Origin of the sequence: Arthrobacter sp. NQ4, assembly GCF_029077345.1 — a bacterium.
Lineage (GTDB): Bacteria > Actinomycetota > Actinomycetes > Actinomycetales > Micrococcaceae > Arthrobacter.
In genome coordinates this window covers 1-57,671 of the sequence record NZ_JARETC010000014.1, presented here as the reverse complement: position 1 = coordinate 57,671, position 57,671 = coordinate 1, and the positions used below count along the sequence as shown (strand labels likewise).

Sequence of the window (57,671 nt, the reverse complement as noted above, 5' to 3'; positions counted from 1 at the left end):
CCCAGCATGCAGTCGCGGGAGCGGAAGCATGTCCAAGAGGGTCCGGCAGTAAGTCCATTCACTCGAAACTATGTACCTCTAAGGATAGATTGTTGAGGGCTGATCTGAAAGACGGCAATGACTTCGGCGGACCCCGTCAGGCGGGCCGTTGCGTGCTGTCCCCCGGCCGGTTTTCCGGCTCCATCAGGCGGGCCGGAAGGACCGATTTGTTGCCGAATTTGCGCGCCACCTCGTCCAGTGCCTGCTCGGCCGCGCGCCAGTTGTCATCCCTGCGGTCAATGCTCAGCTGGAGCGAGGTCCGGGCCGTTTCCTCGAGCTGCTCGGCCCTGACCCCCACCAGCCGGACGGCCATGGCCCTGGTCCCGACGGACTCCAGGAGCTGGAGTGCCACCGCGTAGATCAATTGGGCGCTGTCCACTGGTGTCTGGACGGTCCTGCTCCTGGTGATCGTGGAAAAGTCGGCGAACCGCAGCTTCAGTGCCACGGTCCGGGCCACCATCCCGGAACTCCGCAGACGGCCCGCGGTCCGGTGCGAAAGCCGCAGCAGTTCCCGGCGAAGGAGGGCGTCGTCGTCGGTATCCGTGGCAAAGGTCTCTTCCGCTCCGATGCTCTTTTCCAGCCGCACCGGCGTGACGGGACGGGGATCGATGCCCCAGGCAAGCTGGTGAACGTGCTCCCCCGTGGCGCCCAGGACCTTCTTCAGCGACGACACCGGGGTTGCGGCGACGTCCGCCACGGTGCTGATCCCCATCTTTGCCAGGACCTCTTTGGTCTTGGCACCGACACCCCAGAGCGCACCCACGGGCAAACTGTGCAGGTAGGGCACGGTCTGGTCCGGTCCGATGAGCAGCAGGCCGTCGGGCTTGCACCGGGTGGACGCGATCTTGGCAACGAATTTGGTCTCGGCAATCCCGACCGAGGCGGTGATGCCAAGTTCCGCTGCGACCCGGCGCCGGATCAGCTCGCCAATTCCCCTGGGCGGCCCCAGCCGCCGCAGGGCTCCTGTAACGTCCAGGAAGGCTTCATCGACGCTGAGCGGCTCCACGAGTCCCGTGATGGATTCAAAGATGGCCATCAGCTGCCCGGACACCTCGTAGTAGAGCTTGTGCCGGGGTTCGATCACTACTGCCTGCGGACACATCCGCATGGCCACGGCCATGGGCATCGCGGATTTGACGCCAAAGGCCCGGGCTTCGTAGGACCCCGAGAGAACCACGGAGCGCTCCCCCGGGAAGCCGACGATGACGGGCTTGCCGCGAAGTTCGGGGCGCGTGCGCAGCTCCACGGAGACAAAGAAAGCGTCCATGTCTACGTGCATGATGCACGTGCGCCGCCGGGCCGGAGGGCGCGCGGCGGATGCCTGGTTCATACCTGCGGGCCCCACGGCTGCCATCCTATCGGTTTGTGCGGGCTGCCCTTGTTTGTCGGGAGAGCACCGCAGGCTGGCTAAACTGGAGGCTGGTTCCGCCCCCACAACACCAGGAGGAAAGTCGTCGTGACGGCTATTGGATACTTCAAGCCGGCTGGCCTCGCCGCGCTTGCCGCCGCCGGAGCGCTGGTCTTGGCTGCCTGCAGCCAGGCCCCGTCCGGACAAGCCGAGCCAGCCCAATCCGCTTCCGTCGCCGCCACTCAGTCGTCCCTGACAGCCTCGCCGAGCCCCTCGGCGTCGCCCAATACCTCGGCAACCGTTGGCGCCGTGGTGGAAGGCTTTCCGCAGCAGCTCCTCCCGCTGATGACCGGTGCAACGGTGGTGTCCAGCAGCTTTGACAAGGCGTCTTCCCCGTCCACGGCGGCACTCGTGGGAACCGTCAAAGCGCCCACCGCCTCTGTCATCGATTTCTACAGCAAGGTTCTGGAGGGCCAGGGTTTCAAGGCCGTTCCGGGCGACAACGTCGGCGGGGTGGCATCCAAGGATTTCGTCCGCGGTGACAACGAGACTGTTAATCTCTCCGTCGTGGAAGCTGCCGGCGTCTCCACCTTCACCATTGGTGCCAACGTGGCTGCTGAGTCGGTAAAGTGACCGCCGCGGAGCAGTTAAGGAATGAACAGGCCGACTTTGTAGCAGGGGTGGCCGGGGAGCTCACAGGCTTCCTGACGGCACGGCAGTCGGTCATGTCCGGCATTTCCCCCGACATCGAACCCATCATGGGCTCGATCTCCAATTTGGTCACCGGCGGCAAGCGCCTCCGGGCGCTGATGTGCTACTGGGGCTGGCGGGGCGCAGGCGGCGAGGCAGGGGCCAGCCAGGTCGTCACGGCCGGTGCCGCACTTGAACTGTTCCAGGCGGCCGCCCTGATCCACGATGACATCATCGACCGTTCGGATACGCGGCGGGGCGGTCCCAGCGTGCACCGCCGTTTCAGCCAGCTGCACACTGCGCAGGGCTGGGCGCTGGACAGCGAACGGTTTGGCCAGGCCGCTGCCATCCTTGCGGGCGACCTTTGCCTTTCCTTCAGCGAAGAGGCGTTCACTGACATCGGCGAACGGGCTGCGTCGGGCAGCCGGGCCAGGCTCATCTTCAACCTCATGCGGGCAGAGGTCATGGCCGGCCAGTACCTGGACATCCTGGAAGAAGTAGCAGGTCCGGTCCGGGACCGGGCCGGTGCCGTCGGCAGGGCTCAGTCGATCATCCGGTTCAAGAGTGCCAAGTACTCCACCGAACACCCCCTGGCCCTGGGTGGGGCCCTGGCCGGAGCCACCAATGAGCTGCTCCGGGGCTACTCGGCATTTGCCCTCCCGCTGGGCGAAGCGTTCCAGCTCCGCGATGACGTCCTGGGCGTGTTTGGTGATCCGCTGACCACCGGGAAGCCGGCCGGCGACGACCTGCGCGAAGGAAAGCGGACGGTTTTGGTGGCACTCGCCCTGGACCAGGCTTCGCCGGAAGAGTCGGCATTCATCGATGCCAGCCTGGGCAGCCCGGATCTGTCAGACGCTGACATCCTGGAGATCCGGCGGATCATCGAGGACTCCGGAGCGCTCCAGGCCACCGAAGTCCTCATCAATGAATTCGGCTCGGCAGCCTTCGATGCACTTGACGGGCTTGAACTGGAAGAGTTGCCCAAAACCGCCCTCCGGAGGCTGGCCGAAGCGACGGTCAGCCGAGCCTCCTGAAGCGGGCTGTTACCAGGCCAGGGTCTGGGCCCTGCGCCTGATTTCCGTCTTGCGGCCCTCACGCAGGGCATCGATGGGGCGGCCACGCAGTGACTCGTCTTGCGTAAACAGCCACACAATAAGGTCCTCGTCTGAATAGCCGGCGTCCGCCAGCACCACGATGGTTCCCTTAAGGCTGTCTACTACCTGGCCGTCCTGGATGAACTCCGCGGGTACCGAGCGGATTTTCCGGTCCCCCACGCGCAAAGCCGCCAGGGAACGCTCGTCAATAAGGCTGTGCACCTTGGTGATTGATACATCCAACAAACGGGCGACGTCGGGCAGCGGCAACCACTCGCCCACCAGGTTTTCTACATTACTCACGGATCAAGGTTGCCACGCCGCCCACCCCGGCGCCTAGTCGGCGCATTTCATTCCGCCCCTGGCCTGGGGACACCCCCAAAAAGAAGCTATTACCCGAATTTCCAAAATTCTTGTGCTATCCGCAAATTCATGAGAGATTCACACACATCACAGTTGTAACACTAATAACTTGAGTCACAGTAGTATCAAGATTGACAGCGGCATCCCCGTCCGCGTCCGCACCCGCAGTTGAGAAGAGGATTCTTTCCGATGACGATGTCCCGCTCGCCCAAGCAGCCCCCCAAGCCGAGTCTGCCGATGATTGCCGCCACCACTGCGGCGCTGCCAGCGGTCGTATTGTCATCTTTGGCCCTCGCCCAGCCGGCGACCGCCCAGCAGCCCGTACGGAACATTCCCAGCAGCCTTGCAGCAGCAATGAAGGCACAGGCTGCAGCGAAAGCGGCCGGCACCGTAATCCCCGCCGCAGTTGTCTCCACCACCATTCCCGCAGCGTTCCAGCCCGCGCAGCCGGCGGCACCCGCCGAGTACACGATCGTCCGTGGGGATACCGTCAGCGGGATCGCCGGCCGGTTCGGCCTGAACACCGGGGACATCCTGAAGCTGAACAACCTGCAGGCCAACACGATCATTTACCCGGGCCAGAAGCTCAAGCTGTCCGGCTCCGCGGAGCCTGCGGCTCCTGCACCCGCCGCTGCACCCGCAGCTCCGGCTCCCGCAGCGCCGGCCCCCGCGGGCGGCGCGACCTACACGGTAAAGCCCGGCGACACCCTTGGTGCCATCGCGGCCAGGCACAACGTCTCCCTCTCGGACGTCTTCGCCTGGAACAACCTCTCCATGCGCTCCATCATCTACCCGGGACAGAAGGTCAAGGTGGGCGGCGGCGATTCCGCACCCGCCCCCGCAGCCCCGGCTCCCGCCGCACCTGCACCTGCACCTGCACCGCTGGCAAATACCGCGGCACCGGCAACGGGCTCGTACACCATTAAGGCCGGCGACACGCTCTCCGCTATCGCGTCGCGCCACGGCGTCAAGCTGTCGGACCTGCTCGCCGCGAACAAGCTGGGCATGACCACGGTTATCTACCCGGGCAGCAAGCTGGTGATTCCCGGGGGCTCCGGCCAGGCAGCACAGCCCGCAGCAGCACCCCAGCCCGCAGCCGCTCCCCTGGTGCCCAGTTCTTTCCTGGGGTTCAGCTACCCGGCCGCTGTCGTCAGCTCCGCCAATGAAAACAAGGCCCTGCTGAACGCCTCGCCCGTTCCCTCGCGGGACGAAATGAAGAACATCGTTGCGGACACGGCACGCCGCATGGGCGTGGACCCCTCCCTGGCTTTGGCTTTCGCCTTCCAGGAATCCGGCTTCAACCAGCGCGCCGTGTCGCCCGCCAACGCGATCGGCACCATGCAGGTCATTCCGAGCTCCGGGCAGTGGGCATCGGACCTGGTTGGACGGAAGCTGAACCTGCTGGATCCGTACGACAACGCCACGGCCGGGGTAGCCATCATCCGGCAGCTCCTGGCCACCAGCAAGGACCAGGACACCGCCATCGCCGGTTACTACCAGGGCCAGTACTCGGTGAGCAAGAACGGTATGTACGACGACACCAAGGCCTACCTGGCGGCCATCAAGGCGCACCAGAAGAACTTCAGCTGAGCTCCGGCCGCTGACCAATTTCATGATTGCGGGTCCGAACCGTTACCGGTTCGGACCCGTTTTCATTTCAGACGCGTTTTGCTGCGGGATTAGGATCGTAAGGTGCAGGAACACGTGTCAGACCCAGTTGTAGGGACGCTGGTGGACAACCGCTATGCCGTCACTTCCAGGATCGCCCGTGGCGGGATGTCCACCGTCTACCTGGCCGTGGACCAAAGGCTGGACCGTGAGGTGGCCCTCAAGGTGCTGCATCCCCACCTCGCAGCAGATGAAAACTTCCTGGGCAGGCTGGGCCGCGAGGCCAAGGCCGCCGCCCGCCTGTCCCATCCGCACGTGGTGGGTGTTTTGGACCAGGGAAACGACGGCGTAACTGCCTACCTCGTCATGGAATACATCAAAGGCCACACGCTCAGGGACGTCCTCCGCGACCGGGGCGCCCTGCCACCCCGGCTGGCGCTGGCACTGATAGATCCGGTGGTGGAGGGGCTGGGGGCGGCACACGCAGCCGGTTTCATCCACCGCGACGTGAAGCCGGAAAACGTCCTGATCGCCGACGACGGCCGGATCAAGATCGGCGACTTCGGCCTCGCCCGTGCCGTGACCAGCTCAACCAGCACCGGAGCCCTGATCGGGACGGTGGCCTACATCTCGCCGGAGCTGGTCCTCGGCAAGCCGGCGGATGCGCGCAGCGACGTCTACTCGGTGGGCATCATGCTGTACGAAATGCTGACCGGGCGGCAGCCGTTCGAGGGCGAAGTACCCATCCAGGTGGCCTACCAGCACGTCAACGGGATGGTCGGGCCGCCGTCGGACCTGGTCCCCCGGCTGGCCGGCGAAGTGGATGAACTGGTGCAGTGGTGTACCGCCAACGATCCCGAGAACCGGCCCGTGGACGGCAACGCGCTGCTCCAGGAGCTGCGCCACATCCGGACCAACCTCACCGATGCGGAGCTGGACCTGCAGCCGCCGGCAGCGGCCGCCGCTGCGTTGCAGCACGCGACGGAAATTCTGGGCCGCACCAGCAATCCGACAACGCTGCTTCCTCCCTCCCGGCCGGCAGCGCCAGCTTACCCGCCCGGGCTTACGCTGCCCGACGACGACGATGCCGACAGCGGCTGGTCTCCCCCGCCGCCGCGGCTGGGCAAGCGGGCGCAGCGGAAAGCGGACCGGGATAGCGAGAAGCTCCGCGCGCTGGCCGCCGCCACACCGGTTCGTACCCTGCGGGAGGGAAATCCGCGCCGGCGCGGCTTCATCTGGGTGGTGGTCCTCATCCTCGCGGCCCTGCTGGCGACGGGCGCGGGCTGGTTCTTCGGCATGGGCCCCGGTGCCGCCGCTGCCGTGCCTGCAGTAGCCAACAAGACAGTGGCACAGGCCCAGCAACTGCTCAACGGGGTGGGCTTCCGCTCCACCACGAGCGACGTCTTCGACGACGACGTGCCCACCGGACTCGTGGTGGGCAGTGAGCCTGCCGCTGGGACGGAAATCCGGAAGTTCCAGCCCGTCTCATTGCTGGTGTCCAAGGGGCCGCAGCTTTTCCCGTTGCCACCACTCACCGGCGGGACTCTGGACGCGGCGAAGAGCGCCCTGAACGCGGCGGAGATGGCGCTGGGGACGGTCACCGAAAAATTTGATGAGGAAGCAGCCGCCGGTACCGTCCTGTCCCAGGATCCCGCTGCCGGCACCCCTGCCCGGCACGGTACTCCCGTGGGACTTACGGTTTCCAAGGGACCGCAGCCTATTGCCGTTCCGTCGGTCGTCGGTAAGGCCGAGGACGACGCCGTCGCCGCGATTGAGGCAGCAGGCCTTACTGCCGAGGTAGCCCCCGACCAGGTGTTCGACCGGAACGTTCCGGAGGGCGCCGTGGTCAGCCAGTCCCCGGCCAACGGGACGCTGACCAGGGGCGGCACGGTGACCGTGACCATTTCCAAGGGCCCGAAGATGGTGGCTGTCCCCAGCTTCATCGGCAAGCAGGCCTCGGAGGCACGCAAGGCGCTCGAAGCACTGGGCTTCCAGGTCCGGGTGAAAAACATCCTGGGTGGCTTCTTCGGCACCGTGCGGGACCAGTCGCCGGTGGACCGGGAGGTCCCGGAAGGCTCCGTCGTCACCATCACGGTGGTGTAGTCCAGGTGGGCAGGCATCAGCCTGCCCACCTGGAACCGTTTGGCTTGGTTCCTAGTGCTTGGCGAGCGCGCCGGCCACCAGGAAGGCCATTTCGAGTGACTGCATGTGGTTCAGGCGGGGATCGCAGACAGACTCGTAGCGGTCCAGGAACGCATCCTCGTCGATCGGGTCGGCGCCGCCCAGGCACTCGGCGACGTCGTCGCCTGTCATCTCCACGTGCAGGCCGCCCGGTACCGTCCCCAGTCCGTGGTGCACCTCGAAGAACCCGCGCACTTCGTCGATGACGTCGTCGAAGTTCCGCGTCTTGTACCCGTTGGGCGAGGTGACGGTGTTGCCGTGCATCGGGTCGGTGACCCACAGGACCTGCGCCCCGGAGGCGGTGACCTTCTCGACGACGGCCGGCAGCTTTTCGCGGATGTTGCCGGCACCCATGCGGGTGATGAAGGTGAGGCGGCCGGGCTCGCGGTCCGGGTCGAGCTTGTCGATCAGGCGCAGGGCGTCGTCACCGGTGGTGGACGGGCCCAGCTTCACGCCGATGGGGTTGCGTACCCGCGAGAGGAAGTCGACATGGGCGTGGTCCAGTTCCCGGGTACGCTCGCCGATCCAGAGGAAATGGGCTGAGGTGTCGTACGGGAAGCCGGTGCGGGAGTCGATACGGGTCAGCGCGCGTTCGTAATCCAAGAGCAGTGCCTCATGGCTTGCGAAGAACTCCACCCGCTTGAGGGCTTCGAAGTCGGCGCCGCAGGAGTCCATGAACTTGATGGCACGGTCAATATCGCGGGCCAGTGATTCGTAACGGGCGTGGGCCGGGTTTTCGGTAAACCCCTTGTTCCACTGGTGCACGGAGCGCAGGTCCGCGAAACCGCCCTGCGTGAAGGCGCGGATGAGGTTCAGGGTGGAGGCCGACGTGTGGTACGCCCGCAGCATGCGCGCGGCGTCGTGGCCGCGCGACTCGGGGGTGAAGTCGTACCCGTTGACGATGTCGCCGCGGTAGGCAGGCAGGGTCACGCCGTCACGTGTTTCGTCATTGGAGGAGCGCGGCTTGGCGAACTGGCCCGCCATGCGGCCCATCTTGATGACCGGCATCGCGGCACCGTAGGTGAGCACCACCGCCATCTGGAGGATGGTTTTCACACGGGCGCTGATCTTGTCCGCCGTGGCAGCCTCGAAGGTCTCGGCGCAGTCGCCGCCCTGCAGCAGGAACGCCTTGCCCTGGGCAGCGGCAGCCAGCCGCTCGCGAAGCACGTCCACTTCGCCTGCAAACACCAGCGGCGGCAGGACCGACAGTTCCTTCACTGAGGCCTCAAAGACATCCCGGTCCTGCCAGCTGGGCTGCTGGGAGATGGGAAGGTCCCGCCAATGGTCCAGTCCGGGATAGTTGGCCGCTCCGCTCTGGGCGGTGCTGGACAGAGAAAAGGCTGGTTTTGCAGATAGCTCAGTCACCCTCTAAGACTAGCGGCAGGGCGGCAGCGCCGGGCACCGGACCGTCACGCTGCCCGCTGTCCCCGTCACAACTGCCGCGGGGCGGCCGGAAGGTTCCGCTATCCCGCGGCCTCTGTGCCGGCGTCGTCCTCCACACCGGGGCTGCCCGGCGCCGGGCCTGACCCGGAGTCCTGGATGAATCCGTCTCCGGAGGCTGCCGGGGCCGCGAGGGGCTCGGCGGCAGCCCGCGGTTCCTCCGGCTTCCCGGCGAGCCGCAGCTTCACCACGGCCGCATATTCATCCACGTATTCCTGGCCGGAGAGCCGCATCAGCCGGGACATGATCTCGTCCGTGACCTGGCGCTGGACCGTCCGGTCTTCTGCCTGCTCCCGGTACTGGTTGAAATCCAGCGGTTCGCCGAAGATCATGCCGATCCTGCGGATGTTGGGCAGGCGCTTGCCGATGGGCTGGACCTTGTCGGTGCCGATCATGGCAACGGGGATCACAGGGACCCCGGCCTGGAGCGCCAGCCGTGCCACGCCTACCTTGCCGCGGTACAACCGTCCGTCGGGGCTTCGCGTGCCCTCCGGGTAGATGCCCAGCAGGCCGCCGGCGCCGAGTACTTCCATCCCTGCGTTCAGGGACGCGGCGGAGGCAGCGCCCCCGGAGCGGTCCATGGGCAATTGGTTGGTGAGGCGGAAGAACGCGGCCGTGAGCCTGCCCTTGATGCCGGTTCCCGTGAAGTACTCCGACTTGGCGAGGAAGACCACAGGGCGCCGCACCATGAGCGGCATGAAGATGGAGTCGGAGAACGACAGGTGGTTGGAGGCGATGATGGCGGCCCCCTGCGCCGGAATGTTGTCCAGGCCCTTGACCCAGGGCCTGAAGAGCAGCTTGATCACCGGACCGAGGAAGATCCTTTTCATGACCCAATAGAACACGTGGTGAACCTCTCCGGAAGGCAGCCCCAGGCCCTGCGTCGGGCCTGGCCAGCGATTCAATGCAACCCTACTCTAGTGAGATTTGGCTGGAACAGTGACACGATGGAGTCATGACTGAAAGCAGCCCCCCGTCCCGTCCGGCCGCTTTCAGTTATCCGGGCCACGGCGCCAACGCCCGCACCGGGGTGGCCATTTGCCACGGTTTCACGGGCAGTCCCCTGAGTATCATGCCGTGGGCACAGCACCTCGCGGACCTCGGATACGCCGTATCCGTCCCGCTTCTGCCGGGGCATGGAACAGACTGGCGCCAGCTCGCGCTGACCGGCTGGCAGGACTGGTACCGCAGCTACGAAAAGGCCCTCCTCGAGCTGGCGGCCCGGACGGATTCCTGTTTTACGGCGGGCCTGTCGATGGGCGGTGCGATTGCCCTCCTCGCAGCATCCCGCCACCCGGTGGCAGGGGTCAGCGTGGTTAACCCGGGCCTTAGCTTCTATGACCGCCGGGTACGGATCATCGGCCTCCTCAAATACTTCCAGCGGACCACGGTCCCCATCCAGGAGGAGCAGACCGGGGCGCCGGCGACGAACGATGGCGATTACTCCCTGACGCCGCTCGCGGCAGTGCATGAGCTCAAGAAACTGTTCGGTGCAACCGTGCGGGCGCTGCCCGGTGTCGACGCCCCGGTCCAGGTCTTCAAGTCGCGTACCGACGCCGTGGTCCCGCCCACATCGCTGGCGCTGCTGCGGAAGGGGTTGGGCCCGAACCTCACCGACGTGGTGGACCTTGCCAGCAGCGGCCATGTGGCTACTCTGGACGTTGACGCGCCCGCGATCTTCGCCAGGTCCGGAGAATTCGTCGCCGCCTACGCCCGCCGTACCAGTCCCTTGGAGACGCCATGACCTCCGGTCCGGACCACAGCCCGTTCACCAGCCCCTTCAGCGGCGAAGGATCCCGCACGGGGGTGGTCCTGTCCCACGGCTTCACGGGAAGCCCCCATGGCCTGCGCGCCTGGGCCGCGGCGTTCGCCGCAGCCGGTTTCGCCGTCCGCATGCCGCTGCTGCCCGGCCACGGGACCACGTGGCAGGATCTGGCCCGCACCCGCTGGCAGCAGTGGCACGGCGCCCTGGACGACGCCTTCCTGGAACTGGACGCGGAGTGCGACCAGGTCTTCGCAGCCGGCCTGAGCATGGGCGGGGCTCTGGCCCTGCGCATTGCGGCCACCCGACCCGTCGCGGGAGTGATCCTGGTGAACCCCGGCCTGGTGATTGATGATCCCCGCGCGCCCTTGGCAGGGATCCTGAAGCTGGTGCTTAAAAGCACCCCCTCCATCGGCAATGACATCCTCAAGGCAGGGATGGATGAGGGTGCTTATGCACGCACACCCGTGGCCGCTGCCCACGAACTGAACAAAATGTTCAGGGACACCGTCCGGCTCCTGCCACGGGTCACCGCACCCGTGCAGGTCTACCGCTCCACCGTGGACCACGTGGTGTCGGATGCCAGCATGAACGCCCTCCGGCGCGGGCTGACGCACGCTCCGCTGGAAGTGGTGCGGCTGGAGAACAGCTACCACGTCGCGACCCTGGACAACGACGCCGAGCGCATCTTTGAGGGGTCTGTTGAGTTCATCCGGCGCGTCCTGCAGGATGCGCCGGCCGGCCCGGCGCGGCCCGGACAGGAGGTCCGCAGTGAACAGGCCTGACTCCGACCAGCCGGACCAGGGCGCCAACCAGGACGACGCCGTCTGGCTGGACCTGGTGGCAAGGCTGGAATCGGACACCGTGGCGATCCGCCCCGATTCCCCCGCCCCCGGGGAACATTTGCCCACCGGTCCGGTGGCTGCTGCGCCGGAACCCCCCGCGCAACCCACGTTCCGCGACTTCGATCCCCTGGGGCTGGCGGGAACTCCTCCCGCCGAAATGTCCGCGGCCGAACGTCAGGCGCGGCCCGCGAACGGCGCGGACGGGCCCGGCGAGGGTCCCAGGGACTATGACGTGGACGACGACGGCGAAGAGTTCGTGCCGGAGGAACCGCCCAGCCTGGCCGGCACCGACCCCCTGACCATGCTCGCCTGGCTCGGGGCCGTCGGCGGACCCGTCGCACTGCTGCTCTCAGCCATGTTCTGGCGGTCAGCACCCCTGCTGGCCATCGTTGGCATCGTTGCGGTGTTCGTGCTGGCCACGGTGTACCTGATCATGAAGCTGCCCCAGGAAAAGAACGGCGACGACGACGGCGCCAGGGTCTAGCTCCCCGGCGGCCGCACCGCCGTCGTCCTCAGCTGCGGACGCGGCTGCTGACGCGGGAAAGGTCGGCAGCTCCGATGAGCCCCGCGTTGGGGCCCAGGGCCGCCAGCTCTATCCCTGCAGCCGGGCGGAATCCGCGCCCCGTCAGGTTCCGTGCGAAGGCCTTGCGGGCCGGTTCCACCAGCAGGTCGCCCGCTGAGCACAGGCCGCCGCCGATAACGAACAGCCCCGGGTCCAGGGCCGCTGCCAGGTTGGCCAGCCCGAGGCCCAGCCATTCGCCGACCTCCTCGATCAGCTCCCGCGAAGCGGGGTCGCCGGCGAGCGCCAGTTCGGTCACGATGGCTCCGGTGATCGCTTCCGGATGTCCCCCCACGGCCGCCAGCAGGTCCTGGGCCATCGGTGAATTGGACCGTGCCAGGAGCCGGGCTTCCCGTCCCAGGGCGTTGCCCGAAGCGTACTGTTCCCAGCAGCCTCGGTTGCCGCATTCGCAACGGTGGCCGCCCGGCATGATGATCTGGTGGCCAAACTCCCCTGCCACGCCAAAGCGGCCGCGTTCCACCCTGCCGTCCATCACCATGGCGCCGCCGATGCCGGTGCCCAACGTGATGCAGACCAGCCGGTCCTCCCCCTGCCCGGCGCCGAAGCGCCACTCAGCCCATGCTGCGGCATCGGCGTCGTTGGTCAGGAGCACCGGCCGGCGGAGGAGCCGCTGGAGGTTGTCACGCAGTGGCTCGTTGCGCCAGGCCAGGTGCGGGCTGAAAAGGACGGTTCCGCCGGCAAGGTCCATCCAGCCGGCTGCGCCGATGCCCACTGACCAGATGCGGTGCCCCCGGCCGAGTTCCTCCACCAGTTCGACAATGACCTGCTCCACTGCCCGCGGGTCCGTTCCGGGGGTTGAGCGGCGGGCCTCGCTGAGGATCCGCCCTTCGGCGTCCACCACGCCGGCAGCGACCTTGGTTCCCCCGATGTCGATTCCGATGGCCAGTCCCTTGCGGCCCAGGCGGAGGTGCCCGCCGGTGCCGCCATGGAGCTGTCCGGCACGGTGGGTGGCGGGACGGCGGCGCCACGGAGCTGGTCTTTTCAGGGGGCCGGCCTGATCGCCGGGCAACGGTCCGTACATAGTCCACCATTCTAGGCGGGCGGAAACATTGTCTTGACATACAGCCCTTCACAGCGCCCATTGACGGCTAAGTTACTCGCCAGTAGGTTTGTGTACTGCACTGTTCCGCCCGGGGTACTAGTCTTTAGGCAAACCCCCTGCGCGGGACTTCAGATATCAAAGGAGCTATAGTGCGCGAATTCAGTGTTCCGCCCCTGGTTGTTGTCCCGCCCGAAACCAACATCACTGACCTGGTGCTGCGGCAGGCGGCCAAGCCCAGCAACCCGGCACTGTTTTCCCGCCTGGACGCCTCGGGTGCGTGGCGCAACGTGTCCGCCACCGAATTCCTGGCCGACGTCAAGGCTTTGGCCAAGGGGCTCATGGCGAGTGGAGTCGGCGCCGGTGACCGTGTGGGCATCATGTCCCGTACCCGCTACGAGTGGTCTCTCGTGGACTTTTCCATCTGGTTCGCAGGAGCGGTCTCGGTCCCCATCTATGAAACCTCCTCCCCTTCCCAGGTGGCCTGGAACCTGGGCGACTCCGGCGCGGTGGCCGCGTTCGGCGAGTCCGCCCAGCACGAGAACGTCATCCGCCAGGCCGTCACCGCCGAAGGCCTGACGGACGTGCAGCACGTGTGGCAGCTTGAGGGCCAGGGCCTGGACAGCCTCCGGGAAGCAGGCCGCGGCGTCAGCGACGAGGACCTCGAGTCCCGCCGCAAAGCTGCGGGACTGCGAGACGTCGCCACCATCATCTACACCTCCGGAACCACGGGACGCCCCAAGGGCTGTGAGCTGACGCACGGCAACTTCGTGGAACTCTCGGACAATGCCCTGGGCATCATCGGCGAAATTGTCCACGAACATGCCAAGACCATCATGTTCCTGCCGCTGGCCCACGTGTTTGCCCGGTACATCTCAGTACTGGCGATGGCAGCCGGAACCACGGTGGCCCACACCCCGGACATCAAGAACCTCCTGGCTGACCTGCAGAGCTACGAACCGACGTTCATCCTGGCGGTGCCCAGGGTCTTCGAGAAGGTCTACAACTCCGCGCTGACCAAGGCCGAGGACGGCGGCAAAGGCGCCATCTTCCACCGGGCCGCCGAGACTGCCATCGCCTTCTCGAAGGCGCGGCAGGACGGACGGGTGGGACTGAGCCTGAAGCTGCGGCACGCGTTGTTCGACAAGCTGGTCTACGGCAAGCTGCGGGCTGCCATGGGTGGACATGTTGCCCATGCCGTGTCCGGTGGCGGCCCCCTGGGCGAGCGGCTGGGCCACTTCTTCCAGGGCATCGGCCTGCAGGTGCTGGAGGGATACGGGCTCACCGAAACCACCGCGCCCATCACGGTGAACACCCCGTCCCGGATCAAGATCGGTTCCGTGGGCAAGCCCCTCCCGGGCAACTCCGTCAAGATTGCCGACGACGGCGAGATCCTGGCCAAGGGAGTCTGCGTCATGCGCGGCTACTACGGGCGGGACGACCTCACCGCGGAGGCGTTCACGGATGGCTGGTTCCATACCGGGGACATCGGCAAGCTGGATGACGACGGTTTCGTCTGGATCACCGGCCGCAAAAAGGAAATCATCGTCACCGCCGGCGGCAAGAACGTCATCCCGGCCCTGCTGGAGGACCAGATCCGTGCCGACGCCCTGGTATCGCAGGTTCTCGTGGTGGGCGACAACAGGCCCTTCATCGGGGCCCTGGTAACCCTGGACCAGGAAGCCCTGCCGGGCTGGCTCCAGCGCCACGGCCTTCCGGCGGACACCACCCTGGAGCAGGCAGCCGCCAATCCAGTGGTGAAGGCAGCAGTGCAGGACCTCATTACCGCGGCAAATTCGTCGGTCTCCCAGGCCGAAGCCATCAAGTCCTTCCGCATCGTCCCGGCCGACTTCACCGAAGCCTCCGGGCACCTCACGCCGTCAATGAAGGTCAAAAGGTCACAGGTCATGAAGGACTTCGAAAGCGTCATCGAGGAAATGTACTCCACCCCGCGCTCCTGAAGCCGGTAACACGAAAGGGTCCTCCCATGGCGGGAGGCCCCTTTCCTGTTCCACGAACCACCCTGGCCGGGCATCGGGTACTACAGTGGTTGCATGGCTGCCAGCCGCAAACCGCTCGATGACCTGCGCGAAACCATCGGACACCTCGCCGATCAGCTCAAGCTGCCCGGCGGTTCGGAGCGCGTGGACGACCTCGTGGGCGATCTCATGGGCGCCAGGCCCGGGCCGGCCCGGCCGCTGTCCGAAGTGCAGGCTGAACTCGACGCGCTGGTCGGACTGGAAACCGTGAAGGAACAGGTGCGGGCCCTCGTCGCACTGCTCCAGGTCCAGGCACGCCGTAAGGCGCACGGCCTTCCGGAGGTTGCCACATCACAGCACCTGGTGTTCCTGGGAAACCCGGGCACGGGCAAAACCACCGTGGCCCGGCTCCTGGCCGAGATGTACCGCGCGGTCGGCCTGCTGCAGAAAGGCCACCTGGTGGAGGTGGACCGTTCGGGCCTGGTGGGGCAGTACGTCGGCCAGACCGCCATCAAGACGGACCGGGTGATCCGGCGCGCGCTGGACGGTGTCCTGTTCATCGATGAGGCCTACGCGCTGGCCCCTGAGGACGGCCGGATGGACTTCGGCCCGGAGGCGATCGAGGTCCTGCTCAAGCGGATGGAGGACCACCGCCACCGCCTGGTGGTGATTGTGGCAGGGTATCCGGCGCTGATGGAGTCCTTCCTGCTCTCGAACCCCGGGCTGCGCTCCCGGTTCGCCCGTGAGATCACCTTCCCCGATTACTCGGTGGACGCGCTCCAGACGATCTTCCACCAGATGCTGGCCCAGCACGAGTACATGCTGGAGCCGGGTGCGGACCAGATGCTGCGCCGCATCTTCACCGGGCTCCATGCGGGCGAGGACTCCGGCAACGCGCGGTTCGCCCGCACACTGTTCGAGCAGGCACTCAACCGCCAGGCGCTGCGGCTCTCGCTGGACGAGGAACAAAGCCTCGACGCCCTCGATCGTGAAGCCGTCATGACCCTCACCGCGGACGACATCGTCCAGGCCGCGCTGGCCCTCGGCGAGGAGCCGGAGCCTGAACCGGCGCCGGAACCGGAGCAGCCACGCTGGTGGCGCTGGCTGGCCTGACCGGACCACTGCGGCTTCCCACTGTTCCCGGCATGGCGGACTTCCCGTCTCCACGCAAAAAACTGCTCCCCGAAGGCCGGAACTGAATTCATCAGTCCAACTTCCGGGGAGCAGTTCACGAAAGGGAGGACCCTTTCGCCGTCTCCGGTGAAGCCTACTGGTCGATGACCAGCAGCAGGTCTCCGCCCTGGACCTGTTCCACGGCGGAGATGGCGAGGCGGGACACCTTGCCGGCTACCGGCGTCGTAATGGACGCTTCCATCTTCATTGCCTCGATGGTGGCCACGGTGTCTCCGGCCTTGACCGTCTCCCCCGGCTTGACGGTGACGGTGACGGCACCGGCGAAGGGGGCGGCCACCTGGCCGGGCTGCGCGGGATCGGCCTTCTCAGCGGCCTTGACGTTGCTCACCACGGAACGGTCGCGCACCACCACGGGACGGGACTGGCCGTTCAGGGTGCACATGACGGTGCGCATGCCCTTCTCGTCCGGCTCCGACACGGCCTCCAGGGAGGCGATCAACCGTACGCCGCGTTCCAGCTGGATTTCGTGCTCGGTTCCGCGCTGGAGGCCGTAAAGGTAATCACGGGTATCCAGCACCGAGATGTTGCCGTACGTCTCCACGCTCTTCAGGTAGTCCTTGGTGGGCCCGTCGAAAAGCAGCCGGTTCAGTGTGTACTGCCGGGTCTTGGAGTCGGACTTGAGCGCTGCGCTGTCCTCGGCGCTGAGCTCGACGTCGCGGACCTTGACGCTCCTGCCCTGCAGGGCCTTCGTGCGGAAGGGTTCCGGCCAGCCTCCGGGAGGATCGCCGAGCTCGCCGGACAGGAAACCGATGACGGAATCGGGGATGTCGTAGTTCTGCGGGTTGGCCTCGAAGTCGGCGGGGTCCGCGTTGAGTCCCACGAGGTGCAGGGCGAGGTCGCCCACCACTTTGGAGGACGGCGTCACCTTGACCAGGTGGCCAAGGATCCGGTCCGCTGCCGTGTACATGTCCTCGATCGCTTCGAACCGCTCCCCCAGGCCCAGGGCCATGGCCTGCTGGCGCAGGTTGGAGAGCTGCCCGCCGGGGATCTCGTGCTTGTACACGCGGCCGGTGGGGCCGGGCAGGCCGGACTCGAACGGCGCGTAGACGCGGCGGACGGCCTCCCAGTACGGCTCGAGCGAGCTGACGGCGTCCAGGCTGAGGCCGGTGTCCCGGGGCGTGTGGGCCAGCGCAGCAACAAGGGCCGACGCCGACACCTGGCTGGTGGTGCCGGCCAGGGATGCGGAAGCCACGTCCACGGCATCCACACCGGCGTCGACAGCCGCCAGGAGCGTAGCCAGCTGGCCGCCTGCGGTGTCGTGGGTGTGCAGGTGGACGGGCAGGTCGAAGCGTTCACGCAGCGCCGCGACGAGCTTGGCGGCGGCAGCGGGCCGAAGCAGCCCGGCCATGTCCTTGATGGCCAGGATGTGGGCGCCGGCGTCGACAATCTTCTGTGCCAGCCCCAGGTAGTAGTCCAGGGTGTAGAGCTTCTCTTCCGGGTCCAGCATGTCGCCGGTGTAGCAAAGCGCCACCTCTGCGACGGCGGTTCCGGTGGCCCGGACCGCGCGGATGGCAGGAGCCATCTGGTTGACGTCGTTCAGGGCGTCGAAGATGCGGAAGATGTCAATGCCCGTGGCGGCAGCCTCGTTGACGAAAGCTTCGGTCACTTCTTCGGGGTAAGGGGTGTAGCCCACGGTGTTGCGGCCGCGCAGCAGCATCTGGATGCAGACGTTGGGCATGGCCTTGCGCAGTGCGGCGAGCCGGTCCCAGGGGTCCTCGCCCAGGAAGCGCAGTGCCACGTCATAGGTGGCGCCGCCCCAGGCCTCGACGGACAGCAACTGCGGCATGAGGGCCGTAACGGCGGGGCCGGCGGCGACGAGGTCGCGGGTGCGGACACGCGTGGCCAGCAGGGACTGGTGCGCGTCACGGAAGGTGGTGTCGGTGACGGCAACGGCATTCTGCTCACGCAGTGCCTTCGCGAAGCCCTCCGGGCCCAGCTCAAGAAGCTTCTGGCGTGAACCGGGCCCTGCCTGCATGTCCTTGACGTCGGGCAGCTTGTGGGCCGGGTCAGAATGCACGGCCAGGTCGCCGTTGGGCTTGTTGACGGTGACGTCGGCCAGCCAGGTCAAGAGCTTGGTGCCGCGGTCGGCCGAGACGCGGGCCTTGAGCAGTTCCGGGCGCTGGTCGATGAAGTTCGTGGCCACATCCCCGGCGATGAAGTCCGGGTCATCCAGCACAGCCTGGAGGAAGGGGATGTTCGTGGAGACGCCGCGGATGCGGAACTCCGCAAGTGCCCGGCGGGCGCGGGCAACCGCGGCGGGGTAATCCCTGCCGCGGCAGGTGAGCTTGACCAGCATTGAGTCGAAGTGGGGGCTGATCTCGGCACCGGAGTAGACCGTGCCGCCGTCCAGGCGGACACCGGCACCGCCTGCCGAACGGTATCCGGTGATCTTTCCGACGTCCGGGCGGAAACCATTTGCGGGGTCCTCGGTGGTGATGCGGCTCTGCAAGGCGGCGCCGCGAAGCCTGACCGTGTCCTGGGAGAGGCCAAGATCGGCCAGCGTCTCACCGGAGGCAATCCGCATCTGAGCCTGGACCAGGTCCACGTCCGTGACTTCCTCGGTGACCGTGTGCTCCACCTGGATGCGCGGGTTCATTTCGATGAAGACGTGCTGGCCCGCCCGCTCGCCCTGGGTGTCCACCAGGAACTCGACAGTACCGGCGTTGACGTACTTCAGTGCCTGCGCGAACTTCACGGCATCCCGGTACAGGGCCTGGCGGATGCTGTCGTCCAGGTTCGGGGCAGGAGCGATCTCGATGACCTTCTGGTGCCTCCGCTGGATGGAGCAGTCACGCTCGAAGAGGTGCATAACGTTGCCCTCGGCGTCCGCGAGGATCTGCACTTCGATGTGCCGCGGGCGAAGGACCGCCTGCTCCAGGAACATGGTGGGATCACCGAACGCAGCATCGGCTTCGCGCATGGCCGACTTCAGGGCTTCCGGCAGTGCCTCGCGGGTGTCCACCCGCCGCATGCCGCGGCCGCCGCCGCCGGCCACGGCCTTGGCGAAAATGGGGAATCCGATCTCATCGGCGGCGGCCAGGAGCTCATCCAGGTCCTTGGACGGCTCGCTGGACTTCAGGACCGGCACCCCGGCCTCCCGGGCCGCCTTCAGGGCCGCCACCTTGTTGCCGGCGAGCTCAAGCACCTCGGCGGGCGGACCCACGAAAGTGATGCCGGCTTCCTTTGCCGCACGTGCCAGTTCCGGGTTCTCGGAGAGGAAACCGTAGCCCGGGTAGATGGCGTCTGCGCCGGACTCCTTCGCGACGCGCACCACCTCCGCCACGTCCAGGTATGCCCGGACGGGATGTCCTTCCTCGCCAATCAGGTAGGCCTCGTCCGCTTTCTGGCGGTGGATCGAGTTACGGTCCTCTTGGGGAAAAACGGCAACGGTCTTAGCGCCCAGCTCGTAGCCGGCGCGGAAGGCCCTGATCGCGATTTCGCCGCGGTTGGCCACCAGAACTTTGGAAAACATACTTCTCCTGCATCATTGCGGGTGGATCGATGAGTGGTCACAGTGTCTAGGACCTGCAAGGACAAACACAAATCTTTGTGGCCACGGTCACAGATTTTCCCGTCATGTCCCGAACGCTTTCAGCCTGACTGGCGGAAACCGCCCCGGCAGCACAGTCGGTGCCATGCCGACGCCCGATAAAGCAGGATTCGCCGACGCATCAACATATGATGAGTAGGGCGGCAGGACCGTCCGGCTTCGGCTCTGCCGAGGCAAACATTACCCCCAACACGGCATCCGGCGTTAGGTTTTGGTCTCTCAAGTGCAAGTAGTCAGCATCAGCAGCCTCAAGGGTGGAGTCGGCAAGACTTCCGTCACCACAGGATTGGCGTCTGCGGCGCTGGCCGCAGGAGTACGCACGCTGGTGGTGGACCTGGATCCGCACGCCGACGCCACCACCGCCCTAGGCGTGCAGCCGGGTGACCAGCTGGATATCGGCAGGATGCTGAAGAGCCCGCGCCGGGCGAAGCTGGCTGAGAACGTGGTGCGGAGCAGCTGGGCCGACCGCGCCCCCTCCAACGGTTCCAGGCCCGCCGTCCTGGATGTCGCCGTCGGCTCCGCCTACACCGGTATCTACGACCGGCCGGACCTTGGCCGCCGCGATCTCCGGCGGCTTTCCGCCGTGCTCGCCGGCGCCGCGGACTACCAGCTGGTCCTGGTCGACTGCCCGCCCTCGCTCAATGGCCTGACGCGCATGGCCTGGGCGGCCAGTGACAAAGTGGCCCTGGTGGCCGAGCCGGGCCTGTTCTCTGTTGCCGGTACCGAACGCACCATGCGGGCCATCCAGCTGTTCAAGCAGGAGTTTGCGCCCAATCTTTCGCCGGCAGGGATCGTTGCCAACCGGGTCCGGAGCGGTTCCTCCGAGCACACCTACCGGCTTGCGGAGATGGAGTCCATGTTCGGCGAACTCCTGCTGAGCCCGCGCATTCCTGAGCAGGCCAACTGGCAGCAGATCCAGGGCGCAGCCCACCCCGTCCACCATTGGCCGGGTGATTCGGCAAAGTCCGCGGCCGGTTTGTTTGACGACCTGCTGTCCAACCTGATGACGGCCGGCAGCGGCCTCCGCAGCCGCGCCCGCTGACCGGGACGTTCCGCAGGCCGCAGAAACCACAGCGCTTAAACGGATAAGGGGCCGCCCTCCAGCTGGAGGGCGGCCCCTGATTCGTATGGGTGCGGGTGGGTCAGCTGATCTTCCGCGCTGCCCGGCGCTTGCTCAGTTCGTCGTCCGGAAAGGACTGTTCGGCGGCGTGCTCGCTGGGCAGCGATGCGAGGCTGCCCTCGACCTCGCGCCATACGCGTCCCACTGCGATGCCGAACACGCCCTGGCCGCCCTGCACCAGGTCAATGACCTCATCGGCGGAGGTGCACTCGTAGACGCTGGCGCCGTCGCTCATGAGCGTAATCTGTGCCAGGTCCTCAACGCCGCGCTCCCGCAGGTGTTCCACGGCGGTGCGGATCTGCTGGAGGGAAACTCCGGTGTCCAGGAGCCTTTTGACCACTTTGAGGACCAGGATGTCGCGGAATCCGTAGAGCCGCTGCGAGCCTGAGCCGGCGGCGCCGCGGACGGCCGGTTCGACGAGTCCGGTGCGGGCCCAGTAATCGAGCTGGCGGTAGGTGATGCCTGCGGCCTTGCAGGCAGTGGGGCCACGGTAGCCGGCGTCTTCATCCAGTACCGGCAGGTCTTCGGTGAACAGGAGGCCTTGGGCACCACTCACGGGCACAGCAACACCAGCCGTGGGCTGTTTAAGCCCGCCTGCTTCGCCTTTGGGACTCACCTGGATCCTCCTTGTCGTACGCTCCCCCGGAACTGATACAGCATCCTTGGCATGAAGACCATGGGTGTAATTTCTCCGCGGGGCGCACTTTCCAGTGTGACTTGCGCGGCTGCCGTAAGCAAGGGAACTTGATACTTCGACGTTAGGCCCGGCGGGTCCCGAGGTCAAAGACCTCGGGGGCTTCGAAGAGGCGTGTCGAAACTTTCAGCCTTAACTTTAACCTTAACGTGACCTTAGCCGTCGAAGTCCTCTGGTTCCACGTCGTCCAGGAATTCACGGAAACGCCGCAGTTCGCGCTCCTCGTCCACGGTGGGGCCCGGCTCGGCGTCTTCCCCCTCGTCGTGCTCTGTAATGCGGACGCCTGCCTCGTCCATTACGGAATCGGCACACCAGATCCGGCACTTGGCGCGCAGCGCAACCGCCAGCGCGTCCGAGGCGCGCGAGCTCACAGTGGTGCCGTTCTCGAACTGCAGCTGCCCGTAGAAGATGTTGTCCTCCACGGCCACGATGTTGACGCTGACCACGGAGTGGCCCAGCGACTCCACCACGTCCACCAGGAGATCGTGGGTCATGGGCCGGGGCGGGACCACGCCCTGCTGGGCCAGGGCGATGGCGCTGGCTTCCGGGGTGCCAATCCAAATGGGAACGTGGCGTTCGCCGTGCATCTCTTTGAGCAGGACCAGCGGCTGGTTGGAAGGCAGTTCGATGCGAACGCCTACAATCTCGACTTCGATCATCAGATGTCCATGCGTGAGATGTGGTCCTGCACCAGGGCCCGGTGCAGGGTGAGGCAAAGATCGCTGATCTCGCGGGCCGCCTCTGCCGCGCGTGCCTGGGATGCCGAGTCCTTGCGTGAGGCAAGGGGCGCGACAGCGCGTTCCACCAGGCCGAATTCCCGTTCGGCTGCTGCCTGGAAGGGCCTCAGGTGCCGTGGTTCCAGGCCGTGGCTTTCCAGCTGGACGCAGGCGCGGGCCACCTGGAGGGCGTGCTCGTCGAACTGGCCGTTGCTGTGGCTGATGAGGCCGAAGCTCAGGAGCGACTGCAGCAGGGGTACGCTGGCGCCGGACTCTGTACGGAGCTGCTCCTCGCTCAGCTTGCGGCCACGGTTCTGCAGTTCGGCGGCCAGTTCATCGGAGACAATGCGGGGGGAAACCACGACGCCGGGGGGCAGGTTCTCCGGCCGCTCTCCCCTGTCGATGGCGTCAAGGTAGTCCTTGATCACTTTCAGGGGCAGGTACTGGTCCCGCTGCAGGGCCAGCACGAACCGCAGCCGCTCCACGTCGCCATCCGAGTACTGCCGGTAGCCGGCGGGGGTGCGCCGCGGGTTGATCAGCCCTTTTTCCTCCAGGAAGCGGATCTTCGACGCGGTCATGCCCGGGAAGTCGGCGCTCAGCTGGGCGAGGACTTCACCAATGTTCAGGACCTGGGGGCCCCGGCGTTCCGGTTGTGCCATTGCCACAGGCAGCGGTCCCCGGTTCAGCTGCGGCCTGCAGCCGTGGCAGGGCTCAGGTAGAAGGTGAGGCGGAACTTGCCGATCTGGACTTCGCTGCCGGACTTCAGCTCCACGCTGTCCACGCGGTCATGGTTGACGTACGTGCCATTGAGGCTGTTCTTGTCCACCACTTCGAAGCTGCGGGCGGTGCGCCGGAACTCCACGTGGCGCCGCGATACCGTGACGTCGTCCAGGAAGATGTCGGCGTCGGGGTGGCGCCCCGCGGTGGTCACATCCGAATCCAGGAGGAACCGGGCACCGGCGTTCGGGCCGCTGTGGGCAACGAGCAACGCCGAGCCGGCAGGCAGGGCCTCCACCGAGTTGCGCTCTTCCGAGGACAGCTTGGGCGCGATGATGGGTTCGTCAGTGACGGGGGTGAGATGGATCGAGGTGGTCTCCGACGACCTAGCCGCACCCGTGCCGTATTCCCCATCGGCAGGGTTGTGTCTGTGGCCAGCCATGGATTCCTCCTCTTAGACGTTGCGGGCACTCAACCCACAACCAACGGTTAGTCTCCGGTCCTGTCCGGCAGGTCCGGCGCCGGCTCCCGATCCGGGCTCTGACGTGCGCAGACGCCATGCCCGCGACGCGGGGCCGGACCGGAAATACCGGTTAGCTTTAGCCTACCTGTTGTTCGTACTCGGATGCACTGAGCAAAGACTCAACGGCGTCAGGTTCGGCCAGTTTGATCTCGATGAGCCAGCCGTCGCCGTAGGGATCGGTGTTGATCAGGGCCGAATCGCTGTCCAGGGAGTCGTTGCGGGCCACGACTTCGCCGGAAACGGGTGCGTAGATGTCGCTCACGCTCTTGGTGGACTCGACCTCACCCACCACTTCGTTTGCCGTAATCTTCGTGCCGACCTCGGGCATCTGGGCGTAGACGACGTCTCCGAGCGCGTCCTGGGCAAAATCCGTGATTCCCACGCGGACCACGCCGTCGGCATTCGGGGCGGTAACCCACTCGTGTTCGGCGGTGTAGGACAGGTCTTCGGGAATGTTGCTCATGGGGGGCCTTTCATCGGGGTACGCGCCAATGTCACAAGGGGCCCGGAAATCGGGCCGCCGCTGAAAGTATAGGCATAACTGCCGGGGCCGGCACGGGCCTTTCTGACAAGATGGAACCCATGAGTGCAAGCACCGGTGCAGCATCTTTGGGGAAGGTGGGGTAGGCCATGCCGGAACTGCCGGAAGTCGCAGGCCTGGCCGCGTTCCTTGATGAACAGCTGCGTGGCTGCGTGGTCACCAAACTGCAGGTTGTCTCCTTTGCCGTGCTCAAGACGGCCGATCCTCCCTATAACGCGGTCGAGGGCCGTACCGTGTCCGGCGTCCGGCGGTTCGGGAAGTTCATCAGCATCGATACCGACGGCATTTCCCTGGTGTTCCATCTGGCACGGGCCGGCTGGGTGCGCTTCACGGACTCCCCCGCCGACAGCCAGCTCCGGATGGGCAAGGGCCTCATCGCGGTCCGGTGCGCTTTCTCCGGGCCGGATGGTCCGCGCGGGCTGGACCTGACGGAAGCGGGCACCAAGAAGAGCCTGGCTGTCTACGTGGTGCGTGATCCGCAGGAGGTGCCGGGCATCGCCTCGCTGGGCCCGGACCCCTTCACGGAGGCGTTCGACGCCGGCATGCTGGCTGAGATCCTGGCCGGCAGTTCGCAGCAGATCAAGGGCCTCCTGCGCAGCCAGAGCGTCATCGCGGGGATCGGCAACGCGTACAGCGACGAGATCCTGCACGCGGCCCGCATCTCGCCCTTCGCCATCGCGAAGTCACTGGACCGGGAGACCGCACAGGTGCTGTACGACGCCATCCACAGCGTACTGGGCGCAGCGTTGGCGGAAGCGGCCGGCAAGCCGCCCAAGGATCTCAAGGACGTCAAACGCAGCCATATGCGGGTCCACGCCCGTGCCGGCCAACCCTGCCCGGTCTGCGGCGACACCGTCCGTGAGGTGTCGTTTGCGGATACCGCACTGCAGTACTGCCCCACCTGCCAGACCAAGGGCAAGATCCTGGCTGACCGGCGCACGTCCAAGTTCCTGAAGTAGGAAGACCAGGCACCCGGGACGTTGCACGGGCCGCCCGGGCAGATTCGGGACTTCCGGTCCTGCCCGGGCACGCCCCCGGGGCGTAGCGTCTTGATCAAGGCTTGCATGTCTCGGTCAGTACGAAGGGGTCACAATGCGCCGGTCCCGACCCGCCGTCCTCGGAATGGCCTTGGTCCTCGCCCTCGGCGGTGGCCTCGGCGGTACGGCTCTGGGTCCGCCCGCGGCCACGGCGTCAGCGGCGGCCTCGCAGCGGAGCGTTGCGGCGTCGGCAGCGGTCCAGCAGGTTGGCGACGACGCGATCGTCCAGCACTATGAGCAGCTCGGCGGCGGCGCATCGTTCCTCGGAGCGCCCGTCGGCACCCCGTACGACATCGCTGGGGGCCGCGCCCAAAACTACGCCGGCGGCACGATCTACTGGAGCCCCGCCACCGGAGCCCACGAAACACACGGCTCAATCGGCGGACACTACGCAGAACTCGGCGGCCCAGCCGGCTTCCTCGGCTTCCCCCTCACCGACGAAACCGCCACCCCAGGCATCCCCGGCCGCTACAACACCTTCGCCGGCGGCACCATCTACTGGAGCCCCGCCACCGGAGCCCACGAAACACACGGCTCAATCGGCGGACACTACGCAGAACTCGGCGGCCCGGCCGGCTTCCTCGGCTTCCCCCTCACCGACGAAACCGCCACCCCAGGCATCCCCGGCCGCTACAACACCTTCGCCGGCGGCACCATCTACTGGAGCCCCGCCACCGGAGCCCACGAAATACACGGCTCAATCGGCGGACACTACGCAGAACTCGGCGGCCCTGCCGGCTTCCTCGGCTTCCCCCTCACCGACGAAACCGCCACCCCAAGCGCCGCCGGCCGCTACAACACCTTCGCCGGCGGCACCATCTACTGGAGCCCCGCCACCGGAGCCCACGAAATACACGGCTCAATCGGCGGACACTACCTAGAACCGGGCGGCCCGGCCGGCTTCCTGGGCTTCCCCCTCACCGACGAGACCGGAACCCCCGACGGAGTTGGCAGGTTCAATCACTTCGCCGGGGGGTCGATCTACTGGAGCCCCGCCACCGGAGCCCACGAGGTGCATGGAGCCATCCGCGCCCAGTGGACGGCACTCGGTTGGGAGCACAGCAGGCTCGGCTACCCGACCAGCGACGAGTATGGCATCACGGGCGGACGACGCAGCGACTTCCAGCACGGTTCGATCCTGTGGCATGAGGCCAGCAGCAGGATTGAGGTCATCCATGCCACTATCCCGGCGGCACTTCTGGGCGTGGACCTCGAGCGTATTCCGACCACGCAGAAGGTTGTCGCGCTGACATTCGATGCCGGGGCCAACGACGCCGGCCTGCGATCGATCCTCAGCACCCTCACAGCCAACGGGGTCCCCGGCACATTCTTCCTCACCGGAAACTGGGTCAACCAGTTCCCCTCCGACCCGGCCCTGATCTACAACGCGGGGAATCGAATCGGCAACCACTCCATGACCCACCCGGACTTCACCACCCTGACCGACGCCCAGATCGCGGCCGAGATCGGCGGCGCGCAGAGGGCCATCGAGGCCGCAGGAGGCGACCCGCTCCCGTTCTTCCGCTTCCCGTTCGGCGCCCGCGATTCGCCCACGATCGCCGACGTCAACGGCGCCGGCTACGCGGCGGTCCGGTGGACCGTCGACACCCTTGGCTGGCAAGGCACTATGAACGGAACACGCGGCCCGACCTTTATCGTCCAGCGCGTCATGGCTTCCGCGCAGCCCGGTGAGATCGTCCTGATGCACCTCGGCTCGAACCCCGACGACGGCTCAACGCTCGACGCAGCGGCCCTCCCCCAGGTGATCTCCCAGCTCCGGGCGGCGGGCTACGGCTTCGTCACCCTCGACGCGGCCCTCGGCTGACTGCCCACGCACCCGGCACCACCCAGGACACCCCCAACCTGACAATTCACCCCCGGCTCCCGGGGTGATGTGTCCACATGAGGATGCGCAGCCGGGAATGACCATGAACCCAAAAAAGCGGAAAGCGCCGGAGAAATTCTCCGGCGCTTTCCGCTTTTTGGTCGGGCTGACAGGATTTGAACCTGCGACCCCTTGACCCCCAGTCAAGTGCGCTACCAAGCTGCGCTACAGCCCGCTGGTTCCGCCGTTCTCCGCTGAACTCAAATCCGAAGATTTTCATCAGCAGTCCGGCCGAACCACCTAGAAGAGCTTACACGATCCGAAGGGGTGCCAGTGACACTTTCCGGTGATCAGCCCCAAGGTGTGTCGCAATTAACGCTTCCGGCCACGCTTCTCGCGGACGCGCATGCTCACCTCGATGGGCGTGCCCTCGAATCCGAAGGTCTCGCGCAGGCGCCGCGTGATGAAGCGGCGGTATCCGGGATCCAGGAACCCGGTGGTGAACAGCACGAACTTCGGCGGACGGCTGGAGGCCTGGGTGCCGAAGAGGATGCGGGGCTGCTTGCCGCCGCGGACCGGGTGCGGGTGTGCGGCAACGAGCTCGCCCAGGAAGGCGTTGAGGCGCCCGGTGGGGATGCGCCGGTCCCAGTTCTCCAGCGCCAGGTCCAGGGCCGGGACCAGGCGGTCCTTGTGCCAGCCGGTCTTTGCCGAGATGTTGACCCGGGGGGCCCAGTCAACGTGTGCCAGGTCCTGTTCGATTTCGCGCTCCAGGTAGCGGCGGCGTTCGTCGTCGAGCAGGTCCCACTTGTTGAAGGCGAGGACCAGGGCGCGGCCGGACTCGATGGCCAGCTGGAGGATGCGGACGTCCTGTTCGCTGAGGACCTCGTCCACGGCGAGGAGCACGACGGCGACCTCCGCCTTCTCGAGCGCGGCCTGCGTCCGGAGCGAGGCATAGTAGTCCGCGCCCTGTGCCATGTGCTGGCGGCGGCGGATGCCGGCGGTGTCCACGAAGCGCCAGGTGCGGCCCCCGAGTTCGATGAATTCGTCCACCGGATCACGGGTGGTGCCGGCGGTGTTGTCCACCACCACGCGTTCGGATCCCGCGAGCTTGTTCAGCAGCGAGGACTTGCCCACGTTCGGGCGTCCGATCAGGGCGATACGCCGCGGACCGCCGGAGCGTTCCACGCCTTCAACGGTGGAAAACTCGGGCAGGACATCCATGACGTGGTCCAGGAGGTCGGCCACGCCGCGGCCGTGCAGGGCCGACACCGGGTAGGGCTCGCCGAAGCCAAGGCCCCAGAGTGCTGCGCTGTCGGCTTCCTGGGCAAAGTCGTCCACTTTGTTGGCCACCATGATGACCGGCTTCTTGCTGCGGCGCAGCATCTTCATGACGCCTTCGTCCGTGGCGGTGGCGCCGACGGCGGAGTCCACCACGAACAGGACGGCGTCAGCGAGTTCCACGGCCATCTCGGCCTGCTCCGCGACCCTGGCGTGGATGCCGCGGGCGTCGTGTTCCCATCCCCCGGTGTCCACCAGGGTGAAGTTGCGTCCGTTCCAGTTCGCGGAGTACATCACGCGGTCGCGGGTTACGCCGGGAGTATCCTCCACGACCGCTTCGCGGCGGCCCAGGATACGGTTCACCAGGGTGGACTTGCCCACGTTCGGACGTCCGATAATGGCCAGGACGGGGTCCAGCTTGAGGGGACCTTCGAGGTCCTCGTCGCCGTACTCGCCGCTCAGCAGGGCGGCGTCGTCCTCGTCCAGCTCGTAGTCCTCCAGGCCGGCCCGGAGGGAGGCGGCGCGGAGCTCGGCCTCGTCGTCCCCAATCGCCGCCAGGCGCTCTGCAACCTGGTCGGTGCCGGTGGGGGTGTATTCGTCGTCGGCGCCGGAGTGCCCGGAAGCCTGGGTGGTGTCGCTCATTGCACTGTCCTTAGTGGTCATCTGCCGGCGTCCCCGGCTACTGCTGTCAAGTCTTTGTGGTCAGCGAAGGGCAGGGTCTGCCCGCTGAGTTGAATGGTGTCCTGGACGTGCCCTGCCAGCGCTGCACGGATGTCCTGCGCGGCCCTGTCCATTGAAGCACGGCCAGTTTCGCCGGCGCGGCGGGCCAGGGTCAGGGCCGATCCGAAGCTGACGTGGAAGCGCCGCCCGGGCCGTGGGACGAAGTCCAGGTGCTCATCGCCCTGGCGGGTGCCCAGGATGGCTACCGGCACCACGGGGGCTCCGGAATTCAGCGCCAGCCAGGCCACGCCGCCGTTGATGTCCGCGGCTGCGCCGCTCCCCCGCGTCCCTTCCGGAAGAATCCCTACGCAGCGCCCGGCGTCGAGCACGTCCTTGCAGCGCTGCAGCGCTGCGCGGTCACCGCGGCGGTCCACGGGCAGCTGCCCGGACGCGGTAAGCACGCGGCCCAGGAAACCTTTGAACATCTCCTGCTTCACCAGGATGTGCATCGGCCGCGGCGCGGCGCCAAACATCACCGGCCCGTCAAGGAAGCTGATGTGGTTGCCTGCGAAGATCACCGGTCCGCCGGTGGGGACATTGGTCCTGCCGGTCACGGTGGTCCGGTAGACCAGGTGGTCAAGGATCCAGCCCACCGGCCTGCTCCATGCCGTGGTCAGCCCGGACGGCAGGCCGGCCCCGGCGTCAGTCACGGTTCAGGACCTTGGTGACGATGACGAGGGCGGCATCCACGGTCTGTTCGAAGTCGAGGTCCGAGGAGTCCAGCGTCACCACCCCGGAAGCGGCTTGCGTGAAGTTCACCACGGTGGAGTCCTTGGCATCGCGGTGCGTGACCTGGGCTGCCAGTTGCTCGGCGTTCTGGGTACCGCCCAGCTGGATGCCCCGCCGGCGCAGGCGGGCTTCCTCGCTGGCGGTGAGGAGCATGCGCACCTCGGCGCCGGGCGCGACGACGGTGGTGATGTCCCTGCCTTCCACCACCATCCGGCGGTGGTGCTTTTCGATCAGGTCCCGCTGCCGCCGGATCAGTTCGGTCCGGGCGCCCAGGGTGGTGGCGACGGCACTGACGGCGGAGGAGATGGCCGGCTCACGGATGGCGTCGGTGACGTCCACGCCGCCCACCCGGACATATTCCTCCATGGGACTGGTGCTCAGTTCCAGGACGAAGTCCCTGGATGCCTGCTCCACCGCCGCGCCGTCCTCAAGGTCGATGCCTTCGGTCACGCAGTACCAGGTCAGGGCACGGTACATGGCGCCGGTGTCCAGATAGGCCAGCCGGAGCCTGCGCGCAACTTCCTTGCTCACGCTGGATTTTCCGGAGCCTGAAGGCCCATCGATGGCAACCACCAGCGGCCGGCCGATGCGCAGGGCGCGCATGGATTCGAGGAGTTCCTGTGTCATTACTGAAGTACCCGCCATCCGCGGTCGTTGAGAGCTTCGATCAAGTGGTCGTGCTTGTTCGGCAACACGGAGATTTCCACCATACCCACGTTTTGGCCCGACGAGTGGTCAAGCCGCATGTCCTCCAGGTTGACGCCGATCTCCCCGATCTCGGTGAGCAGCCGGGCGATCTGGCCAGGCTTGTCATCCACTAGGACGGTAAGCCACGCGTAAGCCTGCGGCGGACCACCGTGTTTCCCGGGGATCCGCGCCTGGCCGGCGTTGCCCTCGCTGATCAGCTGCGCGAGGTCCAGCCGGGCCCCGGGTGCGGTGGGGTTCTCCAGGGTTCCAATCAACCGGTTCAGGTCGTCCCGGACACCGTAGAGGATCTCCACCACCTTGTCCGCGTTGCCGCCGAGGATCTGGACCCACAGGGTGGGGTCGCTGGCCGCGATCCTGGTGACGTCACGCAGTCCGTTGCCTGCCAGGGACAACGCGTGCAGAGGTGTTCCCTGCAGCCGGCTGGCCAGCAGTGAGGACATCACCTGGGGCAGGTGCGAGACCAGTGCCACGGCTTCATCGTGTTCGTCCGCCGTGAACTGCGAGACGACGGCCCCCAGGTCCGAAGCGAGCGAGCGGGCCACCTGCAGGGCGCCACCGGACGTTTCCTCGGAGGGGCAGAGCACCCAGGGCATGGACGTGAAGAGCTCACCGCGCGCCGCTACGGGGCCGGACTTTTCGCGGCCCGCCATGGGGTGGGTCCCCACGTAGCGGGACAGGTCGACGCCCGATTCCCGCAGCCGGGCCAGGATGCCCGCCTTCACGCTGGCGATGTCGATGACCACAGCGTCCGGGTAGTTGGACAGCGCGGCAAGGACGACGTCGGCCGTGACGTCCGGCGGGGCGGCCACCACCACCAGCTGCGGCGCTGTATCGCCCAGTTCCGGCAGCGGGCGGCCGGCACCGATGTCCACGGCCACCGCCTGGTTGGTGGGCGACGGGTCCGAGAGGAACACGGGTACGCCGCGCCCCCGCAGGCCCAGCCCAATGCTGGTGCCCAGCAGCCCGGTGCCGATGACCACCACCGGGCCATCCAGGTGGCCGCGGCCCTGGCTTTTGAACGCGGACATGCCTCAGAGCCCTACGGATGCCAGCAGGTGGCCGACTTCCTGCTTGCCCAGGTTGCGGATGCTGCCCTGGCGCTGGTCGCCGAGCCCGATGGGGCCCACCTTGACGCGGACCAGCCGCTGGACCGGGAAGCCAACGGCGTCGAACAGGCGCCGGACAATGCGGTTCTTGCCGGAGTGGAGTACAACCTCGATCAGCACATGGCCCGGGGTTGAGTCCACCAGGCGGAAGGAGTCAACGGAAGCGAAGCCGTCCTCCAGCTCGACGCCGGCCTTCAACTGGGCGCCAACGCCCTGCGGGAACGGTCCGCGCACCTGCACCAGGTAGGTCTTGGGAACCTCGTAGGAGGGGTGGGTGAGTCGGTTGGCGAGTTCGCCGTCGTTGGTCAGCAGCAGCAGGCCTTCGGTGGCGACGTCGAGCCGGCCAACGTGGAAGAGGCGTTCGCCGGTGTTCTTGTTGTTCTTCAGGAAGTCGCTGATGCAGGGCCGGCCCTCGGGGTCCTCCATGGTGGACACCACGCCCTTGGGCTTGTTGAACACCATGTAGACCAGGTTTTCGTCCAGCTGGATCCGCAGGCCGTCAACGTGGATCACGGCAGTCTTGGGGTCTACGCGGACTCCGAGTTCGGTGACTACCTGGCCGTCAACTTCGACACGGCCCTCGGCGATCATCTCTTCGCAGACGCGCCGGGAGGCGACTCCTGCGGAGGCCATCACTTTCTGGAGGCGCACGCCGTCGGCATCGTGGAGTTCGGACTGGGGAACGTTGCCCCGGGGACCCTTCTTCCGTGCAGGCTTGCGGACCGGCCCCAGGTTCTGGCCAAAGCGTTCGCTGCCGAAAGCACGGGAAGCGGCTGCTCCGGGAGCGCCCGTTCGCGGCTTGGGCTTGAGCGCACCGGGGGTTCCGGGGGCTTTCCCGGCACCGGGCTTGCGGGCCGCGGGCTTGCGGGACGACGGCTTGGCACCCCTGGCGGGCTCGGCTCCGCGTCCCTGCTGGTCCCCCGCGAGGTCGGGGTCGATGAAGCGCTCTTCGCGCGGCTTGGGCGCGCGGTGCGGGCGGTCCCCGCCGAATCCCGAGGATCGCTTGCCTGCTCCGCCGCGGGAGCCCCCGCTGAAGCTGCCGCCCTGTGCCGGGTTGCGCTGTGAACTGTTGCGTTCGTTCCCGCCGCGTCCCGAACCGTTACGTGGTGAACCCTGGCGTCCCGCCTGTGTCATGACCCGTCCTTCAAATGTGTTTTGGCCGGCTGAGATGTCCAAGGACAACCTTAGCCAGCCGCGCAGACTTCGTCTGCCCTGATAAATAACCGTGCTGGATGGACTGTTGCGGGCAGGGGTGTCCTGCCTACATCGTCCCGGCGTCGTAGAACTCTGCGATCCCGTCGAGCCCCGGAAGGTGCGGCGACAGTTGGGGCAGGTCCTCCACTGAACTGATTCCCATCCGTTCGAGGAAATACGAGGTAGTCCGGTAGAGGATTGCGCCGGACTCGGGATCTGTTCCCGCGTCCTCGATCAGCCCGCGCTGGGCCAGCGTCCGTACGACAGAGTCAACATTGACCCCGCGAATTGCAGACACGCGCGCCCGGGAAACGGGCTGGCGGTACGCGATGACCGCCAGTGTTTCCAACGCCGCCTGGGTGAGCCTGGCAGTCTGCCCCTCAAGCACGTACTTGCCCACAATGTCGGCAAATTCCGTGCGGGAGTAGATGCGCCAGCCACCGGCGATGTTCCGCAATTCAAAACCCCGGGGACTGGACCCGATACCAGCGCTGCTGGCACTCTCCACCTCCGGGGCTTTAACAGTATAGCCGTTATAATCGCGCTGCAGTTCTGCCAGCAGAGAGCGGACCGAGTCCACCGTTAGCCCCACCCCTGCCGCCAGCTCCTCCTCCGTGGCCGGTTCGTCCAAAACCATGAGGACGGCTTCCAGGGCAGCCTTGGCGCCGCCGGGAAGGTCGGCGAAGGCGGGGCCGTGGGCGGCGTCGTCCTGCCACTGCGTCTGCTGCGGCTGCGTATCCTCCTGCGGGTTCACAGTTGCTCCTCGAATTCTTCGCTTAGGTTTTCCGCCGACCAGTCCCGGCGGTCGGCCGTCCAGTGGATGGCAAGGTCCGCCAGCGGGGAGAGCTGGTCGAACGAGACAGCCCGGTCCCGGAACAACTCCAGCAGGGCCAGAAACCGGGCCACCACCACCAGGGTGGACTCGGCGTCGGCAATCAGGGAACGGAACGTCAGGGGTGACTCCTGCTGGAGCCTGAGGCCCAGCACTTCGGCCTGCTCCTTGACGCTGACATTGCCGCCGTGCAGGTGGCCGAGGGCAACCTGTGGTGGCTGCGCCGGCGCCTTGGGCCGGAGCGCGGCTTCTGCCAGTGCAGCGAACTGCCGGGGCGTATGTTTCCAGACGAGCTCGGGGAGCATAGCTGCGAAATGTTCCTCGAGCGCCACCTGCCGTGGAAAGCGGCGGCCTTCCTGGTGCAGGGTTTCACCCATGATGCCTGCCACCTGCTTGAAGGCCTTGTACTGGAGCAGCCGGGCAAACAGGAGGTCCCGCGCCTCCAGCAGGGCGATGTCCTCGTCGTCCTCGACTTCTCCGGCCGGGAGGAGCCGTGCTGCCTTGAGGTCAAGCAGGGTGGCGGCAATCACCAGGAACTCGCTGGCCTCGTCCAGGGCCCATTCTTCGCCGAGCTCCTGCAGCTTGCGGATGTACTTGATGAACTCATCGGTGACCGTGGCGATGGCAACTTCGGTGATGTCCAGCTGATGCTTGGCGATCAGTCCCAGGAGGAGGTCGAACGGACCCGTGAAGTTGGCCAGCCGCACCTCGAAGCCGGGTTTGGTCTCGGCCACGGCGTGCTTAGGGTGCGCCGCCGCGGGAGATCAGCTCCTTGGCCAGCCGGCGGTAGGCGTCCGCACCCACATGGTTTCCGGCGTAGCTGGTGATGGGCTCCGCAGCCACGGTGGCATCCGCGAACTTGATGGAGCGCTTGATGACGGTTTCAAAGACTTTGTCACCGAACGCCTCCACCAGCCGGGTGATCACTTCGCGGCTGTGCAGCGTGCGTGCGTCGTACATGGTGGCCAGCACGCCGTCCACCTGCAGCCGCGGGTTCAGCCTGTCCTGGACCTTGTCGATGGTCTCAACGAGGAGGGCCACGGCGCGGAGCGCGAAGAACTCGCAAATGAGCGGGATGATGACGCCGTGGGCCGCGGTGAGGGCGTTGACGGTCAGGAGGCCCAGGGACGGCTGGCAGTCGATGAGGACGACGTCGTAGTCGTCTTCGACCTTCTTCAGCGCGCGGTCCAGGACCTGTTCGCGCGCCACCTCGTTCACTAGCTGCACTTCCGCCGCAGAGAGGTCGATGTTGGCCGGCAGCAGGTCGACGTTCTCGACACCGGTCTGGTGGATGGCGTCGCGGATGTCCACCTTGCGGTCCATCAGGACGTTGTACACGGTGAGGTCGAGTTCGTGCGGGTTGACGCCCAGGCCCGCCGACAGCGCACCCTGGGGGTCGAAGTCCACCAGCAGGACACGCCGGCCGTATTCGGCGAGTGCCGCGGCCAGGTTAATGGTGGAGGTGGTCTTCCCGACGCCGCCCTTCTGGTTGACCATGGCGATGACGCGGGCCGGACCGTGGGAGGACAGCGGCGCGGGTTCCGGGAACTCGCGGTATGGGCGACCCGTGGGGCCCATCACCGCGTTTTCCAGGTCGAATTCCGTGCCCTCCAGAGTTGCTGAACCCTGTTCGCTGCTCACGTATCTGTCCACACTTTCGATGACGGTGATTTCCTGCCGCTGGCTGACCAGCGCCGTTCGTTCTGCTCCCTAGGTTACAGCGCCCGACACGGTATTCGACGGAACTTGACTTTCCGCGAATGTTGAGCCTTGACCCTCTAGCTGAGGTCGAAGGTTGCACTGCAGGGCAACGAAAAACCGCCCCCGCAGCAGGGCTGCAGGGGCGGTTTCACGTCTCTTATGGGACAGAGGCTAGGCCTTGGCGGCCTCGCGGGCGCCTTCTTCCTTCGGTGCCATCTCGCCGTGGCCGGCGATCATGGTCTGCTCGTCGAAGGGGACTTCGCCGGAGAGGACGCGGGCAACCTGGCCGCCGTCGATCTCCTTGACCCAGGTGCCCACCAGGACCGTGGCTACGGCGTTGCCGGTGAAGTTGGTCAGGGCGCGGGCCTCGGACATGAAGCGGTCGATTCCCACGATCATGCCCACGCCGCCCAGCAGCTCGGGACGGTGTGCCTGCAGGCCTGCTGCGAGGGTCGCCAGGCCGGCGCCGGTGACGCCGGCGGCACCCTTGGAGGCGATGATCATGAAGACCAGCAAGGAGATCTGGGCGCCGAGGTCCAGCGGGGTTCCCATGGCGTTGGCAACGAAGAGGGACGCCATAGTCAGGTAGATGGCGGTTCCGTCCAGGTTGAAGGAGTAGCCCGTGGGAACGGTGACGCCCACGACGGGCTTGGAGACGCCGAGGTGTTCCATCTTGGCGATCAGGCGGGGCAGCGCCGCTTCGGAGGAGGAGGTGGAGAAGATGATGAGGTACTCGCGGGCCAGGTACTTCATCAGCTTGAAGATGTTCACGCCGGCAACGACCTGGAGGAGGCCGCCCAGGATGACCACGATGAACAGTGCGCAAGTGATGTAGAAGGCGATCATCAGGGTGAACATGCTCACGATGGCCTGGACGCCGGTTGCGCCGACGACGGCGGCGATGGCACCGAAGGCACCAATCGGAGCGAGCCACATGATCATGATGAGGATGCGGAAGACCAGGCCCTGGGCGTGGCCGATGGCCTTGAGGATGGGGGTCCCCTGCGTGCCCATCTTCTGCAGGGCGAAGCCCACCAGGATGGCGGCCAGCAGGGTGGGCAGGACGGGGATGTCACCCGGGATGATGCCCATCAGGAAGTCCACGGTGCTGTCAGTGGCGGCCTTCTTGTTGGGGTCGTAGGGCGTCAGCTTCAGGCCTTCGCCGGGGTGGATCAGGTTGCCCACCACGAGGCCGATGGCCAGGGCGAAGGTGGACATGATGATGAAGTAGCCCAGGGCGAGGCCGCCCACCTTGCCGACGGTGGCTGCCTTGGCAATGGATCCGATGCCCAGGACAATCGTGCAGAAGATGACCGGGGCAATCATCATCTTGATGAGCTTGACGAACCCGTCTCCCAGGGGCTTGAGGGACTTGCCCACCTCCGGGAAGAGCAGGCCGACAACCGCGCCGAGGACGACGGCGGCGATAACGGCAATGTAAAGGTAGTGGGACTTGTCCAGTCCCTTGCGCCGCGGCGTCGCGGTCTCGAGCGACTCTCCTCGTTGAGAAGCCATGATGTGTCTCCTTGTGGATATTCTGATAGACGCTGCGGCGCAGTCTCTGGGCTCAACACGTCCGTGCAATGTGATATCCATCATTGGGCACCCCGTGATCCAGCTCACCGTTGCGTTCATATTGGTCGCGGCACCCCCGGGGTTCTGAAGGAGGCAGGCATGATCCACCGCTGGAGTATCGCCCGCCGGCTCTTCCTGGCGAACCTGCTGATCGTCGTATCCTTCATCGCCATTGTGGGGACTGCGGCCTACGTGGACGCCCGGGACCGTACGTATGACGAGGCGGGGCGCCGCATGGAAGGAGTGGCTGCCTCCATCGCCGCCAATCCCCTGGTGCTCCAGGCCGCCGCCACGCCGGACCCGTCCGCCCTGCTGCAGCCTTACGCCAAGGACGTCACCAGCGCCGCCCACATCGACTTCATCACCATCATGGCTCCTGACCGGACCCGCTGGACACACCCGCGGGACGAGGAACTGGGCCACCCGTACATCGGCTCCATCGACGCTGCATTGCAGGGCCGGGCCTTCACCGAAGTCACCGCCGGCACCCTGGGCCCCTCGGTCCGGACCATCGTTCCGGTCAAGGACGCCCAAGGGACCGTGAAGGCGCTGGTGGCGGCGGGTGTCACCGTCCGCAGCGTCGACGTGGCCTTCACCGGCCGCCTGCCGGTCCTGCTGGCCGTCGGCATCGCCCTGCTGGTGGGCGGATCCCTGGCGTCGTGGCTGCTGGGCAGGTATCTGCGGCGAGTGACGCGCGGCTGGGGGCCCGAACAGCTGGCGCAGTTGTTCACCTACTACGAATCAGTGCTGCACTCGGTGCGCGAAGGGCTGATCCTCATCGATGCCAAGAAGCGCGTGGTGATGTACAACGACCAGGCTGCCGAACTGCTGGGCCTCGCCGAAACGGGCAGCAACGATCCCACGCGGCCCCCATCCCTGGCAGACCTCCCCCTGGACAGCGAGCTGCGCAGCCTGTTCGATTCGGGGCGCACCACCAAGGACGAGATGGTGCTGACCGGTTCCCGCGTGCTGGTGGTCAACCAGGGCCCGGCCAGGGGGCCCGAGTCCCCTGGGGCGCGGGGGAAGGTCCCCGTGTATGGAACAGTGGCCACGCTCCGGGACCGGACGGAAATCGAGGCACTGGGCAACGAGCTGCAGACCATGCGGACCCTTTCGGATGCGCTGCGGGCCCAGACCCATGAACACGCCAACCGGCTCCACACCATGGTCTCGCTCCTGGAGCTTGGCCGGACGGGCGAAGCCCTCGATTTCGCCACCCAGGACCTGGCCCTGAGCCAGCAGCTGACGGACGACATGGTGAGCTCGATTGATGAACCGGTGGTGGGAGCCCTGGTCATGGGCAAGGTGGCCGAGGCCCACGAGCGCGGCGTCCAGCTGGATGTTTCCACCCTCGGCTCGGGCGCCGCACCCGGGGTGGCCGTCCAGGACCTGGTGACGATCCTGGGCAACCTGCTGGACAACGCGATTGATGCTGCTGCCGACGCCCCTCCCCCGCGGCGGGTGGTGCTGACGCTGGAGGCGGACGAGGAAGGACTGGACATCGCCGTCAACGATTCCGGGGCGGCCATCGACCCCGCGGATTCGGAAAAGATCTTCCGGCACGGGTTCAGCACCAAGCCCGCCGGGATGGGGGGCCGGGGCATTGGACTGGCGCTGGTCCGGCAGGCCGTGCAGCGTTTGGGCGGTACGCTGGCCATTAATGGCCGGCGCGGCGCCAAGTTCGAAGTATTCCTGCCTGCGGCGGTCTCCGCGGATAAGGAGCACAGACAGTGAGCAACATCCGGGTCCTCGTCGTCGAAGACGAGGCCATCGCTTCCGCGGCCCATGCCGCGTACGTGGGGCGGCTGGAAGGGTTTGAGCTCGCGGGGACTGCACCCGATGGCCAGTCCGCCCTGCGGCTCCTCAATGAATTCGTGGCGGCGGGAGAGCCGGTGGAACTTGTCCTGCTGGATATGAACCTGCCCGACCTGCACGGCCTGGACATCGCCCGGCGGATGCGCTCCGCCGGGATCCTCGCGGATATCATCGCCATCACCGCCGTGCGCGAGCTGGCAATCGTCCGCAGCGCCGTCGCCATCGGCGTGGTCCAGTACCTGATCAAGCCCTTCACGTTCGCCACCTTCTCGGACAAGCTGGAAAACTACCGCCAGTTCCGGCAGCAGCTGGCGGGTTCCAACGGCGGTCCCGGCAAGGGAGGTGCCTCGCAAAGCGAGGTGGACCAGGCTTTTGCGAGCCTCCGTGCGCCGTCCGAACTTCCCCTTCCCAAAGGCCTGTCCACCTCGACCCTCGGCTCGGTCCAGGAGTTCCTGCGCGGCCAGCCCGAAGCAGTGTCCGCCACCGAGGTCATGGATGCCCTGGGTATGTCCCGGGTAACCGCGCGGCGCTATCTGGAATACCTTGCCGACGCGGGCACCGTTTCCCGGACCGCGCGCTACGGCACCCCGGGAAGGCCGGAGAACGAGTACCGCTGGAACGCGCGCTGACGCGCCGAGGCTAAACATGCGGGGGTCCACGTGCGAAGGTTCGACGCCCCGCCCTGACCGTCAGCGGGCTTCCGCCCCGCCCACCCGGAGGGTGCCGATCAACTGGTCGATGACCCCGGGATCCTCGATGGTTGAGGGTACGGTGTACTCCTCGCCGTCTGCGATCTGGCGCATGGTCTTGCGGAGGATTTTCCCGGACCGGGTCTTGGGCAGCGCGTCCACCACCGTCACATGCTTGAAGTCCGCAACCGCACCAATGTCCCGCCGGACCAGGGCCACCAGGTCCTTGGCCAGGACGTCTTCGGGGATGTCGACGCCGGATTTGAGCACCACGTAGCCGCTGGGGCGCTGGCCCTTGAGGGGGTCGGCGAGGCCGATCACGGCACACTCGGCAACCGCCGGATGCTGGCCGATCACCTGTTCCATGGCGCCGGTGGACAGCCGGTGTCCGGCAACATTGATGATGTCGTCGGTGCGGCCCATGACGAACAGGTACCCGTCCTCGTCGCGGTAGCCGGAATCGCCCGTGGCGTAGCAGCCCTCGAAGGCCTGCAGGTAGGACGAGATGAAGCGTTCATCGTTTCTCCACAGGGTGGTGAGGGTGCCCGGCGGCAACGGCAGCTCCAGGACGATGTTGCCTTCGGTGCCGGGCTCCACTTCCCCGCCCGCGCCGTCGAGGATCCGCAGCCGGAACCCGGGCATCGGAACGCTCGGGGAGCCGGCCTTGATGGGCAATGGCTCCAGTCCACGCGGATTGGCGCAAATGGCCCAACCTGTCTCGGTCTGCCACCAGTGGTCCACCACGGGCACGCCTAAAACCCTGGATGCCCAGTGGAACGTGTCCGTGTCCAGCCGCTCGCCGGCGGCGAACAGCGTCCGCAGGCTGGAGACGTCGTAGTTCCCCAGCAGCGATGCCTCCGGATCGGCCTTGCGGATGGCCCGCAGCGCCGTGGGAGCGGTGAACAGCACGTTGACCTTGTGGTCCTGGACCACGCGCCAGAACGCCCCGGCGTCAGGAGTGCCCACCGGTTTGCCCTCGTACATCACGGTGGTGGCTCCGGCCAGCAACGGACCATAAACGATGTAGGAGTGCCCCACCACCCAGCCAACGTCGGACGCCGTCCACATCACGTCGCCGGGGCCGATGCCGTAAATGTTTTCCAGGGTCCAGCGCAGGGCGACGGCGTGCCCTCCGTTGTCCCGCACCACGCCCTTGGGCGCGCCCGTTGTTCCGGAGGTGTAGAGGATATACAGCGGGTCCGTGGCCTGCACGGCGACAGGGGCCACGGCTTCGGCCGAAGCCATGGCCGAATCCCAGTCCAGCCATCCAGCATGGTCCCCGGCCGCCGATGCGAAGCCGTCGCGCGCTTTGACCACCACGGGAATGCCGGCCGTGCCGGCCAGCCCGAGGGCCTCCGCGACGGCAGGCAGGTATTCGATGCGCCTGGCCGGTTCGATCCCGCCGGAGGCCGTGACCACGGCGGCGGGGGCGGCATCGCGGATGCGCGCGGCGAGCTCCTTGGGCGCGAAGCCGCCAAAGACCACCGAGTGGACCGCGCCCAGCCGGGCAGTGGCCAGAATGGCGATGGCGGCTTCCGGGATCATGGGCATGTAGATCACCACGCGGTCGCCCTTGCCGACGCCGTGGCGCCGCAGCACGCCGGCAAAGCGGGCCACGAGGTCCGTCAGTTCCGCGTAGGTGTAGCGCTGCTGTGTACCCAGCATCGCGGAGTCATGGATCAGGGCATCCTGCCCTCCGCGGCCCTCGGCGACGTGCCGGTCCAGCGCGTTGTAGCAGGTGTTCAGGGCGCCGTCGGGGAACCAGCTGTAAAGCGGTGCCCGGCTGGAGTCCAGGGCCCGGCCCGGCGGAGAGGTCCAGGAAATCTTCTGCGCTGCCTCCAGCCAAAAATCTTCGGGCTGTTCGAGGCTGCGCTGGTAGCTGTCCCGGTAGCTTTTGGTGACCATGAGGGGTATCCCGTCCACGACGTTGTGATGCAGCTCATGGTAGCGGGCAGAGTGCGCCCGCCACAAGGGTTATGTATACAGAAATTGGATGGAATCCGAATATTTTCCCCTTTTGCTGTAATCCGACGCCTCTTGTGTATACACTGATGCTGTCACCGAGGAAGGAGAACTGCATGCGCGCCAGCGACAAGGCCTACGCGGCCCTGCGGGACGACATCATCGAATGGCGCCTCACTCCCGGTACTGTCCTGGCCGAGGTGGAACAGTCCGAACGCCTTGGTGTGTCGCGCACACCGCTCCGTGAAGCACTGGGCCGCCTGACGGCAGAGGGGCTGACGACGGCAGGCGGCCGCGGCGTCGTGGTCACCGACATCTCCCTCGAGGACATCGACGAACTGTTCGAACTGCGCGAAACCCTTGAGGGCAAGGCCGCCGCCCTGGCTGCCCGGCGAGGGGACGCTGCCACGTTCGAGCAGCTGCAGCGCGAACTGCTCAATGCCCCCGCGCTGATCAGCGGCGGGGACCCCGCCCTGCATGACTATTACGAACTGGTGGGCCGGCTGGACGCCGCCATCGACGCCGCCATCTCCAACTCCTACCTGGCCCAGGCCATGCGAAGCCTGCGCGTGCACCTGGTCCGGATCCGCCGGCTTGCAGCGGACGACGCCCGCCGCCTCACCGCCGCAGCGGCCGAACACGCCGCCATCGCGGAGGCCATCGCAGCCGGCAACCCGAAGCTCGCTGAGGCGGCGACGATCGTCCACCTGCACCGAAGCCTCTCCCACGTCAAAGCAACCCACGCATCCCACCCGAAGGAGCACCATGGTTAAGGAACACCACGTCCGCGTCTACAAGAGCGAAGAGAACCTGCCCCGCGAGGACCAGCTCGCCTACAAGATCGCCCAGGTCGCGGCCGATCCCGTCGCCGTCTCCGACGAAGTCACCGACATGGTCATCAACCGCGTCATCGACAACGCCTCGGTGGCCATTGCTTCCCTGAACCGCGCCCCGATCGTCGCTGCCCGGGCCCAGGCGCTCACCCATGGTCCCAGCACCGGAGGCAAGGGCTCCAAGGTCTTCGGCATCGAGGAACGGGTTGCACCGGAATGGGCTGCCTGGGCCAACGGCGTGGCCGTACGGGAACTCGACTACCACGACACCTTCCTCGCCGCCGACTACTCCCACCCCGGTGACAACATTCCCCCGATCCTCGCCGTGGCCCAACACGTTGGGTCCAGCGGGCACGACCTCATCCGCGGCATCGCCACCGGCTACGAAATCCAGGTCAACCTGGTCAAGGCCATCTGCCTGCACAAGCACAAGATCGACCACGTCGCCCACCTCGGCCCCTCCGCCGCCGCCGGCATCGGCACCCTGCTGGGCCTCGACGTCGAGACGATCTTCCAGTCGGTGGGCCAGGCGCTGCACACCACCACCGCAACCCGGCAGTCCCGCAAGGGCGAGATCTCCACCTGGAAGGCGCACGCCCCGGCGTTTGCCGGCAAAATGGCCGTCGAGTCCGCGGACCGGGCCATGCGGGGCCAGACCTCACCCGTGCCGATTTACGAGGGCGAGGACGGCGTCATCGCCTGGATGCTCGACGGCCCGGACGCCTCCTACATGGTCCCGCTCCCCACTCCGGGCGAAGCCAAGCGTGCCATCCTGGACACCTACACCAAGGAGCACTCCGCCGAGTACCAGGCGCAGGCCTGGATCGACCTGGCCCGCAAGCTCCACGGTGAGCACCCGGAGGTCACCGACCCGGCCAACGTCGAGTCCGTGCTGATCAAGACCAGCCACCACACGCACTACGTGATCGGCTCGGGCGCGAACGATCCGCAGAAGTACAGCCCCACCGCCAGCCGCGAGACCCTGGACCACTCCATCCCCTACATCTTCACGGTGGCGCTGCAGGACGGCGCCTGGCACCACGTGGACTCCTACGCCCCGGAGCGCGCCGCGCGTCCGGACACCGTGGAGCTGTGGCACAAGGTCACCACGGTGGAAGACGCGGAATGGACCCGCCGCTACCACTCCCTGGACATCGCCGAGAAGGCCTTCGGCGGTTCCGTGGAGATCACGCTCAAGGACGGCACCGTCATCACGGACCAGATCGCCGTGGCCGACGCGCACCCGCTGGGCGCCCGGCCGTTCGCCCGGGAACAGTACGTGAACAAGTTCCGCACGCTGGCCGCCGGCCTGGTGGAAGAGGCTGAAATCGAAAGGTTCCTCGCCGCCGTCGAACGCCTCCCCGAACTCGCCGCCGGCGAGCTGGACCAGCTGAACATCACCGCCGCCCCCGGCGTGATCGACCTCGCGGCGGCACCGAAGGGACTCTTCTGATGCTGTACTCAAAGACAACCCCGGAACAGAAGCGGATCCGGTTCCGGGAACTGCTGGCCTCCGGGACCATCCAGCAGTTCCCCGGCGCCTTCAACCCGCTCTCCGGCCGCCTGATCGAGGAGAAGGGCTTCGCCGGCGTCTACATCTCCGGCGCCGTCCTGGCCAACGACCTGGGCCTGCCGGACATCGGCCTGACCACGCTGACAGAGGTGGCCACCCGTGCGGGCCAGATTGCCCGCATGACGGACCTTCCCTCGATCGTCGACGCCGACACCGGGTTCGGTGAACCGATGAACGTGGCCCGCACCGTGCAGGAACTGGAAAACGCCGGCCTGGCCGGCTGCCACATCGAAGACCAGTTCAACCCCAAGCGCTGCGGCCACCTGGACGGCAAGAACGTGGTGGACCTGGATACTGCCACCAAGCGGATCCGGGCCGCCGCCGACGCCCGCCGGGACCCGAACTTCCTCATCATGGCCCGTACCGACATCCGGGCCACCGATGGACTGGAGGCGGCGCAGCAGCGAGCCAAGGCCCTGGTTGAAGCCGGCGCGGATGCAATCTTCCCCGAGGCCATGAAGGACCTGAGCGAGTTCAAGGCCATCCGGGACGCGGTGGACGTGCCGATCCTGGCCAACATGACCGAGTTCGGCAAGAGCGCGCTCTTCACCGTGGATGAACTGGCGGGCGTGGGCGTCAACATGGTCATCTACCCGGTAACGCTGCTCCGTAGTGCCATGGGCGCTGCTGAGCGTACTCTGGAATCGATCAAATCCGACGGCACCCAGGAGGCACAGGTTCCAAACATGCTGACCCGTGCCCGGCTCTACGACCTCGTTGACTATGAGGCCTACAACCACTTTGACACCGGGGTGTTCAACTTCCGGATCCCCGGAGTCTGACACCCCACCGGACTGCCGGCCCCGGCCGGTCAACAGGCGTTAGGAACAAAGGAGTTTCAGCATGGCTGAAAATGAGATCAAAAAGGGCCTCGCCGGCGTCGTGGTGGATTACACCGCGGTTTCGAAGGTCAACCCGGACACCAACTCGCTGCTCTACCGCGGCTACCCGGTCCAGGAGCTGGCCGCCCGCTGCAGCTTCGAGGAAGTTGCCTACCTGCTGTGGAACGGCGAACTGCCCACAAAAGAGCAGCTCGCGGAGTTCACCGCGCGGGAACGTGCCGGACGTGCCCTTGACCCCGTGGTCAAGCAGGTCATCGACGCCTTGCCGGTGACCTCGCACCCGATGGATGTCTGCCGGACCGCGGCCTCGGTGATGGGTGCCCGGCACCCGCAGGCGGAGGACTCGTCGCGGGAGGCCAACATGGCCAAAGCGGTGGACCTGTTCGCCGCCATGCCCGCAGTGGTGGCCTACGACCAGCGCCGCCGCCACGGCCAGGAGCTCGTGGAGCCGCGCGATGACCTGGGCTATTCGGCGAACTTCCTGTGGATGGCCTTCGGCGAGGAACAGGTGCCCGAGGTGGTGGATGCCTTCAACGTCTCGATGATCCTCTACGCCGAGCACTCCTTCAACGCGTCCACGTTCACCGCACGCGTCATCACCTCGACGCTCTCGGACCTGCACTCAGCGGTAACCGGAGCCATCGGGGCCCTGAAGGGTCCGCTGCACGGCGGGGCGAACGAAGCCGTAATGCATACCTTCGACGAGATCGGCATCCGGCAGGAGGAGTCCCTCGAGGAGGCTGCGGCGCGGGCGAAGGCCTGGATGGAGGATGCCCTGGCCCAGAAGAAGAAGGTCATGGGCTTCGGCCACCGCGTCTACAAGCACGGCGACTCCCGGGTCCCCACCATGAAGGCCGCCCTGGACAAAATGATTGCCCACTACGGCCGCCCCGAACTGCTGGGGCTGTACAACGGCCTGGAAACGGCGATGGACGAAGCCAAGGCCATCAAGCCGAACCTTGACTACCCGGCGGGGCCCACCTACCACCTGATGGGCTTCGACACCCCCACGTTCACCCCCCTGTTCGTGGCCAGCCGGATCACCGGCTGGACCGCGCACATCATGGAGCAGTTGGACGCCAACTCGCTGATCCGCCCGTTGAGCGAGTACAACGGGGTGGAGGAACGGCACCTGGCCTAGGGTTTGGTTGGAACGTCCGACGGCGGGCGGGCACTGCGGTGCCTGGCCCGCCGTCGGCTTTTAACAACCTGGAGTTTGCCGCGTCAGCCCAGGAGGCTGCGGGATGACGCGACGGTCTCGTTGTCAGTGTGCATGGTGACCACTACGTTCACCCTGCGGCCCTCCAGCACCACGGGCAGCCAGTGGTCCGCGTCCTGCCACATGCGGTCCACCGGGAGGGTGTCCACCGGGAACCACTCGGGCAGGATCTCGTCGCTGGGTTCCGGTTCGCCCTCCCAGGTACGGGCGGTGAACAGCGTGGTCTTCATGTTCCATTCCGGGCGGGCGGGAAAAAGGAAGTGGACCGATCCGGCATCCGCCAAGTCCTCCGCCTGCAGCACCACCCCGGTCTCTTCAAGGACTTCCCTGATCACGGCCTCCGCGTCGGTCTCCCCCGGCTCAACGTGGCCGCCGATGCCTACGATCTTGCCTTTGCCGAACCCGGTTTGCTTGAGTCCCAGGAGGACTTCGGCCCCGTCTTCCCCGTCACGGAGAAGGAAGCATAGGGTCACAGCGGCTGCGGTCATTGCTCCAGCTTAACGTGGCGCCGGCCCCGTACAGCGGTGCGGTGCCGCGCTCCGGTGCCCGTTGCTACAGTGAGCCCCATGAACACGGAAGGCGGGGAACAGTCCACGCCCGCTCCGGGAGTCCGGCCTCCGGGACGCAGCACCGTCCGGTTGCCTGGCTGGCTGGTAAAGAGTCCGCTGTATGCCGGATGGCTGTGGACCGGAGCGTGGGCGTTGCTGATCCTCGCCGACGAATACCTGGACCTGGCCGGCTGGGCCTGGTACGCGTGCGTGGGGATGGCCGCACTGCCCACCCTGGGCTGCACGGTGGCCGTCCTGCATGCCACTCCACGCACATACCTGCGGCCCGCGGGAGAGTCCGTGCTGGCACACTTCTTCGTGCGGTTCCTGGCGTTGACGGCCGCTTTCCTGGTCTGGGGCATCTCGGTGGTGGCCAGCGCCTCGGTTTCAACCACGGTCCAGGCGCTTGCAGGTGAATCGGAGCGGGCAGTCACCTCGCTCGGCCTGAATCTCCTCGTGGCCGCCGTGCCGTTGGTTGTGTCTGTGCTGTGGATGGCCCTGATCGTGCGTTGCGCCTGGTTCCTTGCCCGCCTCCGCGGCTGGCACCAGGCGCCTGGGAATTCGCGCGTCCCGGCAAGGTTCCTGCGACGTTCCCCGGAACTCCGGAGGGTGGTCATTGGCCTCGCCCACCCGGGCCTGCTCCTGGTGGCCGGGCTCGGCACTACTCTCCTGGCCCTGGTCCTCAGCGGACTGGAACTGACGCTCAACGTGATGGAATGATCCCCCGCCCGCCCGCCCGCGGGCTAGCCCAGTGCCCGCGGGTGTGCCGCGGCGTAGATCTCGCGGAGTGTATCCGCAGTGACCAGTGTGTACACCTGGGTGGTGGTCACCGACGCATGGCCAAGCAGCTCCTGCACCACACGGACGTCGGCGCCGCCTTCGAGCAGGTGGGTGGCGAATGAATGCCGAAGCGTGTGCGGCGAAACATCGCGGGTGATGTTGGCCTTCTCCGCCGCCGCCTTCAGGATGGTCCAGGCACTCTGGCGGCTGATCCGCCCGCCGCGGGCATTAAGGAACAGCGCGGGCGTGCCCTTTCCCTTGGCGGCCAGCAGCGGGCGCCCGCGGACCAGGTAGGCATCGAGCGCCCGGGCCCCGTAGGAGCCCAGCGGCACCAGGCGTTCCTTCGATCCCTTGCCGAACAGGCGGACGATCGCGGGCCCCGCTCCCGGTTCGGCAAGGGAGATATCGTCAACGTCCAGTCCCACCGCTTCGCTGATCCTGGCCCCCGTGGAATAGAGGAATTCGAGCAGGGCGCGGTCCCTCAGCCCGGTGGCGGTATCGGTTCCGGCCGCTTCGAGGATGCGGGTCACCTCATCGACGCTGATGGCTTTGGGGAGCCGCTTGCCGGCCATCGGCGGGTGTACCTCGCTGGCCGGATCCGCCGTTGTGTGGCCCTCCAGGGCCCAGAACTTGTGCAGCCCCCGGACAGCCACCACGGTCCTGGCGGCGGACCGCACCCCAAGGGTGGACCCGCCGTCGGAACCGTCCGAAAGGGCGCGGACGTAGCCGGTGACGTGGTGCCGGGTGATGTCGCCTGGACGTGTGCAGCCTGCGGCGGCGAGGTAGCGGGCGTAGCGGGCGAGGTCCCGCCGGTAGGCTGCCAGCGTGTTCGCGGCAAGCCCCCGCTCCACGCCAACATGCTGGAGGTAATCGGTGATTCCGCGTTCGATCGCGGCCGGTATTCCGGGCGGGGCAGCACCGGCCAAGGCGGCACCGTTTGCAGCGCCGGGGTTCGGAGCCTGTTCGACCTCCGGAGCCGCTTCAGCCGAGGGACCCGGAACCATCAGCGCTGGCTGGGGTGTGCGGGCCAAGGGGCGTCGGCGGGACGAAGCCCTTCATAGTTGCCGGCCCGGGCCGCAGCAGCGGCAAGGATCCCGACGACGGCGGACGGGTTGTGCAGGCGGCCTGCCAGGACAGAAGCCACGGCATCGTCCAGGCTGATCCAGTGGAACTCGATCTCCGCTTCCTCGTCCGTCCGCTCGTGGCGCTCGTGGTGCGGCACCTCGGTGAGGTCACGGGCCAGATAGATCCGGATGGCTTCGCTCGAGGATCCGGGGGAATTGAAGACATCGGCCAGGACGTTCCATGTTCCGGCCGCCAGGTCCGCTTCCTCAGCGAGTTCCCGCGCCGCCCCCACCACGAAGTCTTCGCCTTCGACGTCCAGCAGTCCCGCGGGGACTTCCCAAAGGTCCATGCCGACGGGATGCCGGTACTGCTTCAGCAGCAGGATCTGACCTTCGCCGTTCATGGGCAGGACGGCGACAGCACCCGGGTGGTCGATGTAGTCACGGGTCAGGGCGTCCCCGGACTCGGAGAGCTGGAAGGTGTCACTGACGACGTCCCAGATCCGGCCCTGGTAGACCTTCTCCGTAGACAAAAGACGGCGCGGGCTTGGTGCATCCGAAACCTGTTTTGCAGGGGTGGCTTCAGGTGTACCAGGCATCGCGCCGTCCTTTTTGTTCTATTGACTACTTAGCGGTAACGCTACCCGATGCTGCAGGCTCCCCTGCCGCGGCAGCGTCCGTGTCGGCGGCACCCTGGTGGTTCGCGTTCTGGTGATCCAGGGCCGCCTTGACCAGTCCGGTGAACAGCGGGTGCGGGCGGGTGGGCCGCGAACTCAGTTCGGGGTGCGCCTGCGTCGCCACGTAGTACGGGTGGACGTCGGCCGGCAGCTCAACGAATTCGACGAGCCTGCCGTCCGGGGAGGTGCCGGAGAAGACCAGGCCCTTCTCGGCAATCTGCTGGCGGTACTTGTTGTTGACCTCGTAGCGGTGCCGGTGGCGTTCGCTGACCGTGGTCTTGCCGTAGGTACCGGCGATGACCGAGCCCTCGTCCAGCTTGGCTTCGTAGAGGCCAAGGCGCATGGTGCCGCCCAGGTCGCCACCGCCTTCCACGAACTCCAGCTGCTCCTCCATGGTGGCGATGACCGGGTACTTGGAATCCGGCTCGAACTCGCTGGAGGAAGCACCTTCCATGCCCACCACGTTGCGGGCGTACTCGATGACCATGCACTGCAGGCCAAGGCACAGGCCCAGCACAGGCAGCTTGGTCTCGCGGGCGAACTTGAGGGCGCCCAGCTTGCCTTCGAGGCCACGGATACCGAAACCGCCCGGCACGCAGATGGCGTCCACGCCGTCGAGCGCCTTGATGGCACCCTCACGGGTCTCGCACTCGTCCGAAGGGACCCAACGGATCTTGACCTTGGCCTCATTGGCGAAGCCGCCGGCACGCAGGGCTTCAGTCACCGAGAGGTAGGCGTCCGGAAGGTCGATGTACTTGCCCACCAGGGCGATTTCGACCTGGTGCTTGGGGTTGTGGACGGCCTCCAGGAGGCGGTCCCAGCTGGTCCAGTCCACGTCCTTGAACGGCAGGTCCAGGGCACGGACGATGTAGGAGTCCAGGCCCTGGGCGTGCAGGGTCTTGGGGATGTCGTAGATGCTGGGGGCGTCCGGGCAGCCGATGACGGCTTCGAGGTCGACGTCGCACATGCGGCCGATCTTGGCGCGCATGGCTTCGGGGATCTCGCGGTCGGAGCGGATGACGATGGCTTCGGGCTGGATACCGATGGAGCGCAGGGCCGCCACCGAGTGCTGGGTGGGCTTGGTCTTCAGTTCCTGCGACGGTCCGATGTACGGGACCAGTGACACGTGCACGAAGAAGACGTTGCCGCGTCCCACGTCCTGGCGGACCTGTCGGGCCGATTCGAGGAACGGCTGGGACTCGATGTCGCCAACGGTGCCGCCGATTTCGGTGATGATGACGTCGGGGGCGTTCTTGCCTTCAGCAGGCAGCCGCATGCGGCGCTTGATCTCGTCCGTGATGTGCGGGATGACCTGGACGGTGTCGCCGAGGTATTCGCCACGCCGTTCCTTGGCGATCACGGTGGAGTAGACCTGGCCGGTGGTCACGTTCGCGGAACCTTCAAGGTTCTCATCGAGGAAGCGCTCGTAGTGCCCGATGTCCAGGTCCGTTTCGGCGCCATCGTCAGTGACGAAGACCTCACCGTGCTGGAAGGGGTTCATCGTGCCCGGATCCACATTCAGGTAGGGATCGAGCTTCTGCATCGTGACGGACAGGCCGCGTGCCCGGAGCAGGTGACCGAGGCTGGAGGCCGTCAGTCCCTTACCGAGTGAGGACGCCACACCGCCGGTGACGAAGATGTGCTTGGTCATCTTGGAGGAGCCCGGGAACCGGGAATTTACACGGGAATTTGATCGCTGCACCACGGAATTCGAGCCTATCATCAATTGAGCCTTCCACGGATCGGGCCGAACCTGCACCCAAGCGTTCCAGTCTGCTGGGATGGGGCCGCTGAATCAAGAGGCCTCCATCCGGATAGTCGACGGCCAACCGGCCCGCTCCCCCCGCTTTTTGCCGCGTCAGGCCCGCTGTGGCAGGAGTTTGGCGTCGTCCAGCAGTTCCTGGGCGTGGGCCTGGGCGGACTCGGAGTCTTCCTGCCCGGCCAGCATGCGGGCGAGTTCACGCACCCGTTCCGGCCCGTCAAGGAGGCGGACGTCACTGGAGGTGAAGCCGGTGGCGGTGCCGCCGTCGGCTCCCCTGACGGACGTTTTGGTCACGGTGATGTGCTGGTCGGCAAAGGCGGCCACCTGGGGAAGGTGCGTGACCACCAGCACCTGGACGTGGCGTGCCAGCATAGCCAGCCGGCGGCCGATCTCGACGGCGGCGCGTCCGCCCACACCGGCGTCGACCTCGTCGAACACAAACGTGGGGACGGGGTCGACGGCGGCGAGCACCACCTCGATGGCAAGCATCACCCGGGACAGTTCACCACCGGAGGCGCCTTTGCCCAGGGGCCGGGCCGGGGCTCCGGAGTGCGGCTGCAGCAGGAAGGTGATCTCGTCCGCGCCGTGGGGGCCCAGCTGCCCGGAGGGCTCAAGATTGATCACCAAGGTGGCGTCGGCCATGGCCAGGGCCTTCAGCTCGGCACTGACCCGGGCAGAGAGGTCCTTGGCGGCCTTGGCCCGGATCCTGCTGATGGCTGCCGACTGCTTGGTGAGTTCCGCTTCGGCGCGGACCACCTCCGCGTCCAGGGCTTCGATGCGGGAGGAGTCGTCCTGCAGCTCGTCGTATCGGACGCGGGCCTTTTCGGCCCACTCCAGCACTTCGTCGATGGTTGGGGCGTATTTGCGGACCAGCTTGGCCAGGGCTGCCCGCCGGTCCTCAATCTCGGCGAGCCGTTCCGGGCCCTCCGAGTCCAGGCCGGCCTGGTAGCTGGCCAGTTCGGTGGCGATGTCGTTGAGCAGGAAGCCCACTTCCGCCAGCCGCGCCGCGGCGGAACCGAGTTCGGCGTCGTGCTCGGCCACATGCTCCAGGGTGCGTTTGGCGGAATCCACCAGGGTGGTGGCGTCACCGGTCTCGCCGAAGTCCTCGGCGATGAGGGCCTGGTGTGCCGTGCTGGCGGCAATCCGCAGTTCCTCGACGTTGGCGAGCTTGACGGCCTCGGCCTTCAGGAGCTCGTCCTCCCCCGGCTGCGGATCCACCTCGTCGATTTCAGCGAGGGCGGCCTCCAGGGATTCGGCTTCGCGGAGCCTGTCCCGAGCGGCGCTCCGCAGGCTGTCCAGTTCCGCCTGGCTGGCCTTCCACCTGCTGTACAGCTCCTGGTACGCGGACAGCGGTCCGGCCAGGCTGTCCCCGGCAAACTTGTCCAGGGCTTCCCGCTGGGCCGTGGCGCTCTTGAGCCTGATCTGGTCCGACTGGCCGTGCACCACCACCAAGGATTCGCCGATCTCGGCCAGGACGCCCACCGGCGCAGCCCGCCCACCGAGGAACGCACGGCTGCGGCCGTCCGCACCCAGGCGGCGGGCCAGGATGAGCTCGGCGCCGCCGTCGAACTCCTCGGCTTCGGCACCGGCATCAAGCGCACGGGCGATGGCCGGATGTCCGGCGTCGAGCTTGAGCACCGCTTCCGCGGTGGCACTTTTTGCGCCGCTCCGGACGGCGCCGGCATCGGAACGCGCTCCCAGGAGCAGTCCGACGGCGGTGACCACCATGGTCTTGCCCGCACCGGTTTCACCGGTCACCACGCTCAGTCCAGGGCCGAGCGGAAGCGTTGCGTCGGTGATGACGCCCAGATCGCGGATTCTCAGTTCTTCAAGCATGGCTTCACTTCGCAGTCGACGGATCGGGATCGCTGCCAGGGTTCTCCGCATGCGGTACCGGCAGCGGCGGCATGGGCCGTGGCGTCCGCACAATGGGAATGGGGCCGGTGTGCACGGCATCGGACTTGGGCACCGGACCGCGCCAGCCATGGATGGGCAGCTCGAACTTGCGGACCAGGCGGGCCGAGAAGGGGGTCTGGTGGGTGCGGGCCAGCCGGACCGGGGTGGCCGATTTGGTCACTTCCACGCGGGCGCCCGGCGGCAGGTCCACCGAGCGCCGGCCATCGCACCACAGGACACCCTGGGCGTCGGTGCGTCCCAGCACCTCAACAGCGAGCCTGGACCGGGGCGATACGACCAGGGGCTTGGCGAAGAGCGCATGTGCACTGATGGGCACGATCACCAGCGCCTCCACCTCCGGCCACACCACGGGACCACCGGCGGAGAACGCGTAGGCCGTGGAGCCCGTGGGGGTGGCCAGCACGATGCCGTCGGAGCCGAAGGACGTCAGCGGTCGCTCGTCCACCTCGGTCACCACCTCGAGCATCCGTTCCCTGTTGGCTTTCTCGATGGCGGCCTCGTTTAAAGCCCAGGTGTGCCAAATCTTCTGGCCGCGGACCCAGACCTGGACATCGATGGTCATCCGCTCTTCAACGGTGTACTCGCGGCTGGCAATCCACTCCACGGTCTGGGCAAGGTCCGCCCGCTCGCTTTCAGCCAGGAAGCCCACATGGCCCAGGTTCACGCCCAGCAGCGGCACGTCCACCTCGCGGACCAGCTCAGCGGCCCGAAGGATGGTTCCATCGCCGCCAAGGACCATGACCAGTTCCACATCGGGCAGCTGGACGTGGTCGTGGAGCACCTCCACCGGCTGGGCCAGGTGCCCGAAGAACCGTTCCATGTCGCCCAGTTCGGACTCCTGCATCACGGGGACCATGCCTGAAGCATGCAGCAGGGCGCAGGCTTCCCAGGCGGCTTTCAGTGACTCCTCGCGGCCGGTGTGGGCAAGGACCAGTACACGCCTGCTCATCAGGTTCCGCTCTCTAGTGGTTCGGCCAGATTTGTCCGAGCAAAGCAGCAGCTGCTGCCTCACGCTCTTCGATCTTAGGCAAGTCTTGGGTGATCCTGCGTTTTATCCACAGGAAGTATTCGACGTTTCCGTCCTGTCCGGGCAGCGGACTGACCGCAAGGCCGCACAGGTCCAGGCCGGCGTCGAGCGCTGCCCTGGCCACCTTTTCCACGGCCATCCGCCGCTCGCGCTCCGACGTCACCACGCCGGTGCGGCCCAGGCGGTCCTTGCCGATCTCGAATTGCGGCTTGACCATCAGCACCAGGTCGCCGCCGGGCTCCGTGCAGTCAGCCAGCGGCTGAACCACGAGGGTGAGGGAGATGAAGGACAGGTCGGCGACGGTCAGGGCGGCCGGGCCGCCGATGTCCGCAGGTGCCATGTACCGGACGTTCATGCCCTCGTGGACCTCCACGCGGGGGTCGTCCCGGAGGTGCGGCACCAGTTGGCCGTGCCCGACGTCGACCGCCACCACGTGTGCGGCCCCGCGCCTCAGCAGGACGTCCGTGAAGCCGCCGGTGGAGGCACCGGCGTCGAGGCACCTTTTGCCTTGGGCCGAAACGTCCGGGAATGCGTCCAGGGCGCCGGCCAGCTTGTGCCCGGCACGGCTGGCGTAGGTGTCCTGGTCATCATGTTCGACGGCCAGGTCCCGGCTGTCGTCAACCTGCAGGGAGGCCTTGGCAAGGACCTGGCCGCCGGAACGGACCTTGCCCTCGGCAATCAGCGAGGCTGCGTGCGTCCGGGACCTGGCCAGTCCGCGGGCCACCAATGCCTGGTCGAGGCGTACCGGCATCAGGCGGCCCCGCCGGTCTTTTCGCTGCCTGTGGGAACGCTGTCTGCGGGTTCGCTGTTGAGGGCGGCCAGCAGTTCATCGTGCAGCACGTTGTAAACGGTTTCGTGCTCCGCTGCCGGAAGGCCGGGCAGGTCGAGAAGCCTGGCGGTGGCCTGTGCCACCTGGGGATCCCTGATGTCCTGCCCGGGGGCCTGGGGCCACTCCGGGGCCGGCTGGTCTGTCGGATGGTCCGGTTCGGTCAGCTCGGTCATAGAACCAGTCTAGTGATCCAGCCACACCAGCTTGGGCGCCTGCGGGGTTGACGCGTCAGGCGTCCCGGCCCACCATGCGGCACACGCCGCGCGCCACGAGTTGAGGTCGTCCTGGCTGCCAATGATGCCCACTGCTCCGTTGGCCACGCGCGCCGTCGACTGCCCGCACGTGTAAGTGCCGTCGTCGTGCGTTATCTCCGGGTATGGCCGGTGCAGGTCCGTAAGGTTTTCGATGATGTACGCGGGACGTTCCGCGGCGCGGGCCGCCAGGATGGTCTCGCGCGTGTCGACGCCGGTCAGCACGGCCACGGTGGCGAAGCCGGCGTTGTTGCCGCCCAGGATGTCCGTGTCCAGCCGGTCGCCCACCACCAGGGGGCGCCCGGCGCCAAGCCGCTTGGCGGCCGAATGGAAAAGCGGCGCTTCCGGCTTACCCGCGACTTTCGGCTGCTGCCCGGTGGCCGCAGCGACCGCCGCCACCAGGGTGCCGTTTCCAGGAGCGATGCCGCGCGCCTGCGGAATGGACATGTCCGTGTTGGTGGCCACCCAGAGGGCACCGGCGTTCACCACATAGGTGGCTTCCGCCAGGTCCTTCCAGCCAATGGCGGGGCTAAAACCCTGGACCACGGCGACCGGGTCCTCATCCTGGCCGGCCACCGGCACCAGGCCCGCCAGCTCAATTTCGCGGGCCAGGGCCGGACTGCCGGTGATGAGGATCCTTGATCCCGGAGCCAGCATCGCGGCGAGCAGCTCGGCCGCCGCCTGGGATGAACTGACCACCTGGTTGTCCTCAGCCGGTGCACCCAGCTCACGGAGATGCGCGGCAACTTCCGCCGGTGACCGGGAGGCGTTGTTGGTGACATAGCCCAGGCCAATGCCCAGCCCGGAAAGCTGCTTCAGCGACTCAACAGCTCCGGGAATGGCGTGGGGCCCGGCGTAGACCACGCCGTCCAGGTCGGCGAGGAGTGCGTCGAAGCGGGAAACCAGGGAAACATCGCTCATCTGTGTTCAGTCTTCCCGGCGGTCTTCGTCGTGCTCAATGCCTGCGTTGTCCTGGGCAGCGGTGTCGTCTGCGCTGGCATCGTCAGCACCGGCGTCGTCCGCATCGGCGTCGTCCGCGGGTACAGAGTGGAGCTCGTCGTGTTCCACCGAGTCCTGGTCCGATTCTGCGTCGTCGGAAACGAAGTAGTCGGCATCCTGGTCGTCGATGCTGCTGTCCTGTGAGGACTTCGCCTCGGCTGCGCGGGCGCTCCCGGCAGCTGCCTCCGTGGAACCTGCTGCGGGCGTTTCCGCCCCAGCGCCCTTGGAGGCGCGGTCCAGCATACGCCGGCGTTCTGCCTCTTCCCGGGCTTCCTCTTCCTCGTCCCAGCCGAGGTCGATGATTTCGGGTTCTTCGTCGGCGCCCAGGCCCAGGGCATTTTCTGCCACGACGGCCTGCCGGCTCCACTTCTGCGACTCGTCTTCGCGTCCCACCGCAGCCAGCGCGTCGGCGTAGGCGCGGAAAAGGCGCGGGCTGTAGGAGAACGCGCGGTTCATGTCCAGCTGCGGGATTTCAAGTTCGGCTACTGCCGCGTCAAGCTGGCCCAGGTCGGTGCGCGCACCGGCGGCGACGATTGCCAGTTCCACCTTGCCGGGGGCATCCAGGTCCTGGGCTTCCTCAGAGCGCGCCACATCCAGGGCACGGTCGGGGCGTCCCAGGCCACGCTCGCAGTCCGCCATGATGGGGAGGTGGACGTTGGAACCACTGATACGGCGGAAGGTGCGGAACTCGCGGAGCGCCTCACCGTAGTGCCCGGCGGCGTAGGCTGTCAGGCCAACGGCTTCCCGGACAGCGGCGAGCCGGCCGCCGCGGCGGCTGGCTGCCAGGGCGTGCTGGAAGGCAAGCTCCGGCTCGTCATCGATGAGGCGGCCGGCCATCACCAGGTGGCGGGCCACCCATTCCGAGCTCTTGGCTTCGAGGGTCTTGATCTGGTGCTGGGTGGCGCGGTCCAGTTCTTTACCCGTGACGTCTTCATCGATTTCGGGTGAGCGTTCCCGGTCCGGGCGGTTGGCGCTGCGGAGGTCGGCGGCGTTGGGCACGCGGACAGGACGGTCTTCCTGGCGATCGCGGCCAAAGCTGCGGGGGCCGGCCCCACGGCCGGACTCGGCGCGGGAGTCACCGCGGTCGAAGCCGCGGGGAGCCCGGTCCTGCCGGCCTCCGAACGGCTTGCGGTTATCGCCGCCACCAAAACCACGGCGGTCACCTTCGCCGTCGCGGCGCGGACGGTCACCAAACGGCTTACCATCACGATCACCGAACTGGCGACGCTCGCCGTCGCCGTCGCGGCGCGGACGGTCGCCAAACGGCTTACGGTCACGGTCACCGCCGCCAAAACCACGGCGATCACCCTCGCCATCGCGACGGGGACGGTCGCCAAACGGCTTGCGGTCACGGTCACTAAAGGGCTTGCGGTCGCGGTCACCGAACGGCTTCCGCTCGCCACCGCCGGCACCGCTGCCAAAACCGCGACGGTCACCCTCGCCATCGCGGCGGGGGCGGTCACCAAAGGGCTTGCGGTCACGGTCACCGAACGGCTTCCGCTCGCCACCGCCGGCACCGCCGCCAAAACCGCGACGGTCACCCTCGCCATCGCGACGGGGACGGTCACCAAACGGCTTACGGTCACGGTCACCGAACGGCTTCCGCTCGCCACCGCCGGCAGAGCCGCCGCGGGAGAAGTTGTTGCCATCGCGGTCGGACCGGGACCGGAATCCGCGGGGCTCACCGCCGGAGTTGTTGTTGCCGCGGAACGCGCCCCGGTCGTTGCCTCGGTTGCCACCGTTATGCTCGGCCATGTGGATTCCTCCTGTTGTGAGCCGACCACTGGCGCAACTGCAGCCGCTCGTTTCGTTTCCTACGCAACCCGAAATCAAGCGCTTCGAAGTCCGTACATCTTCATCAATTCTAGTGGAGCCACCAAATCCCCCCGGACAGTGCGGGCCCTGGGACCGGGTATCGTGGCCATCTTCACAACGGGACAGCCCTGCGGCAGCCGCTGCCCGCTGTAACCCGGCCGCCGGCATGAACTCCGCCCGCCGGACGCCGCTGGCAGCTCCTTCGGTTTTTCGGGTTAAATGTGGGAGGCCCCAACCGTGTGGTTGGGGCCTCGACCATTAATAGTTGTTCCGGCGGTGACCTACTCTCCCACACCCTCCCGGGTGCAGTACCATCGGCGCTGTGGGTCTTAGCTTCCGGG

Annotated in this window: 49 protein-coding genes, 1 tRNA gene, 1 rRNA gene and 1 pseudogene; 19 read left to right on the top strand and 33 right to left on the bottom strand. The window is 66.8% G+C overall.

Annotation, left to right across the window (positions count from 1 at the left end; translation table 11 throughout):
- Positions 1-136: 136 nt before the first annotated feature.
- Positions 137-1,369, bottom strand: a complete 1,233-nt coding sequence (gene dinB / locus PUN51_RS18465) for a DNA polymerase IV (protein WP_159635567.1) — start codon at positions 1,367-1,369, stop codon at positions 137-139.
- 126 nt (positions 1,370-1,495) lie between these two features.
- Between dinB and PUN51_RS18460 the strand changes: the two genes are divergently transcribed.
- Positions 1,496-2,020, top strand: coding sequence for a hypothetical protein (locus PUN51_RS18460; RefSeq protein WP_159632250.1), 525 nt, complete (start codon positions 1,496-1,498; stop codon positions 2,018-2,020).
- A complete protein-coding gene (locus tag PUN51_RS18455; RefSeq protein ID WP_224025668.1) occupies positions 2,017-3,111 on the top strand; it encodes a polyprenyl synthetase family protein in 1,095 nt (364 codons plus the stop codon). The genes PUN51_RS18460 and PUN51_RS18455 overlap by 4 nt, the downstream gene beginning before the upstream one ends.
- 9 nt (positions 3,112-3,120) lie before the next feature.
- Here the strand turns inward: PUN51_RS18455 and PUN51_RS18450 are convergent, their stop codons facing one another.
- On the bottom strand, positions 3,121-3,474 hold the full coding sequence (locus tag PUN51_RS18450) for an Rv2175c family DNA-binding protein (RefSeq protein WP_201302431.1): 354 nt from the start codon (positions 3,472-3,474) through the stop codon (positions 3,121-3,123).
- A gap of 249 nt (positions 3,475-3,723) precedes the next feature.
- Between PUN51_RS18450 and PUN51_RS18445 the strand changes: the two genes are divergently transcribed.
- On the top strand, positions 3,724-5,124 hold the full coding sequence (locus PUN51_RS18445; protein ID WP_275182058.1) for a lytic transglycosylase domain-containing protein: 1,401 nt from the start codon (positions 3,724-3,726) through the stop codon (positions 5,122-5,124).
- Between the two features lie 102 nt (positions 5,125-5,226).
- Complete coding sequence (pknB, locus tag PUN51_RS18440) at positions 5,227-7,245, top strand: Stk1 family PASTA domain-containing Ser/Thr kinase (RefSeq protein ID WP_275182056.1); 2,019 nt, start codon at positions 5,227-5,229, stop codon at positions 7,243-7,245.
- A 51-nt stretch (positions 7,246-7,296) separates the two neighbouring features.
- Here pknB and PUN51_RS18435 read toward each other — a convergent pair whose 3' ends face one another.
- Together PUN51_RS18435 and PUN51_RS18430 are read right to left on the bottom strand one after the other, a co-directional pair.
- Positions 7,297-8,688 (bottom strand): class II 3-deoxy-7-phosphoheptulonate synthase, encoded by a 1,392-nt coding sequence (locus PUN51_RS18435; RefSeq protein ID WP_275182054.1) that lies wholly within the window; start codon positions 8,686-8,688, stop codon positions 7,297-7,299.
- A 98-nt stretch (positions 8,689-8,786) separates the two neighbouring features.
- The gene (locus PUN51_RS18430) at positions 8,787-9,608 is read right to left on the bottom strand and encodes a lysophospholipid acyltransferase family protein (RefSeq protein WP_275182052.1); all 822 of its coding nucleotides are present in this window, start codon (positions 9,606-9,608) and stop codon (positions 8,787-8,789) included.
- A 110-nt stretch (positions 9,609-9,718) separates the two neighbouring features.
- On the opposite strand from PUN51_RS18430, the gene PUN51_RS18425 reads away from it, so the two are divergent.
- Genes PUN51_RS18425 through PUN51_RS18415 form a run of 3 tightly spaced genes read left to right on the top strand, consistent with a single transcriptional unit; the run spans position 9,719 to position 11,854 of the window.
- Positions 9,719-10,507 (top strand): alpha/beta hydrolase, encoded by a 789-nt coding sequence (locus PUN51_RS18425; protein ID WP_275182051.1) that lies wholly within the window; start codon positions 9,719-9,721, stop codon positions 10,505-10,507.
- Positions 10,504-11,310 (top strand): alpha/beta hydrolase, encoded by an 807-nt coding sequence (locus PUN51_RS18420; RefSeq protein WP_275182050.1) that lies wholly within the window; start codon positions 10,504-10,506, stop codon positions 11,308-11,310. The genes PUN51_RS18425 and PUN51_RS18420 overlap by 4 nt, the downstream gene beginning before the upstream one ends.
- On the top strand, positions 11,297-11,854 hold the full coding sequence (locus tag PUN51_RS18415; RefSeq protein ID WP_275182049.1) for a hypothetical protein: 558 nt from the start codon (positions 11,297-11,299) through the stop codon (positions 11,852-11,854). Before PUN51_RS18420 ends, PUN51_RS18415 begins: the two co-directional genes overlap by 14 nt.
- Positions 11,855-11,882: 28 nt before the next feature.
- Here the strand turns inward: PUN51_RS18415 and PUN51_RS18410 are convergent, their stop codons facing one another.
- Positions 11,883-12,971 (bottom strand): ROK family glucokinase, encoded by a 1,089-nt coding sequence (locus tag PUN51_RS18410; protein ID WP_159632258.1) that lies wholly within the window; start codon positions 12,969-12,971, stop codon positions 11,883-11,885.
- A 170-nt stretch (positions 12,972-13,141) separates the two neighbouring features.
- Here PUN51_RS18410 and PUN51_RS18405 point away from each other — a divergent pair, with 170 nt between their 5' ends.
- Complete coding sequence (locus tag PUN51_RS18405) at positions 13,142-14,950, top strand: AMP-dependent synthetase/ligase (RefSeq protein WP_275182048.1); 1,809 nt, start codon at positions 13,142-13,144, stop codon at positions 14,948-14,950.
- A gap of 93 nt (positions 14,951-15,043) precedes the next feature.
- Entirely contained in the window at positions 15,044-16,081 is a 1,038-nt protein-coding gene (locus PUN51_RS18400) for an AAA family ATPase (RefSeq protein ID WP_159632260.1), read from the top strand.
- Positions 16,082-16,235: 154 nt separating this feature from the next.
- Here PUN51_RS18400 and PUN51_RS18395 read toward each other — a convergent pair whose 3' ends face one another.
- Positions 16,236-19,634, bottom strand: coding sequence for a pyruvate carboxylase (locus tag PUN51_RS18395; RefSeq protein ID WP_275182047.1), 3,399 nt, complete (start codon positions 19,632-19,634; stop codon positions 16,236-16,238).
- A 301-nt stretch (positions 19,635-19,935) separates the two neighbouring features.
- Here PUN51_RS18395 and PUN51_RS18390 point away from each other — a divergent pair, with 301 nt between their 5' ends.
- Positions 19,936-20,754 carry a ParA family protein gene (locus tag PUN51_RS18390; protein ID WP_159632262.1) on the top strand — a complete coding sequence of 273 codons (819 nt, stop codon included), beginning with the start codon at positions 19,936-19,938 and terminating at the stop codon, positions 20,752-20,754.
- Between the two features lie 100 nt (positions 20,755-20,854).
- Here PUN51_RS18390 and PUN51_RS18385 read toward each other — a convergent pair whose 3' ends face one another.
- The 5 genes from PUN51_RS18385 to gcvH form a co-directional block, all read right to left on the bottom strand.
- The gene (locus tag PUN51_RS18385; protein ID WP_018763528.1) at positions 20,855-21,448 is read right to left on the bottom strand and encodes a MerR family transcriptional regulator; all 594 of its coding nucleotides are present in this window, start codon (positions 21,446-21,448) and stop codon (positions 20,855-20,857) included.
- A 233-nt stretch (positions 21,449-21,681) separates the two neighbouring features.
- Complete coding sequence (locus PUN51_RS18380) at positions 21,682-22,185, bottom strand: bifunctional nuclease family protein (RefSeq protein ID WP_056331728.1); 504 nt, start codon at positions 22,183-22,185, stop codon at positions 21,682-21,684.
- Positions 22,185-22,901, bottom strand: a complete 717-nt coding sequence (gene ftsR / locus PUN51_RS18375; protein ID WP_018763526.1) for a transcriptional regulator FtsR — start codon at positions 22,899-22,901, stop codon at positions 22,185-22,187. The genes PUN51_RS18380 and ftsR overlap by 1 nt, the downstream gene beginning before the upstream one ends.
- A gap of 23 nt (positions 22,902-22,924) precedes the next feature.
- Entirely contained in the window at positions 22,925-23,401 is a 477-nt protein-coding gene (locus tag PUN51_RS18370; protein ID WP_159632263.1) for an FHA domain-containing protein, read from the bottom strand.
- 157 nt (positions 23,402-23,558) lie between these two features.
- Positions 23,559-23,945 (bottom strand): glycine cleavage system protein GcvH, encoded by a 387-nt coding sequence (gene gcvH, locus PUN51_RS18365; protein WP_159632264.1) that lies wholly within the window; start codon positions 23,943-23,945, stop codon positions 23,559-23,561.
- A gap of 167 nt (positions 23,946-24,112) precedes the next feature.
- On the opposite strand from gcvH, the gene PUN51_RS18360 reads away from it, so the two are divergent.
- The gene (locus PUN51_RS18360) at positions 24,113-24,982 is read left to right on the top strand and encodes an Fpg/Nei family DNA glycosylase (protein WP_275182042.1); all 870 of its coding nucleotides are present in this window, start codon (positions 24,113-24,115) and stop codon (positions 24,980-24,982) included.
- A gap of 133 nt (positions 24,983-25,115) precedes the next feature.
- Positions 25,116-26,885: a polysaccharide deacetylase family protein gene (locus tag PUN51_RS18355; protein WP_275182040.1), complete on the top strand. Its 1,770-nt coding sequence runs from the start codon at positions 25,116-25,118 to the stop codon at positions 26,883-26,885.
- Between the two features lie 158 nt (positions 26,886-27,043).
- Here the strand turns inward: PUN51_RS18355 and PUN51_RS18350 are convergent.
- The 10 genes and pseudogenes from PUN51_RS18350 to PUN51_RS18305 all read right to left on the bottom strand — a co-directional run bounded on the left by PUN51_RS18350 (position 27,044) and on the right by PUN51_RS18305 (position 36,668).
- Positions 27,044-27,120, bottom strand: a tRNA-Pro gene (locus tag PUN51_RS18350).
- A 137-nt stretch (positions 27,121-27,257) separates the two neighbouring features.
- Positions 27,258-28,805: a ribosome biogenesis GTPase Der gene (gene der / locus PUN51_RS18345; RefSeq protein ID WP_159632266.1), complete on the bottom strand. Its 1,548-nt coding sequence runs from the start codon at positions 28,803-28,805 to the stop codon at positions 27,258-27,260.
- 10 nt (positions 28,806-28,815) lie between these two features.
- Positions 28,816-29,533: pseudogene (locus PUN51_RS18340) on the bottom strand (lysophospholipid acyltransferase family protein).
- Positions 29,526-30,239 (bottom strand): (d)CMP kinase, encoded by a 714-nt coding sequence (cmk, locus tag PUN51_RS18335; protein ID WP_159632267.1) that lies wholly within the window; start codon positions 30,237-30,239, stop codon positions 29,526-29,528. The pseudogene PUN51_RS18340 and the gene cmk overlap by 8 nt, the downstream one beginning before the upstream one ends.
- On the bottom strand, positions 30,239-31,348 hold the full coding sequence (locus tag PUN51_RS18330; protein ID WP_275182037.1) for a prephenate dehydrogenase: 1,110 nt from the start codon (positions 31,346-31,348) through the stop codon (positions 30,239-30,241). Before PUN51_RS18330 ends, cmk begins: the two co-directional genes overlap by 1 nt.
- Before the next feature lie 3 nt (positions 31,349-31,351).
- A complete protein-coding gene (locus tag PUN51_RS18325; protein WP_159632269.1) occupies positions 31,352-32,560 on the bottom strand; it encodes a pseudouridine synthase in 1,209 nt (402 codons plus the stop codon).
- Between the two features lie 127 nt (positions 32,561-32,687).
- Positions 32,688-33,374, bottom strand: a complete 687-nt coding sequence (gene scpB, locus PUN51_RS18320) for an SMC-Scp complex subunit ScpB (protein WP_275182035.1) — start codon at positions 33,372-33,374, stop codon at positions 32,688-32,690.
- Entirely contained in the window at positions 33,371-34,186 is an 816-nt protein-coding gene (locus PUN51_RS18315) for a segregation and condensation protein A (protein ID WP_159632271.1), read from the bottom strand. The genes scpB and PUN51_RS18315 overlap by 4 nt, the downstream gene beginning before the upstream one ends.
- A gap of 7 nt (positions 34,187-34,193) precedes the next feature.
- Positions 34,194-35,093: a ParA family protein gene (locus PUN51_RS18310; RefSeq protein WP_079597205.1), complete on the bottom strand. Its 900-nt coding sequence runs from the start codon at positions 35,091-35,093 to the stop codon at positions 34,194-34,196.
- 231 nt (positions 35,094-35,324) lie between these two features.
- Positions 35,325-36,668 carry a cation:dicarboxylate symporter family transporter gene (locus PUN51_RS18305; RefSeq protein WP_159632272.1) on the bottom strand — a complete coding sequence of 448 codons (1,344 nt, stop codon included), beginning with the start codon at positions 36,666-36,668 and terminating at the stop codon, positions 35,325-35,327.
- A 159-nt stretch (positions 36,669-36,827) separates the two neighbouring features.
- On the opposite strand from PUN51_RS18305, the gene PUN51_RS18300 reads away from it, so the two are divergent.
- A complete protein-coding gene (locus PUN51_RS18300) occupies positions 36,828-38,462 on the top strand; it encodes a sensor histidine kinase (RefSeq protein WP_224025650.1) in 1,635 nt (544 codons plus the stop codon).
- Positions 38,459-39,172, top strand: coding sequence for a response regulator (locus PUN51_RS18295; protein ID WP_159632274.1), 714 nt, complete (start codon positions 38,459-38,461; stop codon positions 39,170-39,172). Before PUN51_RS18300 ends, PUN51_RS18295 begins: the two co-directional genes overlap by 4 nt.
- A 60-nt stretch (positions 39,173-39,232) precedes the next feature.
- Here PUN51_RS18295 and PUN51_RS18290 read toward each other — a convergent pair whose 3' ends face one another.
- Positions 39,233-41,137: a propionyl-CoA synthetase gene (locus PUN51_RS18290; protein WP_224027123.1), complete on the bottom strand. Its 1,905-nt coding sequence runs from the start codon at positions 41,135-41,137 to the stop codon at positions 39,233-39,235.
- A 173-nt stretch (positions 41,138-41,310) separates the two neighbouring features.
- On the opposite strand from PUN51_RS18290, the gene PUN51_RS18285 reads away from it, so the two are divergent.
- The 4 genes from PUN51_RS18285 to PUN51_RS18270 all read left to right on the top strand — a co-directional run bounded on the left by PUN51_RS18285 (position 41,311) and on the right by PUN51_RS18270 (position 45,583).
- Positions 41,311-41,967 (top strand): GntR family transcriptional regulator, encoded by a 657-nt coding sequence (locus tag PUN51_RS18285; RefSeq protein WP_275182034.1) that lies wholly within the window; start codon positions 41,311-41,313, stop codon positions 41,965-41,967.
- A complete protein-coding gene (locus PUN51_RS18280) occupies positions 41,960-43,480 on the top strand; it encodes an MmgE/PrpD family protein (protein ID WP_224025649.1) in 1,521 nt (506 codons plus the stop codon). The genes PUN51_RS18285 and PUN51_RS18280 overlap by 8 nt, the downstream gene beginning before the upstream one ends.
- On the top strand, positions 43,480-44,382 hold the full coding sequence (gene prpB / locus PUN51_RS18275) for a methylisocitrate lyase (protein ID WP_275182033.1): 903 nt from the start codon (positions 43,480-43,482) through the stop codon (positions 44,380-44,382). Before PUN51_RS18280 ends, prpB begins: the two co-directional genes overlap by 1 nt.
- A 61-nt stretch (positions 44,383-44,443) precedes the next feature.
- Positions 44,444-45,583, top strand: a complete 1,140-nt coding sequence (locus tag PUN51_RS18270; RefSeq protein ID WP_224025648.1) for a bifunctional 2-methylcitrate synthase/citrate synthase — start codon at positions 44,444-44,446, stop codon at positions 45,581-45,583.
- 83 nt (positions 45,584-45,666) lie between these two features.
- Here the strand turns inward: PUN51_RS18270 and PUN51_RS18265 are convergent, their stop codons facing one another.
- Positions 45,667-46,149, bottom strand: coding sequence for an 8-oxo-dGTP diphosphatase (locus PUN51_RS18265; RefSeq protein ID WP_224025647.1), 483 nt, complete (start codon positions 46,147-46,149; stop codon positions 45,667-45,669).
- A gap of 78 nt (positions 46,150-46,227) precedes the next feature.
- On the opposite strand from PUN51_RS18265, the gene PUN51_RS18260 reads away from it, so the two are divergent.
- On the top strand, positions 46,228-46,929 hold the full coding sequence (locus tag PUN51_RS18260) for a hypothetical protein (RefSeq protein ID WP_224025646.1): 702 nt from the start codon (positions 46,228-46,230) through the stop codon (positions 46,927-46,929).
- 23 nt (positions 46,930-46,952) lie between these two features.
- Here PUN51_RS18260 and xerD read toward each other — a convergent pair whose 3' ends face one another.
- From xerD to rrf, 10 genes are all read right to left on the bottom strand, one after another.
- Positions 46,953-47,993, bottom strand: coding sequence for a site-specific tyrosine recombinase XerD (xerD, locus tag PUN51_RS18255; protein ID WP_275182030.1), 1,041 nt, complete (start codon positions 47,991-47,993; stop codon positions 46,953-46,955).
- Positions 47,993-48,652, bottom strand: coding sequence for an NUDIX domain-containing protein (locus PUN51_RS18250; RefSeq protein ID WP_159632281.1), 660 nt, complete (start codon positions 48,650-48,652; stop codon positions 47,993-47,995). Before PUN51_RS18250 ends, xerD begins: the two co-directional genes overlap by 1 nt.
- A 25-nt stretch (positions 48,653-48,677) precedes the next feature.
- Positions 48,678-50,453 (bottom strand): CTP synthase, encoded by a 1,776-nt coding sequence (locus PUN51_RS18245; RefSeq protein ID WP_275182028.1) that lies wholly within the window; start codon positions 50,451-50,453, stop codon positions 48,678-48,680.
- 135 nt (positions 50,454-50,588) lie between these two features.
- The gene (recN, locus tag PUN51_RS18240) at positions 50,589-52,328 is read right to left on the bottom strand and encodes a DNA repair protein RecN (RefSeq protein WP_275182027.1); all 1,740 of its coding nucleotides are present in this window, start codon (positions 52,326-52,328) and stop codon (positions 50,589-50,591) included.
- Positions 52,329-52,332: 4 nt separating this feature from the next.
- Positions 52,333-53,358, bottom strand: a complete 1,026-nt coding sequence (locus tag PUN51_RS18235) for an NAD kinase (RefSeq protein WP_159632284.1) — start codon at positions 53,356-53,358, stop codon at positions 52,333-52,335.
- A 13-nt stretch (positions 53,359-53,371) separates the two neighbouring features.
- Entirely contained in the window at positions 53,372-54,187 is an 816-nt protein-coding gene (locus PUN51_RS18230) for a TlyA family RNA methyltransferase (protein WP_275182025.1), read from the bottom strand.
- The gene (locus tag PUN51_RS18225; RefSeq protein ID WP_275182023.1) at positions 54,187-54,438 is read right to left on the bottom strand and encodes a hypothetical protein; all 252 of its coding nucleotides are present in this window, start codon (positions 54,436-54,438) and stop codon (positions 54,187-54,189) included. The genes PUN51_RS18230 and PUN51_RS18225 overlap by 1 nt, the downstream gene beginning before the upstream one ends.
- Before the next feature lie 9 nt (positions 54,439-54,447).
- Positions 54,448-55,437, bottom strand: a complete 990-nt coding sequence (locus PUN51_RS18220; RefSeq protein WP_275182021.1) for an HAD-IIA family hydrolase — start codon at positions 55,435-55,437, stop codon at positions 54,448-54,450.
- A gap of 6 nt (positions 55,438-55,443) precedes the next feature.
- Entirely contained in the window at positions 55,444-57,270 is a 1,827-nt protein-coding gene (locus tag PUN51_RS18215; RefSeq protein ID WP_275182020.1) for a hypothetical protein, read from the bottom strand.
- Between the two features lie 328 nt (positions 57,271-57,598).
- Positions 57,599-57,671, bottom strand: a 5S ribosomal RNA gene (gene rrf / locus PUN51_RS20880); the annotation flags it as partial.

Bases quoted from the DNA above. Each gene is read 5' to 3' on its own strand.
- dinB (WP_159635567.1), bottom strand. From the start codon at position 1,369: ATGAACCAGGCATCCGCCGCGCGCCCTCCGGCCCGGCGGCGCACGTGC.
- PUN51_RS18445 (WP_275182058.1), top strand. From the start codon at position 3,724: ATGACGATGTCCCGCTCGCCCAAGCAGCCCCCCAAGCCGAGTCTGCCG.
- PUN51_RS18425 (WP_275182051.1), top strand. From the start codon at position 9,719: ATGACTGAAAGCAGCCCCCCGTCCCGTCCGGCCGCTTTCAGTTATCCG.
- PUN51_RS18420 (WP_275182050.1), top strand. From the start codon at position 10,504: ATGACCTCCGGTCCGGACCACAGCCCGTTCACCAGCCCCTTCAGCGGC.
- PUN51_RS18410 (WP_159632258.1), bottom strand. From the start codon at position 12,971: ATGTACGGACCGTTGCCCGGCGATCAGGCCGGCCCCCTGAAAAGACCA.
- PUN51_RS18400 (WP_159632260.1), top strand. From the start codon at position 15,044: ATGGCTGCCAGCCGCAAACCGCTCGATGACCTGCGCGAAACCATCGGA.
- PUN51_RS18395 (WP_275182047.1), bottom strand. From the start codon at position 19,634: ATGTTTTCCAAAGTTCTGGTGGCCAACCGCGGCGAAATCGCGATCAGG.
- PUN51_RS18380 (WP_056331728.1), bottom strand. From the start codon at position 22,185: ATGATCGAAGTCGAGATTGTAGGCGTTCGCATCGAACTGCCTTCCAAC.
- ftsR (WP_018763526.1), bottom strand. From the start codon at position 22,901: ATGGCACAACCGGAACGCCGGGGCCCCCAGGTCCTGAACATTGGTGAA.
- PUN51_RS18370 (WP_159632263.1), bottom strand. From the start codon at position 23,401: ATGGCTGGCCACAGACACAACCCTGCCGATGGGGAATACGGCACGGGT.
- gcvH (WP_159632264.1), bottom strand. From the start codon at position 23,945: ATGAGCAACATTCCCGAAGACCTGTCCTACACCGCCGAACACGAGTGG.
- PUN51_RS18360 (WP_275182042.1), top strand. From the start codon at position 24,113: ATGCCGGAACTGCCGGAAGTCGCAGGCCTGGCCGCGTTCCTTGATGAA.
- PUN51_RS18355 (WP_275182040.1), top strand. From the start codon at position 25,116: ATGCGCCGGTCCCGACCCGCCGTCCTCGGAATGGCCTTGGTCCTCGCC.
- der (WP_159632266.1), bottom strand. From the start codon at position 28,805: ATGAGCGACACCACCCAGGCTTCCGGGCACTCCGGCGCCGACGACGAA.
- cmk (WP_159632267.1), bottom strand. From the start codon at position 30,239: ATGACACAGGAACTCCTCGAATCCATGCGCGCCCTGCGCATCGGCCGG.
- PUN51_RS18330 (WP_275182037.1), bottom strand. From the start codon at position 31,348: ATGTCCGCGTTCAAAAGCCAGGGCCGCGGCCACCTGGATGGCCCGGTG.
- PUN51_RS18325 (WP_159632269.1), bottom strand. From the start codon at position 32,560: ATGACACAGGCGGGACGCCAGGGTTCACCACGTAACGGTTCGGGACGC.
- PUN51_RS18305 (WP_159632272.1), bottom strand. From the start codon at position 36,668: ATGGCTTCTCAACGAGGAGAGTCGCTCGAGACCGCGACGCCGCGGCGC.
- PUN51_RS18300 (WP_224025650.1), top strand. From the start codon at position 36,828: ATGATCCACCGCTGGAGTATCGCCCGCCGGCTCTTCCTGGCGAACCTG.
- PUN51_RS18290 (WP_224027123.1), bottom strand. From the start codon at position 41,137: ATGGTCACCAAAAGCTACCGGGACAGCTACCAGCGCAGCCTCGAACAG.
- PUN51_RS18285 (WP_275182034.1), top strand. From the start codon at position 41,311: ATGCGCGCCAGCGACAAGGCCTACGCGGCCCTGCGGGACGACATCATC.
- PUN51_RS18280 (WP_224025649.1), top strand. From the start codon at position 41,960: ATGGTTAAGGAACACCACGTCCGCGTCTACAAGAGCGAAGAGAACCTG.
- prpB (WP_275182033.1), top strand. From the start codon at position 43,480: ATGCTGTACTCAAAGACAACCCCGGAACAGAAGCGGATCCGGTTCCGG.
- PUN51_RS18270 (WP_224025648.1), top strand. From the start codon at position 44,444: ATGGCTGAAAATGAGATCAAAAAGGGCCTCGCCGGCGTCGTGGTGGAT.
- PUN51_RS18265 (WP_224025647.1), bottom strand. From the start codon at position 46,149: ATGACCGCAGCCGCTGTGACCCTATGCTTCCTTCTCCGTGACGGGGAA.
- PUN51_RS18260 (WP_224025646.1), top strand. From the start codon at position 46,228: ATGAACACGGAAGGCGGGGAACAGTCCACGCCCGCTCCGGGAGTCCGG.
- xerD (WP_275182030.1), bottom strand. From the start codon at position 47,993: ATGGTTCCGGGTCCCTCGGCTGAAGCGGCTCCGGAGGTCGAACAGGCT.
- PUN51_RS18250 (WP_159632281.1), bottom strand. From the start codon at position 48,652: ATGCCTGGTACACCTGAAGCCACCCCTGCAAAACAGGTTTCGGATGCA.
- PUN51_RS18245 (WP_275182028.1), bottom strand. From the start codon at position 50,453: ATGATAGGCTCGAATTCCGTGGTGCAGCGATCAAATTCCCGTGTAAAT.
- recN (WP_275182027.1), bottom strand. From the start codon at position 52,328: ATGCTTGAAGAACTGAGAATCCGCGATCTGGGCGTCATCACCGACGCA.
- PUN51_RS18235 (WP_159632284.1), bottom strand. From the start codon at position 53,358: ATGAGCAGGCGTGTACTGGTCCTTGCCCACACCGGCCGCGAGGAGTCA.
- PUN51_RS18230 (WP_275182025.1), bottom strand. From the start codon at position 54,187: ATGCCGGTACGCCTCGACCAGGCATTGGTGGCCCGCGGACTGGCCAGG.
- PUN51_RS18225 (WP_275182023.1), bottom strand. From the start codon at position 54,438: ATGACCGAGCTGACCGAACCGGACCATCCGACAGACCAGCCGGCCCCG.
- PUN51_RS18220 (WP_275182021.1), bottom strand. From the start codon at position 55,437: ATGAGCGATGTTTCCCTGGTTTCCCGCTTCGACGCACTCCTCGCCGAC.
- PUN51_RS18215 (WP_275182020.1), bottom strand. From the start codon at position 57,270: ATGGCCGAGCATAACGGTGGCAACCGAGGCAACGACCGGGGCGCGTTC.